Source organism: Streptomyces iranensis (genome assembly GCF_017874715.1).
Lineage (GTDB): Bacteria > Actinomycetota > Actinomycetes > Streptomycetales > Streptomycetaceae > Streptomyces > Streptomyces iranensis.
Genome location: NZ_JAGGLR010000028.1, coordinates 1 through 57,671 on the forward strand (window position 1 = coordinate 1; position 57,671 = coordinate 57,671).

Annotated in this window: 52 protein-coding genes and 1 pseudogene (1 of these 53 running past the window's edge); 32 read left to right on the top strand and 21 right to left on the bottom strand. The window is 70.6% G+C overall.

Features of this window, described 5'->3' with window-relative positions:
* The 9 genes from J2Z30_RS39755 to J2Z30_RS39795 form a co-directional block, all read left to right on the top strand.
* Positions 1–599 (top strand): alpha-L-arabinofuranosidase C-terminal domain-containing protein (locus J2Z30_RS39755; protein ID WP_209469029.1); only part of this gene is annotated, 599 nt, incomplete at its 5' end.
* Between the two features lie 10 nt (positions 600–609).
* Positions 610–1,077, top strand: a complete 468-nt coding sequence (locus J2Z30_RS39760) for a DUF6924 domain-containing protein (protein ID WP_052701143.1) — start codon at positions 610–612, stop codon at positions 1,075–1,077.
* 48 nt (positions 1,078–1,125) lie between these two features.
* Positions 1,126–2,520, top strand: a complete 1,395-nt coding sequence (locus J2Z30_RS39765; RefSeq protein WP_044567149.1) for an FAD-binding oxidoreductase — start codon at positions 1,126–1,128, stop codon at positions 2,518–2,520.
* Positions 2,521–2,593: 73 nt separating this feature from the next.
* A complete protein-coding gene (locus J2Z30_RS39770) occupies positions 2,594–3,319 on the top strand; it encodes a GntR family transcriptional regulator (RefSeq protein ID WP_044567150.1) in 726 nt (241 codons plus the stop codon).
* 131 nt (positions 3,320–3,450) lie between these two features.
* Positions 3,451–4,530: an ABC transporter substrate-binding protein gene (locus J2Z30_RS39775; protein WP_078956419.1), complete on the top strand. Its 1,080-nt coding sequence runs from the start codon at positions 3,451–3,453 to the stop codon at positions 4,528–4,530.
* A complete protein-coding gene (locus tag J2Z30_RS39780; RefSeq protein WP_052701144.1) occupies positions 4,527–5,720 on the top strand; it encodes an ABC transporter ATP-binding protein in 1,194 nt (397 codons plus the stop codon). The genes J2Z30_RS39775 and J2Z30_RS39780 overlap by 4 nt, the downstream gene beginning before the upstream one ends.
* Positions 5,681–6,604 (top strand): ABC transporter permease, encoded by a 924-nt coding sequence (locus J2Z30_RS39785; protein ID WP_052701145.1) that lies wholly within the window; start codon positions 5,681–5,683, stop codon positions 6,602–6,604. The genes J2Z30_RS39780 and J2Z30_RS39785 overlap by 40 nt, the downstream gene beginning before the upstream one ends.
* Entirely contained in the window at positions 6,601–7,479 is an 879-nt protein-coding gene (locus J2Z30_RS50235) for an ABC transporter permease (protein ID WP_209469030.1), read from the top strand. The genes J2Z30_RS39785 and J2Z30_RS50235 overlap by 4 nt, the downstream gene beginning before the upstream one ends.
* A 23-nt stretch (positions 7,480–7,502) precedes the next feature.
* Positions 7,503–8,660 (top strand): NAD(P)/FAD-dependent oxidoreductase, encoded by a 1,158-nt coding sequence (locus tag J2Z30_RS39795; protein ID WP_044567151.1) that lies wholly within the window; start codon positions 7,503–7,505, stop codon positions 8,658–8,660.
* A gap of 170 nt (positions 8,661–8,830) precedes the next feature.
* Here the strand turns inward: J2Z30_RS39795 and J2Z30_RS39800 are convergent, their stop codons facing one another.
* Complete coding sequence (locus tag J2Z30_RS39800) at positions 8,831–9,811, bottom strand: GlxA family transcriptional regulator (RefSeq protein WP_044567152.1); 981 nt, start codon at positions 9,809–9,811, stop codon at positions 8,831–8,833.
* 142 nt (positions 9,812–9,953) lie between these two features.
* Between J2Z30_RS39800 and J2Z30_RS39805 the strand changes: the two genes are divergently transcribed.
* Positions 9,954–10,280: an HD domain-containing protein gene (locus J2Z30_RS39805; RefSeq protein ID WP_052701146.1), complete on the top strand. Its 327-nt coding sequence runs from the start codon at positions 9,954–9,956 to the stop codon at positions 10,278–10,280.
* Between the two features lie 407 nt (positions 10,281–10,687).
* On the opposite strand, the gene J2Z30_RS39810 is transcribed toward J2Z30_RS39805, so the two are convergent.
* The 4 genes from J2Z30_RS39810 to J2Z30_RS39825 form a co-directional block, all read right to left on the bottom strand.
* Entirely contained in the window at positions 10,688–11,890 is a 1,203-nt protein-coding gene (locus tag J2Z30_RS39810) for an SGNH/GDSL hydrolase family protein (protein ID WP_044567153.1), read from the bottom strand.
* Positions 11,887–14,310: a glycosyl hydrolase family 95 catalytic domain-containing protein gene (locus tag J2Z30_RS39815; protein ID WP_245388981.1), complete on the bottom strand. Its 2,424-nt coding sequence runs from the start codon at positions 14,308–14,310 to the stop codon at positions 11,887–11,889. Before J2Z30_RS39815 ends, J2Z30_RS39810 begins: the two co-directional genes overlap by 4 nt.
* A gap of 69 nt (positions 14,311–14,379) precedes the next feature.
* Complete coding sequence (locus tag J2Z30_RS39820) at positions 14,380–16,200, bottom strand: alpha-galactosidase D (protein WP_044567154.1); 1,821 nt, start codon at positions 16,198–16,200, stop codon at positions 14,380–14,382.
* A gap of 275 nt (positions 16,201–16,475) precedes the next feature.
* Positions 16,476–17,681: an ROK family transcriptional regulator gene (locus J2Z30_RS39825; RefSeq protein WP_044567155.1), complete on the bottom strand. Its 1,206-nt coding sequence runs from the start codon at positions 17,679–17,681 to the stop codon at positions 16,476–16,478.
* A gap of 233 nt (positions 17,682–17,914) precedes the next feature.
* Between J2Z30_RS39825 and J2Z30_RS39830 the strand changes: the two genes are divergently transcribed.
* Complete coding sequence (locus J2Z30_RS39830) at positions 17,915–20,050, top strand: alpha-galactosidase (RefSeq protein WP_044567156.1); 2,136 nt, start codon at positions 17,915–17,917, stop codon at positions 20,048–20,050.
* Here the strand turns inward: J2Z30_RS39830 and J2Z30_RS39835 are convergent.
* Complete coding sequence (locus J2Z30_RS39835) at positions 20,025–20,909, bottom strand: LysR family transcriptional regulator (protein ID WP_044567158.1); 885 nt, start codon at positions 20,907–20,909, stop codon at positions 20,025–20,027. The two genes, J2Z30_RS39830 and J2Z30_RS39835, sit on opposite strands and share 26 nt — an antisense overlap.
* Positions 20,910–21,080: 171 nt before the next feature.
* Between J2Z30_RS39835 and J2Z30_RS39840 the strand changes: the two genes are divergently transcribed.
* Together J2Z30_RS39840 and J2Z30_RS39845 are read left to right on the top strand one after the other, a co-directional pair.
* The gene (locus J2Z30_RS39840; RefSeq protein ID WP_044567159.1) at positions 21,081–21,443 is read left to right on the top strand and encodes a DoxX family protein; all 363 of its coding nucleotides are present in this window, start codon (positions 21,081–21,083) and stop codon (positions 21,441–21,443) included.
* Between the two features lie 202 nt (positions 21,444–21,645).
* Positions 21,646–22,140, top strand: coding sequence for a DUF5709 domain-containing protein (locus tag J2Z30_RS39845; protein WP_044567161.1), 495 nt, complete (start codon positions 21,646–21,648; stop codon positions 22,138–22,140).
* A 452-nt stretch (positions 22,141–22,592) separates the two neighbouring features.
* Here J2Z30_RS39845 and J2Z30_RS39850 read toward each other — a convergent pair whose 3' ends face one another.
* Positions 22,593–23,966: an MFS transporter gene (locus tag J2Z30_RS39850; RefSeq protein WP_052701147.1), complete on the bottom strand. Its 1,374-nt coding sequence runs from the start codon at positions 23,964–23,966 to the stop codon at positions 22,593–22,595.
* A 171-nt stretch (positions 23,967–24,137) separates the two neighbouring features.
* On the opposite strand from J2Z30_RS39850, the pseudogene J2Z30_RS50245 reads away from it, so the two are divergent.
* The 14 genes and pseudogenes from J2Z30_RS50245 to J2Z30_RS39915 all read left to right on the top strand — a co-directional run.
* Positions 24,138–24,359 (top strand): annotated as a pseudogene (locus J2Z30_RS50245) (SRPBCC family protein); the annotation flags it as partial.
* A gap of 118 nt (positions 24,360–24,477) precedes the next feature.
* Positions 24,478–25,338, top strand: coding sequence for an IclR family transcriptional regulator (locus tag J2Z30_RS51490; RefSeq protein WP_044567163.1), 861 nt, complete (start codon positions 24,478–24,480; stop codon positions 25,336–25,338).
* 269 nt (positions 25,339–25,607) lie between these two features.
* Complete coding sequence (speB, locus tag J2Z30_RS39865; protein ID WP_245388983.1) at positions 25,608–26,606, top strand: agmatinase; 999 nt, start codon at positions 25,608–25,610, stop codon at positions 26,604–26,606.
* 156 nt (positions 26,607–26,762) lie between these two features.
* Positions 26,763–26,984, top strand: a complete 222-nt coding sequence (locus tag J2Z30_RS39870) for a hypothetical protein (RefSeq protein ID WP_044567165.1) — start codon at positions 26,763–26,765, stop codon at positions 26,982–26,984.
* Positions 26,985–27,525: 541 nt separating this feature from the next.
* A complete protein-coding gene (locus J2Z30_RS39875; RefSeq protein WP_044567167.1) occupies positions 27,526–28,173 on the top strand; it encodes an HD domain-containing protein in 648 nt (215 codons plus the stop codon).
* Positions 28,174–28,235: 62 nt separating this feature from the next.
* Positions 28,236–29,189, top strand: a complete 954-nt coding sequence (locus J2Z30_RS39880) for a GlxA family transcriptional regulator (RefSeq protein ID WP_044580770.1) — start codon at positions 28,236–28,238, stop codon at positions 29,187–29,189.
* A 326-nt stretch (positions 29,190–29,515) separates the two neighbouring features.
* On the top strand, positions 29,516–29,575 hold the full coding sequence (locus J2Z30_RS51925; protein WP_369293940.1) for a putative leader peptide: 60 nt from the start codon (positions 29,516–29,518) through the stop codon (positions 29,573–29,575).
* Positions 29,576–29,852: 277 nt separating this feature from the next.
* Positions 29,853–30,920 (top strand): ABC transporter substrate-binding protein, encoded by a 1,068-nt coding sequence (locus J2Z30_RS39885; protein WP_245388984.1) that lies wholly within the window; start codon positions 29,853–29,855, stop codon positions 30,918–30,920.
* A gap of 4 nt (positions 30,921–30,924) precedes the next feature.
* Positions 30,925–31,749, top strand: a complete 825-nt coding sequence (locus J2Z30_RS39890) for an ABC transporter ATP-binding protein (RefSeq protein ID WP_044567169.1) — start codon at positions 30,925–30,927, stop codon at positions 31,747–31,749.
* On the top strand, positions 31,746–32,672 hold the full coding sequence (locus J2Z30_RS39895) for an ABC transporter permease (RefSeq protein WP_044567171.1): 927 nt from the start codon (positions 31,746–31,748) through the stop codon (positions 32,670–32,672). The genes J2Z30_RS39890 and J2Z30_RS39895 overlap by 4 nt, the downstream gene beginning before the upstream one ends.
* A 27-nt stretch (positions 32,673–32,699) precedes the next feature.
* The gene (locus tag J2Z30_RS39900; protein WP_209469031.1) at positions 32,700–33,473 is read left to right on the top strand and encodes an FAD-dependent oxidoreductase; all 774 of its coding nucleotides are present in this window, start codon (positions 32,700–32,702) and stop codon (positions 33,471–33,473) included.
* A 30-nt stretch (positions 33,474–33,503) separates the two neighbouring features.
* Entirely contained in the window at positions 33,504–34,292 is a 789-nt protein-coding gene (locus J2Z30_RS39905; protein ID WP_209469032.1) for an L-aspartate oxidase, read from the top strand.
* The gene (locus J2Z30_RS39910; RefSeq protein ID WP_044567172.1) at positions 34,292–34,660 is read left to right on the top strand and encodes a 4Fe-4S dicluster domain-containing protein; all 369 of its coding nucleotides are present in this window, start codon (positions 34,292–34,294) and stop codon (positions 34,658–34,660) included. Before J2Z30_RS39905 ends, J2Z30_RS39910 begins: the two co-directional genes overlap by 1 nt.
* A gap of 34 nt (positions 34,661–34,694) precedes the next feature.
* Positions 34,695–35,597, top strand: a complete 903-nt coding sequence (locus tag J2Z30_RS39915; protein ID WP_044567174.1) for a TauD/TfdA dioxygenase family protein — start codon at positions 34,695–34,697, stop codon at positions 35,595–35,597.
* 101 nt (positions 35,598–35,698) lie between these two features.
* Here the strand turns inward: J2Z30_RS39915 and J2Z30_RS39920 are convergent, their stop codons facing one another.
* The 3 genes from J2Z30_RS39920 to J2Z30_RS39930 all read right to left on the bottom strand — a co-directional run bounded on the left by J2Z30_RS39920 (position 35,699) and on the right by J2Z30_RS39930 (position 39,619).
* Positions 35,699–37,063, bottom strand: coding sequence for an MFS transporter (locus J2Z30_RS39920; RefSeq protein WP_052701148.1), 1,365 nt, complete (start codon positions 37,061–37,063; stop codon positions 35,699–35,701).
* A 32-nt stretch (positions 37,064–37,095) separates the two neighbouring features.
* On the bottom strand, positions 37,096–38,574 hold the full coding sequence (locus J2Z30_RS39925) for an NAD-dependent succinate-semialdehyde dehydrogenase (RefSeq protein ID WP_044567177.1): 1,479 nt from the start codon (positions 38,572–38,574) through the stop codon (positions 37,096–37,098).
* A gap of 172 nt (positions 38,575–38,746) precedes the next feature.
* Positions 38,747–39,619: an IclR family transcriptional regulator gene (locus J2Z30_RS39930; protein ID WP_209469034.1), complete on the bottom strand. Its 873-nt coding sequence runs from the start codon at positions 39,617–39,619 to the stop codon at positions 38,747–38,749.
* Between the two features lie 211 nt (positions 39,620–39,830).
* Between J2Z30_RS39930 and fae the strand changes: the two genes are divergently transcribed.
* The 5 genes from fae to J2Z30_RS39955 all read left to right on the top strand — a co-directional run bounded on the left by fae (position 39,831) and on the right by J2Z30_RS39955 (position 45,224).
* Positions 39,831–40,370 carry a formaldehyde-activating enzyme gene (gene fae, locus J2Z30_RS39935; protein ID WP_044567178.1) on the top strand — a complete coding sequence of 180 codons (540 nt, stop codon included), beginning with the start codon at positions 39,831–39,833 and terminating at the stop codon, positions 40,368–40,370.
* Positions 40,367–41,479, top strand: a complete 1,113-nt coding sequence (locus J2Z30_RS39940) for a mandelate racemase/muconate lactonizing enzyme family protein (RefSeq protein WP_044567179.1) — start codon at positions 40,367–40,369, stop codon at positions 41,477–41,479. The genes fae and J2Z30_RS39940 overlap by 4 nt, the downstream gene beginning before the upstream one ends.
* Positions 41,476–42,996, top strand: a complete 1,521-nt coding sequence (locus tag J2Z30_RS39945) for an aldehyde dehydrogenase (protein WP_044567180.1) — start codon at positions 41,476–41,478, stop codon at positions 42,994–42,996. Before J2Z30_RS39940 ends, J2Z30_RS39945 begins: the two co-directional genes overlap by 4 nt.
* A gap of 76 nt (positions 42,997–43,072) precedes the next feature.
* Positions 43,073–44,008, top strand: a complete 936-nt coding sequence (locus tag J2Z30_RS39950; protein WP_044567182.1) for an NAD(P)-dependent oxidoreductase — start codon at positions 43,073–43,075, stop codon at positions 44,006–44,008.
* A 46-nt stretch (positions 44,009–44,054) separates the two neighbouring features.
* Positions 44,055–45,224, top strand: a complete 1,170-nt coding sequence (locus J2Z30_RS39955; protein ID WP_044567183.1) for an iron-containing alcohol dehydrogenase family protein — start codon at positions 44,055–44,057, stop codon at positions 45,222–45,224.
* 31 nt (positions 45,225–45,255) lie between these two features.
* Here the strand turns inward: J2Z30_RS39955 and J2Z30_RS39960 are convergent, their stop codons facing one another.
* The 11 genes from J2Z30_RS39960 to J2Z30_RS40010 all read right to left on the bottom strand — a co-directional run.
* Positions 45,256–45,714 carry a MarR family winged helix-turn-helix transcriptional regulator gene (locus tag J2Z30_RS39960; RefSeq protein ID WP_044567184.1) on the bottom strand — a complete coding sequence of 153 codons (459 nt, stop codon included), beginning with the start codon at positions 45,712–45,714 and terminating at the stop codon, positions 45,256–45,258.
* A gap of 102 nt (positions 45,715–45,816) precedes the next feature.
* Positions 45,817–46,680, bottom strand: coding sequence for an SAM-dependent methyltransferase (locus J2Z30_RS39965; protein WP_044567185.1), 864 nt, complete (start codon positions 46,678–46,680; stop codon positions 45,817–45,819).
* Positions 46,681–46,775: 95 nt separating this feature from the next.
* Entirely contained in the window at positions 46,776–48,083 is a 1,308-nt protein-coding gene (locus J2Z30_RS39970; RefSeq protein ID WP_372453383.1) for an amidohydrolase family protein, read from the bottom strand.
* 14 nt (positions 48,084–48,097) lie between these two features.
* Positions 48,098–49,006, bottom strand: coding sequence for a UbiA family prenyltransferase (locus J2Z30_RS39975; RefSeq protein ID WP_044580776.1), 909 nt, complete (start codon positions 49,004–49,006; stop codon positions 48,098–48,100).
* Positions 49,007–49,058: 52 nt separating this feature from the next.
* Positions 49,059–50,048, bottom strand: coding sequence for a ScbA/BarX family gamma-butyrolactone biosynthesis protein (locus J2Z30_RS39980; protein WP_044567186.1), 990 nt, complete (start codon positions 50,046–50,048; stop codon positions 49,059–49,061).
* A 15-nt stretch (positions 50,049–50,063) separates the two neighbouring features.
* A complete protein-coding gene (locus J2Z30_RS39985; protein ID WP_044567187.1) occupies positions 50,064–51,068 on the bottom strand; it encodes a nucleoside-diphosphate kinase in 1,005 nt (334 codons plus the stop codon).
* Complete coding sequence (locus J2Z30_RS39990; RefSeq protein ID WP_044567188.1) at positions 51,065–52,219, bottom strand: SDR family oxidoreductase; 1,155 nt, start codon at positions 52,217–52,219, stop codon at positions 51,065–51,067. Before J2Z30_RS39990 ends, J2Z30_RS39985 begins: the two co-directional genes overlap by 4 nt.
* Positions 52,216–52,539 carry an acyl carrier protein gene (locus tag J2Z30_RS39995; RefSeq protein ID WP_209469035.1) on the bottom strand — a complete coding sequence of 108 codons (324 nt, stop codon included), beginning with the start codon at positions 52,537–52,539 and terminating at the stop codon, positions 52,216–52,218. Before J2Z30_RS39995 ends, J2Z30_RS39990 begins: the two co-directional genes overlap by 4 nt.
* A 16-nt stretch (positions 52,540–52,555) precedes the next feature.
* On the bottom strand, positions 52,556–54,211 hold the full coding sequence (locus J2Z30_RS40000; protein ID WP_044567189.1) for a hypothetical protein: 1,656 nt from the start codon (positions 54,209–54,211) through the stop codon (positions 52,556–52,558).
* Positions 54,208–55,923 (bottom strand): AMP-binding protein, encoded by a 1,716-nt coding sequence (locus J2Z30_RS40005; RefSeq protein ID WP_044567190.1) that lies wholly within the window; start codon positions 55,921–55,923, stop codon positions 54,208–54,210. The genes J2Z30_RS40000 and J2Z30_RS40005 overlap by 4 nt, the downstream gene beginning before the upstream one ends.
* Positions 55,916–57,671, bottom strand: partial view of a phosphoenolpyruvate synthase gene (locus J2Z30_RS40010; protein ID WP_078956423.1) — the 3' portion only. Its footprint extends 1,010 nt past the window's final position; 1,756 of the gene's 2,766 nt are visible here — the last part of the coding sequence; its start codon lies beyond the right edge, outside the window; the stop codon is at positions 55,916–55,918. The genes J2Z30_RS40005 and J2Z30_RS40010 overlap by 8 nt, the downstream gene beginning before the upstream one ends.

Consider the following 57,671-nt stretch of genomic DNA (forward strand, 5'->3'; position numbering starts at 1 on the left):
CCGAGGAATATCGCGAGTACTCCTACGCCATGTCGCACGCGCTCTACATGGCATCCCAGTGGGCCCGGTTCGCCGACCTCGGCGTCCGCTGGACCACGGGCAACGGCCTGATCGGGGAGAAGCCGGGCCTGTCACGGACACTCTTCGGCGGCGCGCCGGGCTTCGTGCGCACTCCGGAAGCGATCGTGCGCGAGCAGCTGAGCGAGTTCTTCCACGGCGGCGGACATGTCGTGGACAGCGAGGTGAAGGGCAACGCCGAGGTCTCCACCCGGGAGACACCGCTGGGCTCGTCCTACGAAGCGCTGGTGACGAATGCCACCGTCGACAAGAATGGAACGCTCAGCGTCCTCGTCGTCAACCGCTCACCTGACGACGACGTCAAGTCCCGGGTTGACCTAGGGGGGTTTCGGCATGCCGACACGGTCGACGTGTCCGTGGTGGCGGGCAGGAGCTACGACGACTTCAACAACGACGAACACCCCGACGCCGTCACGATCAAAAAGTCCCACGCCACGGCGAAGGGCGACTCCCCGACCCTGAACTGGACGTTCCCGGCACACTCGGTCACCCTCCTGCGGTTCCCACCAGAAAGCGACTAAAGGATTTCCCATGCAGAATCCCTCCATGCTCCCGGCCATCGATTTCACGCAGCACGATTTCGAGTCCGAGGCCCTTGTCGTACGCACGGACCATTCGGACGACGAAGCATGGCGGGCCGTCGTCGACCTGCTCAATCGGCCCGACCGCAATGGGTTCGAGGTGCACACCTACCTGGTCGACAACCGTGCGTTCACCGGGGCGAGTCCGGATGACGTGCTCTCCGCCGCCGCCGCCGAACCAGCGCTCGAGGTCGTGTTCTTGGCCGATGCCGCCACCATGACGGGCGAGCACACCCTGCTCGCGGTGTCGACCAGAAGCCAGGAGCTGGAGGAGGGAGACATGGAGCTCGCCCGCGAGTTCCGTCTGTTGCCACCGGAAGTCAATTTGATGCACGTGAACCTGGCCATCGGACATATGGACTTCTGGGAATTCGCGTATAACGCGTCGCTCGCCGCGGATGGCATTCTCCGCCTGTGATCGCATATCGATATACCACATGCACCACATGTACCAATGGAGCAAGGCATGACAGTCGACTCACCGACTCTGCAGAGGGCGGTAGCGGAACTCGAGAGGCTCCTGCCCGCCGATCGGGTCATCACCGGGGGTCCCGAGTACGCGACGGGCACCGCGCTGTGGAACGGCGCGGTGGCCTCCAGGCCCGCGATTCTGCTGCGCTGCACATCGACCGCCGAGGTGCGGGCAGGAGTCCGGACGGCTCGTGAGTTCGGTCTGCCGCTGTCGGTACGGAGTGGAGGCCATGACTGGGCGGGGCGTGCGCTCAGCGACGATGGGCTGACGCTGGATCTGACACCGATGTGCTCGGTGCACATCGATGTGGGGGCCCGTCGGGCAACCGTCGCCGGAGGCGCCAGGGCAAACCATGTGCTCGCCGCCGCCGACCGGTACGGATTGGTCGCCGCCACCGGCACCATCGGCACCGTGGGCATGGCCGGGCTGACCCTGGGCGGTGGATACGGCCCGTTGGGCGGCCGATTCGGCCTCGCCGCCGACAACTTGACGAGTGCCGAGGTGGTGCTGGCCGACGGGTCCGTCGTGCGGACCGACGACGAGCACGAGCCGGACCTGTTCTGGGCGCTGCGCGGCGGAGGTGGCAACTTCGGCGTGGTGACGTCCATGGAGATCCGTCTGCACGCGGTGCCCACCGTGGTCACGGGGACGGTGCTGTATTCGCTGCGGCAGGCCCCGAAGGTCCTCGCCCGGCTGGAGGATGTCCTGTCGGACTGCCCGGACGCGTTGACGGTCCAGACCGGAGTCATCAATGGTCCCCAGGGGAAGCCCATGGTCACGCTGCGGCCGACCTGGTCCGGCGAGCCGGTCGTCGGCACGGATCCGGCCGGTCCGGTACAGCGGCTGACGCGCCTGGGCACCGCCGCGGTGGCCGAGTTCGAGACCGGTTCGTTCGCGGCCGCGACAGCCGCACGGGACACGATGTTCCCGGACGGGCGGTACGTCACCATCCGCGCGCGGTCCCTCCCCCGCCACACCCCTGAGGTGGTGGACGCCCTGGTGCAGGGGGCCAAGGCGATGACGTCGCCCCTGTCGGCCTTCTCCCTGCACCATTTCCACGGAGCGGCCGCCCGCGTCCCGTGGTCGGACACGGCCTTCGCGTTGCGCAAGCCGCATATGATGGCCGAGGTCATCGCCGTGTGGACACCGGAGAAGGACAGCGGCCGGCACGCCGCCTGGGCCGATGCCACCTCGGCGGCGCTGGAGCCGCACGCCTTCGCCGGCGGTTACGCGAACCTGCTGGGGCCCGAGGCCACCGACCAGATCCCCTACGTCTACGGCGGCAACACCGCCCGGCTGCTCGCGATCAAGGGAACCGTCGACCCGGACGGCGTGTTCCAGGGCATTCCCCTGCCGAAGACGGCGCCCCAGGCGCTGAGCCACAGGTGACATAGGGCCGCGGCCGTGGGTCATATCCATCCAACGTATTGACATATCAATTGAGTGAGATCACTCTCTTCGCATGGCCGAACGTGACCTCCCGCTGTACGAGCAGATCCGCCGGGAGCTGGAGGGCAACATCCGGGACGGCCGGTGGCAGCCCGGGACCCGGGTGCCCACCGAGGCCGAACTCGGAGAACAGTTCGGCGTCTCGCGGATCACCGTGCAGCGCGCGCTGCGCGAGCTCGTGGACGCCGGGCTGGTCGTCCGGTACCGCAGGCACGGCACGTTCGTGGCGCAGACCACCGATGAGGAGAATCTGCTCCGCTCCGCGGGCGTGCTGACCAGCGGGCCCGAGGCCCACGGCGACCACCGGGTGATCAGCGCCAAGGTCCTGCCCGCGGGCGGCGCGGCCCTGCGGCTGTCCGGCCTGGACGACAACGACGCCGTCGTACAGCTCCATCGCCACAAGCTGAGCCCCGACGGCAGCCGCGTGACCGGCACGGAGCTCGCCGTCCTGCCCTTCCGATTCGCCCCCGACCTGCTCGACCAGGATCTGGTCACCATCACGAGCCATATGTATCTCCGCGACCGCGGCGTGCCACTGCAACGCTCGCGGCTCTATGTGGAGCCGTACTCCCTGGACGAGGAGCACGCCGAGCTCTTCGGCCTGAAGCCGGGTACCGCGGTCTTCCGCTGGCTGCGCACTACCTGGGCGGAGAACGACGAGGTGGTCGAACACCTCGAGATGATCCTGCCGACCGACACCTCCCGCTTCTACGTGGAGACCTCTCTCCAAGGCCGCTGACCCCTGTTCGCCTCCCCGCCGAACCGTTTCCCCGCGTCCCCTCTCCCCCGGCCACCCCTCGTCTCCCCCTCCCCTCCCGCCTCCTCCGGTCGCGGGAACGGCACTTCCATCCCTCATCGCAGGAGGTAGCCATGCCATCCCCCCGATCAGCCCTGCCCGCCCTGTGTGCCGTGACCAGCGCCCTCACGCTCACCGTCGCCGTCACCGGCTGCGGCGCCCCCAAACCCTCCGCCGGTGGCGGCAAGGGAGGCGTCCTGGTGGTGGCCGGCTATGGCGGCTCGTTCGAGACGGCGTTCCGCGACTCGGTCCTGCCCGCGTTCGAGAAGGGCTGCGGCTGCAAGGTCACCTACATCCCCGGCTCCTCCACCGACACCGTCGCCAAGCTCAAGGCGCAGCGCGCCAATCCGCAGATCGACGTGGCGCTGGTGGACGACGGTCCCCAGGCGCAGGCGCTGGAGGCCGGGCTGCTCGCGTCCATCGACACCAAGGTGGTGCCGGTGGACGACGTGGTGAAGATCGCCCGGATGGAGAACGACTCGGGGGTGGGGTTCGGGCTGACGGCCACGGGCATCGCCTACAACCCCGAGTGGTTCGAGGATCATGGCATCCCCAAGCCCACCACCTGGGAGGATCTGGCCAACCCCAAGCTGAAGGACAAGGTGGTCCTCCCCTCGATCACCAACACCTATGGGGTGGGGCTGCTGGTCGGCGCGTCCAAGGCGAACGGCGGCTCGGAGAGGGACGTCGACCCCGGTCTCACGGCGGTCAAGAAGATCGCCAAGAACGCGGCGACGTTCGACACCACCGCCGATGTGTCCAACTACTTCCTCCAGGGCCAGGCCGCCGCCTCGGTGTGGGGGGTGTCGCGCACCTCAACGCTGGCGGAGAAGGACTTCCCGATCGAGTTCGTCTACCCCAAGGACGGTGCGATCGGCCTGGTGACCACGGCGAACGTGGTCAAGAAGGCACCGCATGAGGAACTTGCCCAGAAGTTCGTGGCGCATCTGCTGAAGCCGTCCGTCCAGCGGGCGCTCGCCAAGGCGACCTACGACGGCTCGGTGGTCCTGGGCGTCAAGGAGGACCCCGCCCTGAAGAACAAGGTCGTCAGCACCGACAAGGTGGACTCCCTGCTGAAGCTCGACTGGAAGACCATCAACAAGAACCGCTCCGCCTGGACCGACAAGTGGAACAAGCAGGTGGAGAGCAAGTGACCGCGGGGACGGACACCGTGGGCAAGGAGACCGTGCCGGCCGGGTCCGATACCGCCACGCGGGCAGGGAGCACCCGTGGGCGACTGGTCCTCAAGGGGATCCACAAGGCCCTCGGCGGCAAGGAGGTCGTCCGTGGCATCGACCTCACGATGGAGCCCGGGGAGTTCCTCACCCTGCTCGGTCCGTCGGGATGCGGCAAGAGCACCACGCTGAACATGGTGGCGGGCCATCTGCTGCCCGACTCCGGCGTGGTGGAGGTGGACGGCCGCGACATCACCCGGCTCCCGGCGAACCGGCGCGCCATGGGCATGGTGTTCCAGTCCTACGCCCTCTTCCCCCATATGACGGTGGCGGAGAACATCGCGTTCGGCCTGCGGATGCGCAAGGTCGGCGCGGCCCGGCGCAGGCGCAGGGCGGCCGAGGCCCTGGAGCTGGTGGGGCTCGACGGCATGGGCGAGCGCTATCCGCGCCAGCTCTCCGGCGGGCAGCGCCAGCGCACGGCCCTGGCCAGAGCGCTGATCGTGGAGCCCGATCTGCTGCTGCTCGACGAGCCGTTCTCCAACCTCGACGCCCAGCTCAGAGTGCGTCTGCGCGAGGAGGTCGCCGCCCTCCAGCGCCGGGTGGGCACCACCACGATCCTGGTCACCCACGATCAGGACGAGGCGCTCGCGGTGTCGGACCGGATCGCGGTGATGGCCGAGGGGGCGATCCATCAGCTGGACGTCCCCGAGACCGTGTATCTGCGCCCGGCCACGGACTTCGTGGCGCAGTTCGTCGGCGAGGTCAATGTGCTCGACGGGGTCGCGGCGGGGGCGGCCGCCGAAGGGCACCGCTGCTGGATCGGTGACACCCACCTCGTCACGGCGACACCGGTGGGCACCGCGCCGGGCGACGGCGAGGCGGTACGGCTCTATGTGCGGCCGGAGGCCGTACGCGTGCTGGCCATACCCGAAGCCGTGTCCGGGAAGGGTCGCTCGGCGAGCACATCGGCCCATACGGCGGCGGAGCCGGGGCTTCCCGGCACCGTCGAGGCCACCCGTTTCCTCGGCACCCGTGTCCGCTGCGTCGTGGCCACGGCCGCGGGACGCATCGAGGCCACGCTGCCGTTCGGTTCCGAGGTGCCCGGACTGGGCGAGGAGGTGATCTGCGCATGGCAGCCACAGCACGCGTCGCTGACGGCACGGCCCTGAGTCCCGACGGCTCGGCGCCGACGCCGGGGGTTCCCAAGCCGGTCAGGAAGCGCGGCCCGTGGCGCACCGGTCTGCTGCTGGCCTCCCCCGCCATCGCGGTGCTCGCCCTGCTCTTCATCGCACCGCTGTTCATGCTGGTGTACAACAGCTTCCGCACCCAGGCGGGCGATCCCACGCTGCACAACTACACGCGGTTCCTGGGGGACTCCTTCTACCGGGATGTGCTGTGGCACACCCTGTGGATCGGCGCGCTGACCACCCTCGGTTGCCTCGTGGTGGGCTACCCGTTCGCCGTCTATCTGCGCGGCCGCTCCCCCAGGGCACGCAACTACCTCTCCCTCGTACTGCTGTCGCCACTGCTCATCTCCATGGTGACCAGGGCGTACGGATGGCTGGTGCTGCTCGGGCCGAAGGGGCCGATCGCGGACGGGTTCCACGCCCTGGGCCTGGACGCGCCGAAGATGCTGTACAACGACACCGCGGTCGTGGTCGGCATGGTGCATGTGATGCTCGCGTACATGGTGCTGCCGCTGATGGGCAGCCTGGACCGGATCGACCCGGCCCTTGCGCCCGCGGCCAAGGGCCTGGGGGCGAGCGGCTGGACGTGCTTCTGGCGGATCACGGTCCCGCTGTCCTTGCCGGGGATGCTGGCCGGTTCGCTGATCGTGTTCAGCCTGACCGTCTCCAGCTTCGTCACCCCGGCGATCCTGGGCGGGCCCACGGTGAAGCTGATGCCGTACTTCGTCTACACCGAGGCGACGTCCAATCTGAACTGGCCGTACGCGGCGGCGATCGGCTTCGTCCTGATCGTGGTGACGACGATTCTGACGGCCGTGTACGCCCGGCTGCTGCGCGGGCGTGGTGGCAAGGAGGTGTTCGCGTGACCACGGCAACGGAAACTGAAACGGCGACGGCAGCGAGCAAGCCCGCGGGCAAGCCGATCGCCGCGGGCGCGGGCGGCCGCGCGAGGCGCCTGCTCGGCGCCGCGTTCGCCGCGCTCGTCGGCCTGTTCCTGCTGGCGCCCGTGCTGGTGACCATCGCCTCCTCGCTCACCACGACCAGCTACGTCACCTTCCCGCCCAAGGGGCTGACCCTGCACTGGTACGCGGAGCTGCTGAACCGCCCCGAGTTCCTGGACTCGTTCCTGCTCAGCATCGGCGTGGCGGCGGGAGCGGCCGTGGTGTCCACGGCGCTCGGGCTCGCCGCCGGACTGGCCATCCACCGCTATCCGTTTCCGGGGAAGTCGGTGCTGGACAGGCTGTTCTCGAGTGCCTTCGCCGTGCCGACGATCGTGCTCGGCATCGGGCTGCTCCAGTGGTACGCCCAGCTCGGCATGGCGTCCAGCCCGCTCACCCTGCTGCTGGCGCATCTGGTGCTGACCGTCCCGTACACCGTGCGCCTGGTGCTGGCCGGGCTCGCCGGGCTCGACCGGTCGGCGGAGCTGGCCGCCGCCGGGCTGGGTGCGAAGGCACCGCAGGTGTTCTGGCATGTGACGCTGCCCGCCGTGCGCGGGCCGCTGATCGCGGGGGCGTTCTTCGCCCTGATCACGTCCTTCGACGACCTGACGATCGCGTTGTTCGTGGTGACCACGGACATGCAGACCCTGCCGGTGCGGATCTTCAACTACCTCCAGTACAACTACGACCCGACCGTGACCGCCGTCGGCACCGTGATGGTGCTCTTCGCCGCGGTGGCCGTCGTCATCATCGAGCGCGTCGTGGGCGTCGCGCATCTGTTCGGGGCCGACCCCGAGCACTGACCTTCGTGCCAAGGAGGATTCCCGTGCGAGTTGTGGTCATCGGAGCCGGAGTGGTGGGCGCGGCGGTGGCGGCGGAGCTGGCCGCGCGTGGCGCCCGGGTCACCGTGCTGGAGGCCGATCACCCCGGAGCGGGCACCACCGCGAACTCGTTCGCCTGGATCAACAGCGCGAACAAGGAGCCGGAGCCGTACTTCGCGCTCAACCACGCCGGTATCCGCGCACACTACGAGTTGGCCGGGGAAGGGGCGCCGTGGTTCTTTCCCACCGGAAACCTGGAGTGGGCGGTGACGGACCGGCACAAGGAGGTGCTGGCCGGGCGGGTGGCGCGGCTGAGGGCCAGGGACTACCCGGTGGAGTGGATCACCGCGGAACAGGCCCGGGAGCTGGAGCCGGACCTCGCGCCGGCACCGTCCCACGCCGTGTTCGCCTTCTTCCCCGAGGAGGCGTACACCCTGCCCGTGCTGCTGCTGTCCCGGCTGCTGGGCGCCGCCAGGGACCGTGGCGCGAGGGTGGTCGGCGGCGCCAGGGTGACCGCGATCGAACACGGCCCGGCCGGAGCCACGGTGATCTGCGCCGACGGCGGCCGCCACCCGGCGGACACGGTGGTGAGCTGCGCGGGCCGGTGGACGCAGGGAGTGGCCCAACTGGCCGGTGCGCACGTCCCCATGGCGGACCCGGATCTCGCGGGCTCGGCCACGGTGGGCTTCCTCGCCACCACCGCACCGGCGGCCGCGCGGCTGTCGGGCGTGCTGACCGGCCCACGGCTGAACGTCCGCCCGGACGGCGGCGGTCGGCTGCTGCTCCAGGCCCTGGACCTGGACGCGACGGCGGACCCCGCCAAGCCGTACGCGCCCGATGGCGAGATCGCCACTGACATGCTGGCCCGCCTGCCCGAGGTGCTGAACGGCGCCGAGGGCACCGTGGTGGAGAAGGTCCGGGTCGGCCGGCGCGCCATGCCGGGCGACGGCTTCACGGTGGCGGGCTTCCCCGCCACCGACGTTCCGTTCTATGTGGTGGCGACCCACAGCGGCATCACCCTGGCCCCGCTGCTCGGCCGCCTGGTCGCGGACGAGCTCTACGGCGATGAGTCCCCCCTGCTGAAGGACTTCCGGCCCGGCCGCTTCACCTCGGGCGCGGTCCTGCCCCCGCCGCCTCCGGCCCGCCGTCCGGGCGAACAGTGAGGCGGGCGCCCGGAGCTGTGCTCCGGGCGCCTCGGATTATCACGGGGTCGCGGGGTCGCGGGACGGCCCCGCGACCCCCGGGGCCGGGGTTCCTGGCCCGTTCCGTGCGGCCTGCTCCATGCGTGCCTACTCCATGCGTGCCTACTGCATGCGTACCTACTGCATGCGCCCTACTCCGTGTGGCGGCCCGCGTTGAACGCCAGCCGGTAGGCGTGCGGTGAGGTGCCCACGAGGCGTGTGAAGTGGTAGCGCAGCGAGGCGTGTGAACCGAATCCGGCCTCCTCCGCGATCTGTTCGGCCGCCAGGTTCGTCGTCTCCAGCAGCCGCCGGGCCCGGTCGATGCGCATCTGCAGCAGCAACTGCTGCGGAGTGGTGCCGACCTGATGCCTGAACTTCCGGTTCAGGCTGCGCACACTCATCGCGGCATGCCGTGCGATCGACGTGAGGTCCAGCGGCGCCGTCAGGTTCTCCTCCATCCAGTCAATGGTCGACTGGAGCGAGTCGCTCGCATCGTCCGGGCTGACGTGCTCGATGAACTGCGCCTGGCCGCCGTCCCGCCAGGCGGGCATGATGATGCGCCGGGCGGTTTGCGCGGCCAGTTCCGCCCCGGCCTCGGTCCGTATGAGATGCAGGCACACATCCAGTCCGGACGCCACACCGGCCGAGGTGAGCGTCTGCCCGTTGTCCACGAACAGCACAGCGGGATCGACGTCCACCGCGGGGTATTTCCGCGCGAGGTCGTCCGCCCACTGCCAGTGGGTCGTGGCCCGCAGCCCGTCGAGCAACCCCGCGGCGGCCAGGGTGAAGGCACCCACGCAAATCGACGCCACGCGGCTTCCGCGCGCGGCCGCGTCGCGCAGCACCTGGACCACCGCCGAATCCGGAGGATCGAGAAACCGTTCGGTGCCGGGGACGATGACGATCTCCGCATCGGCCACCGCGTCCAGGTCGTGGGGAGTGCGCAGCTCCGTCGCGCCCCAGTCGGCCGCGGTGCTGATGGACCGGCCCGATGCGCACAGACGAACCTCGTAGCGGGGCGGGGACGCCGGGCCGGGGCCGCCCACCGTATTGGCCATGCCGAAGACCTGACCCGGGGTCATCAGCTCGAATCCGATCGCTCCATCGAGTCCGAGCACCGCAACAACCGTCACGGCCAGATCTTAGCAAGACATGGCCATCTGGCCACTTGAGGAGTTGATCACGGGCTCGGAGACTGATGTCCACCCCCACTTGAGCACCGGTCCGGGGCATGGAGCGTTCCCGGCGGCCGGCCTTCCGACAAGGAGCACTTCGATGAGCGGCGACGGCTACTCCAGCGCCTTCCCGGACACCACACTCGCCCGTGCGGCCCACACCTATCTGCTCGGGATCGCCGCCACGACCCTGGTCAACCACAGCCTCCGCAGCTATCTGTTCGCGCGGGCCATCGGTGACCACAAGGGCCTGCGGGCGGGTGCGGACTACGACGACGAGCTGCTCTTCCTGGGGTGTGCGCTCCACGACATCGGCCTCACCGAGGAGGGCGACGGCGAGCAGCGGTTCGAGGTCGACGGCGCCGACCTGGCCGCCAGGTTCCTGATCGAGAACGGGCTGAGCGCGGCCAAGGCGGAGATCGTCTGATGCGCGATCGCGCTGCACACCTCGCAGGGGATCGCCGGCCGCAAGCGCCATGAGATCGCCCTGGCCCAGTCGGGGATCGGAGCGGACATCTTCGGCTTCGGGGCGGACCTGCTTCCCGAGGGCCACGGCCTCAGCGTTCACGCGGACTACCCCAGGCTCGACCTGGGCCACGAAATCCGCGACATCATCGTGGCGCAGGCGGCCGCGAAGCCGCACAAGGCCCCGCCCTTCAGCTTCCCCGGCGAGCTCCTGAAGGAGCGGTCGCCCCAGGCCGTGGTTCCCGGCTACGGCCAGTTGCTGGCGTCCTGTCCGTGGGAGTCATGAGCCGGTCAGTCGCCCGGCACACCGGGCCTGGCGGGGCACACCGGGCCCGGCGGGGCACACCGGGCCCGGCGGGTCGAACGGTCTCAGGGGCCGTCGGCGCAGTCGAGTGCCGTGAGGTCGATGGCGTCGGCCAGCACCTGCATCCCCTTGTCGTTGGGGTGCAGATGGTCGCCGTTGTCGAAGAACGGCAGGATGCGCTCGGGGTCGTAGGGGCTGCGCAGGGCGCGGTCGAAGTCGGTCACCGCGTCGAACTCACCGCTGCTTCGGACGAAGGCGTTGACCTCCTGGCGTACCCCCTCCGCGGCCGTGTCCCATTCGCTCCAGCCCTTGAAGGGCCCCACGGTGGCACCGACCACGCACATGCCGGCCGCGTGCGCCCGCTCGATGATCCGGCGGTATCCGGCGATCATGTCCGCGGCGGTGACGCCGGTGTGCGCCTTGATGTCGTTGACCCCCTCGAAGAGGAACACGGTCCGCACGCCCGGGAGGGACAGGACATCACGGTCGAGCCGGTTCAGGGCGCTCTGCCCGGCACCGTCGGCGAGGACCTTGTTGCCGGAGATCCCCTCGTTCGCCACTCCCTCGACGTCGGTGGCCGCCTGCCGCAACCGGCGCGCGAGGTAGTCGGGCCAGCGGCGGTTGAGATCGGTGGTGGACTGCCAGCCGTCGGTGATGGAGTCGCCGAGCGCGGCCACGGCACCGGTCGCGGCGGATGTCCGGACGGTGGCGGCGTCGAGGTAGAACCAGGAGCCGGTGGTGTCCGTCCAGTGCGCGCCGCTCTCCTCCCCCGTGTGGTCGCCCTGGGTCGTGTACGACGTCTGCATCGCCATCCCGTGGCCCGTCGCCGGACCGGCCGCGTCGGGGGTGTGCAGGCTGACGACCAGGTTGGTGGCGGCGGGCAGACTGCCGGGCAGGGCGTCGCTGAGCACCACCTCGCCCGCCGGGATGGTGACGGTGGGCCCGCCGCCGAAGGTCAACCGCCGGTTGCTGCCCCGCTTCAGCTCGGCGCCCGACTTCTGCACGCCGACGTAAGAGCTGTCGAGGGTCAGCGGCCGGTCGCCGAAGGCGTTGGAGAGGCGGATGCGCAGATCGCTTCCGCCGACGCTGGTGTGCACGACCATCCGGTAGCCGCGGTCCGGTGTTCCGTCTCCTACGCGATCCGCGCTCGCCGCCCAGGTGACGACGTCATGTCGGCCGCTCGCCGCCGCGGCGGGTGTGGCGTGCAGCGCGGCGGCCGCGAGCAGTACGACGCCCAGGCCGCCGATGGCGGCACGGCGAGCCGTCATCGGGCGAGCCCCTTCAGCGTGACGGACGCACCGGGCTCCAGGCGGACCGTGCGGGAGGTGGAGCCATGGGCCACCGTCGTCGTCCGGCCACCGACGCTGCGGATCGTGACGGACGTCGGTACCCCCTGCCGCCAGCGCAGATCGACGACGAAGCCGCCTCGCGCGGCCAGTCCCGTGACCGAGCCGGACGCGGCCCAGGCGTCGGGCAGGGCGGGGAGGAGTTCCAGGTGGCCGGGGCGGGAGTACAGCAGCATCTCGCTCATCGCCGCCGGGGTGCCGAAGTTGGCGTCGATCTGGAAGATGCCGCGGCCCTTCTCCACCTCGTAGATGTCGAAGAGGTTGAACGCGGTGCCGTTGCTGCCGTCGGTGGACGGGCGGAGGTTGTTGGCCACAAGCTGATATGCCGTGTCGGCGTCCTTCAGCCGCGCCCAGCACGCGGCCCGCCAGGCGTTGGCCCAGCCGAAACTGTTCATGCCGCGCGCGGTGAGCAGGGCGGTGGCCCCGTCCACCAGTTCCTGGGGAGTGGAGCCGTCGGGGCGGATGCGGTCGCCGGGGAACAGGCCGATCAGCGGGGACAGATGGCGGTGGGTGGTCTCCCCGAGGTTGTCGGGGGACATCCACTCCTGGAGCCAGCCGGTCTTCGGGCTCACCTCCGGCAGGTACAGCTTCCTGCGCAGCGAGGCGATCGTGTCCGCGTAGGCGGTGTCCCGCTTCAGCTCGGCCGCCGCGGCGGCGAAGTTGCCGAACAGCGCCCACACCAGCTCCTGGGCGTAGGTGATGCCCTTGGCGTCCTGCGGGCCGTGTTCTGGCGACCAGTCCTTGTCGTCGATCAGCACCTCCCTGGAGGTGCCGGGGAGGGTGGTGGTGAGCAGCCGGGCCTCCCAGAACTCACAGGCGCCCTTGAGCAGGGGGTAGATCTTCGCCAGATACGCCCGCGACTGGGTGTACTCGTAGTGCTCGTACAGGCTGTTGCTCAGCCAGGCGTTGCCGGCGGGATGCCACCACCAGCCGCTTCCGCCGTGGATGTTGGTGGAGAAGGCGACGGTCCAGCCGGCGACCTTCTCTGTGGAGTTGCGGTAGCGGTTGCGCGGGTCGTTGAAGAGGTCGTGGGTGAGCTTGGCCCAGGACGGGAGCTGGGCCAGGCAGTAGTCGGCGAAGGCGTCGAAGCACGAGGACAGGCCCGCGCGGTCGGCCATCCAGTAGTTCATCTGGATGTTGATGTCGGTGTGGTAGTCGCCCATCCAGTCCGGGTCGTTGCCGTCCAGCCAGAGGCCCTGGAGGTTCAGGGGGAGGCTGTCGCGCGAGCCGGAGATCATGAGATAGCGGCTGAACTGGAGGTAGGCGGCCTCCAGTTCGGGGTCGGGCACACCGTCCCGGGCGCGTGCGGTGAGGCGCTTCCAGGTGTCCAGGGAGCGCTGGGCGTCCGTGGAGGTGCCGAGCGAGAGGGTGAACCGCTCGTACAGGCGGCGGTAGTCGGCGATATGGGTGCGCCGCAGAGTGTCCGCAGAGTGCCGGGCGGCGGCGAGAACCTTCGTACGGGCCAGCCCCTCGGGGTCGAGGGTGGGGTCGCGGTAGCCGCGGTCGGCGTCGGGCGCGTAGTTGGTGCCGCCGCTGACCACCACGGTGAGGTCCTTGCAGCCGGAGAAGTCGACGCGAGTGCCGTTGACGCGGACCCGGCCGCCGCTGCCGTACGCCGTGACCGCCGCGCCGTATCGCAGGCCGTTGGGGAAGGACGCGCCGAACGACTCCGCACTCGCGGGCTTTTCGCCGTGGGTGCCCTCCAGGGTGACGCTGCCGGTGTAGCGTCCGCCACCGCTCTGGGTGAAGTGCAGGACGATCGCGTCATCGGGGTGGCTGGCGAAGATCTGGCGCCGGTAGGTGACGCCGGAGTGGGCGTAGGAGCTGGTGACCAGCCCTTGCGCGAGGTCGAGGGTGCGGCGGTAGCCGTTGACGCCGGACAGGTCGTGGTCGGGGATGTCCACGGTGAGCCGGGCCAACAGGGTGAACGAGCCGAAGTCGCCACGTCCGTAGGGGAATTGGCCATCGGCGTCGAGGGTGTCGTTGAGGCCGCCGGTCCACATCGTGGCGTCGGTGATCAGAAGCAGCTCGCGGCCGGGGTCGTTGCTCGCGAGGGCGCCGAGGCGGCCGTTGCCGACCGGCAGGCCCTGCTCGATCAGCGAGCCCTCGTCGCCGGGGGCCTGCCACCACAGCTCGTCGTGTGAGGTGCCGGTGAGCGGCGGGGTGTCGGCCGGGCGGCGGGGCGCGGCGGAGGCGGTGAAGGCGGGCAGGGCGCCGAGGGCCAGGGTGAGTCCGGCCGTCGCCGCGAGGGACAGCGCGGTTCGTCTGCTGGGGTCTGTGCCGGAGTCTCTGTCGAGGTCTCCGTCGGGGTCTCTGCCGGTGTCGGTCGGGCGGGGGTTCATGGCGGCTCCAGGCGTCTGAGATCGGCAGATCGGCAAGGGGCCCGGCCGAGGGGCCGGGCCCCTTGGTGTTCAGGAGGACTTCGGTACGTCGATCCGGTCGATGTCCGGTGCGTAGCCGGAACCGCTGTCGAACGTGATGGTGTTGGAGCCGGCCTTGAGCGTCACCGGAACGTAGACACTATTGACGGTGGACCAGTCGCCTGTCGAGGGGAACTTGTGGCGGGTGGCGCCGCCGCCGTTGGCCGAGACATCGGCGGAGCGGGCGTCACCGCTGACGTAGGCCACCTTGATCTGGTAGGTGCCGGCCTTGTCCACGACGACGTCGTTGATGGTCAGCTTGGACCCGGTGTAGAGGTTGCCGACCTTGTGGCCGTCGGAGCAGGCCGGGCAGTCGGCCACGGAGGCGTTGCCACCGAGGGTGTTCGCGGGGGACTCGGCCTCGATACCGGTCCATGTGAGCGCGTCGCCGCGCGGGGTGACCGTGAAGAGGCGGGAGCCGTGGGCGGGCAGGGCCTGGGTGATCCGGTTCTTGTGAGTGCCGAGGTTCTCGTGGTTCCACAGGTCCCGGACCGCGGCCTTGCCGGTGAAGCCGAGCGTCGACCAGTCGGCGGTCACCGAGGCCGGTCTGTCGGCCAGGTTGAACAGGGCGACCGTGTAGCTGCCGTCGTGGTTCTTCGCGGCCCACACCTGCTGGGGGTCGGACGGCGTGACCGGTTGCGCGGGCGGGGTGTCGCCCTGGTTGACGGCGATGACCTCGCGGTTGGTCAGCAGCGACAGCCCGTAGGAGTCCAGCTTGGTCACATCGTCGCCGGTGTAGAGCGGGGACTTGGCGATCGCCCACAACGTGGCGTAGCTCTGCCGCTCGGCCTTGGTCAGGCCGTCCATCTCGCCATTGCCCACATCGAGGGAGTCGAGGTCGTTCCAGCCGCCGGGACCGGCGTGCCGGGTCCAGGCCGGGGTGTCGTCCCAGCGGTCGTCGACGGAGTTCTCCCAGCTGACGAGCGTGTTGCAGTAGCACTCGACGTCGGTGTCGACGCGCCAGCCGTTGGAGTGCTTCTTCCAGTCGTCGGCGTGCCCGATGTCCAGGGACCAGGACAGCTCCAGGTGGATCGGGCGGCCGGTGGCGGAGATCGCCTTCTGCCAGGCGGCCACGTCGGCGACGTTGTTGTAGTTGTCGCCGCTCTTGAAGGAGCCGGGGCCCACACCGTCGAGCTTGAGGAAGTCATAGCCCCAATCGGCGAACATCCGCGCCTGGGAGTCGATGTACTTCTGTGCGCAGGGGTCGGAAAAGTCGATCTTGTACGCGCTGTCCCAGCCGTTGGTGGTGCGCAGGTCGTCGTAGACGATGTCGGCGGTGGTGCAGCCCTCGGCGTTCCAGATCGGCACCTTGCCCCCGCCGTACGCCTCCTTCTCCAGGCCGACGGGCAGATAGATACCGGCCTTGAGGCCCTTGGAGTGGATGCGGTCGGCGACCGACTTCATACCGCTGGGGAAGCGCACCGGGTCGGCCTTCTGCCGGCCGTACTCGTCGAACTCGGGCGTCCACGCGTAGTCGCGCCACCAGCCCGCGTCGATGTTGATGTAGTCGTAGCCGTACTTCTTGAGCTTGGCGGCGACGGCATCGGTCTGCTTGAGGACGTTCGCCTCGGTGAGGTAGCTGTAGTCGCCGTTCGGGGTGAGGCCCGGGTACTTCGACGACTGCATGCTCCAACTGGACCAGCCCATATAGGGCTTGGCGGCGGCGGTGGCCGAGGACGCCGGGGTGGCGTCGCCTTTGCCGGGCTGTGCCTGCGCCGCCGGGGCGGCCGTGGCGAGGCCCGCGGCGAGGGCCAGGACGACGAGGGATCTCAGACCGCGTACGGGCATGACGGGGTACGAGGGTGACCGCATGGGTCTGCCTCCTGGGGGTGTGGTTCGGGGAACGGGGTGGCGGGAAGACGCGGCGGGATTCGGGGGTACGGCGGTGGAGGTTGCCCTTGCCTCAACCGACGGTGGGGGAAGGGCAGCGCGATCGAGGCAGACAGAGGTGGCCGGACGAGGCCCGGCGGGGCGATCAGACGTCAGGGGAAGACGACCGCGCGGCAGAGGCGGTCGCCGCGTCCGCGACGGGATCGGGGAGAGGTCGCGAAGGGCACGGAGTTCCCGGTCGTGTCAGGCGGGCGGCGTCATGGCTGCTGCTCTCCTCCTCGGCCGCGCTGGTTCGCGTCTGATCTGATGAAGGACTGGATGGCGGTGGCCGCGGCTCCACGGGCCCATTCATCGAAGGGCAGCGGCCGGATCTGTACATCGCACCGCGCCGCGGAGCCGAAGGCCGCCGTGGCGAAGGCGTCACGGATGTGATCGGCGAACAGGTCATAGGCGGCCAGGCCCTCGCCGGAGATGATCACGCGTTCGGGGCCGAGCAGATTGGCCACGGTGGCGATACCGCGACCGATGGCGTCCCCTGCCCGTGCGTAGATCTCCCGTGCCCCGGCCACCCCGTCGTGGGCCAGTCCGGCGGCCTCGACCGCGTCGGCCACCTGGACCCCCGTGGCCGCGCGGACCTGACGGACGATGGCGTCGTCGCTCGCGATGGCCTCCACACAGCCGCGGTTGCCGCAGTGGCAGCGGGGGCCCGCCGGGTCGACGGTGACGTGTCCGATCTCGCCCGCCACGCCGTGGGCCCCGGCCACCACCCCGCCGTGGACCACGAGACCGCAGCCGATGCCCGCGCCGACCGTCACGACGGCGAAGCCGGACAGTCCCACGCCCGCCCCGAACCACTGCTCGGCCACGGTCAGCGCGCGCACGTCGTTGTCGACGGTCACCGGCAGACCCGTGGTCATGGCGGCGAGTTCGGCGAGTGGCACATCACGCCACTCCAGGAAGGGCGAGTAGCGCACCACGCCCTCGGCGCGGTCCACATCGCCGGATACGGCCATGCCCAGACCCGCGACGCGCACGCCGAGGCCGTCCGCCTCGATGAGCAGCTCCCGGACGAGTTCCGCGGCCGTCCCCAGCACCGCCCTGGGGTCGCGGGCGGGGAGGGGGATGTGCCGGGCGACGAGGATCCGGCAGCACAGGTCGGTGAGCACACCGATGATCGTGTCCCCGGTCACCTTGACCCCGATGAACAGCGCGCGGCCGCCATCAACCCGCACCAGGTTCGCGGGCCGCCCGAGCGCCGGGCGCGCGTCCTCGTCCACGTCCTCCACCAGGTAGCCGGCCTCGATCAGGGGACGGACCGCCTTGGTGACGGCCGCGGCCGACAGCCCCGCCCGCCGCGCCACTTCCAGGCGGGTGAGAGGGCCCTGCGACAGGACCGTGGTGAAGATCTGCGAGGCGGCCGACGTATGCGCCGGGAACGACTCGACAGCGGAGGGCGAGGACATGGCCGGGAACCTAGGCTCCTTATTTTCCGCTGTCAATGAAAGAAGCAAGAATCTCCTGAGGATTGCCTGTGAGCCCTGATCCCGCTTCCAAAGCCCGACTCATGCAGGGGTGTTGACATGTGATCGAAGGTCTCGTTGGCTTATTGGGCGACCCTCTTCCCTCACTCGCCGAGCGCCCCGCATCCGTACGCCGCACCCGTCGCTCCCCCGCCGTCCTTCGAACGTGAGGCCCGATGCCGACGATCTCCCGTGCCCCGGACACCGGGGTCTGGCTGCTGACCACGCCCCGTACCTCGTACGCCGTGCACATCGACGGGACGGGCGCGCCCTGCCACCTCGCCTGGGGGCCGCGGCTGACGCCGCGGGAGGCGGAGGAACTGGTCGTGCCCGCCGGGGAGGCGGCGAGCAGCTTCGAGGGGCGGCCCGCGGTGGGCGAGGAACTGCCGGTCGACGGCGGCACGCGCTACGGCACGCCGTCCCTCCAGGTCCGGTACGAGGACGGCTCACGCGGCTTCGAGTGGCAGCCGACCGGGCACCGCGTCGTCACACCGTCCGATGGCGTCAGCGAACTCCGGCTGGAGTTCCGCGACCGCCACTACCCGCTGCATGTCGCGCTCCACTACCGGGTGCGGGACGACACGGATGTCATCGAGCGCTGGACGGTGCTGCGCAACGACGGTGCGCAGCGGGTCAGCCTGCTGCGCGCCGACTCGGCGGCCTGGTCCCTGCCGCCGCTGGCCGACTACCGGCTCAGCCATGTCACCGGCCAGTGGTCCGCGGAGAGTCAGCTGCGCCGCGAGCGCCTGCCGCACGGGGAGACCGTGCTGACCAGCAGGCGTGGCATCCCCAGCCACCACGCCAGTCCCTGGGTGATGGTCGACGAGGGCGACGCCGGCGAGGAGCACGGCCGCGTGTTCGGCGCGGCCCTTGCCTGGAGCGGGAGTTGGCGCATCACCACGCAGCGCACACCGGACGGACGCGCGGGTTTCACCGGTGGCGTCGGCCACGAGGGCATATGCGTACCGCTCGCGCCGGGCGAGGAATTCGCCACCCCGGTGTTCGCCGGGCTGTTCACGGACGGCGGGTTCGGCGCGGCGAGCCGGGCCTGGCACGCGTACACGCTGCGCCACGTCCTGCCGCACGGGCGGGAGGTGGCGCCCGTGCTCTACAACTCCTGGGAGGCCACCGGCTTCGACGTGGACGAGGCGAACCAGAAGGCGCTGGCCGAGCGGGCCGCCGCCCTGGGCGTGGAGCTGTATGTGGTCGACGACGGCTGGTTCGGGGCCCGGCGCAGCGACCACGCGGGGCTGGGCGACTGGACCCCGGCCCGGGAGCGCTTCCCGCGGGGCCTCGGCCCGCTGGCGGATACGGTGCACCGCCTGGGCATGCGCTTCGGCATCTGGGTGGAGCCGGAGATGGTCAACCCCGACAGCGACCTCTACCGCGAGCGCTCCGACTGGGTCCTGCACACCCCCGGCCGGGCCCGCAGCGAGCTGCGCAACCAACTCGTCCTGAACTTCGCCCGCGACGACGTGGCCGACTGGGCCTACGGCTGGCTGACCCGGCTGGTCACCGACCACGGCATCGACTTCCTCAAGTGGGACATGAACCGCGCCTTCAGCGAGGCCGGGTGGCCCGGCACGCCGGACGGCCACGATCGGCTGTGGACGCGCTATGTGGCCAATCTGTACGGCGTCCTCGACCGGCTCCGGACCGACCACGCCGGGCTGCGCATCGAGACGTGCAGTGGCGGTGGCGGACGCGTGGATCTGGGCATCCTCACCCGCACGGACCAGGCGTGGGCGTCGGACAACACCGACGCCGTCGACCGTCTGGTCATCCAGCACGGCTTCGGTCAGCTCCACCCGGCGCGCACGATGTCCGCGTGGGTGACCGATGTGCCCAATCAACTCACCTCCCGCACCGTGCCGTTGAGGTTCCGCTTCCATGTGGCGATGTGCGGGCTGCTGGGCATCGGCGGGGATCTCGCCCGCTGGTCCGAGGCGGAACTCGCCGAGGGCGCCGACCTGGTGGCCGAGTACAAACGGGTGCGCCACCTCGTCCAGCACGGCGCCCTGTACCGGCTGTCCGGGCCGCACGGCGAGGTACCGACCGTGGTGCAGTACGCCGCCGAGGACGGCGCCGAGGCCCTGGTGCTGGCCTGGCAGCGCGGCCCGCGCCACGGAGTCCCGCGGCTGCCGGTACGGCTGCGCGGGCTCACCCCCGGCGCCCGCTACCGCGACACCCGCACCGGTGCGGTGCACCACGCCACCGTGCTCGCCGAGTACGGATTCCGCCCGGACCTTCCGTCCGGTGACTGGGCGAGCACGGCCGTACACCTGGTCAGGGCGGGGCAGGACGAGACGTGACACCGCCACTGCCGCGGTAGGCGGCGGTGGCGACTTCGACGAACGAACGGATCAGGGGGTTCGTGTCGGCCTCGTTCCACGCCACCACCACGCGGCTCGGCGCCATGTCGATCAGCGGCACCACGGTGAGCCCGTCCGGCGGCTCGTGGTCCACGAGCGTCATGCCGACCGTGCCGTTCCACAGCACGGCTTGCCTGCATTCCTGGACGCCACGCACCACCGGGCCCTCTCGAGGCTCCCCGCCACTCCAGTACGACTGCCAGAGGGGGTCGGTGCCCTCCGGGAACAGGAACCAGCGGCGGTCCGCCAGATCGGCCAGCTTCAGGCTGTCGCGGCGGGCCAGCGGATCGTCGGCCCGCAGCAGTGCGCCCACCGGGTCGGCGCGCAGCTCGTGCACGGTCAGCCCGGTCTCGTCGAACGGCCCGCGGGTCAGGGCGATGTCCACCAGCCCGGCGTGCAGCCCGCAGGTGGGATCGGTCAGATCCGTCTCGCGGATATGGACCTCGACGCCCGGGTGCCGCCGGTAGTAGGCGCCGGCCAGCCGGGTGGCGCCCGGGTCGGTGCTGTCCCCCAGGATGCCCACGGTGAGGCTCGCGGTGCCGGCCGCCGCGGCCACGCGTACGCGTACCCGGTCGGCGTGGTCGAGCAGGGCTCGTGCCTCATCGAGCAGCACGGCCCCCACCGGGGTGAGCGTGACACCGGCGGACGACCGGCAAAACAGCGCGGCGCCCAGCTCGGTCTCCAGCTGCTTGATCGCCCGGCTCAGTGGCGGCTGGCTCATATGCAGCCGGACGGCGGCCCGGCCGAAGTGGAGTTCCTCGGCGACCGCCACGAAATAGCGCAGCGTACGTAGCTCCATGGTGCAACGATACCCATCCGGTATCGACACCGCAGAAGAAGTCTTGGACGGTCACGGCGGCCGGCGGTGGAATCGCGGTGTGACCGAGGAACCGAAAACCAGTGTCCAGGTGATGAGCCGCTACGCCACCGAGCCCGCCACCGGCGTGGCCAGGAAGACGGGACGGAAGGCGTGAACGTGGCGTATTGGATCGTCGCTGGTCTGCTCGCCCTCTTCTACCTCTACGGGGGCGGGGTGAAGGTGGTCCGGAGCCGTGAGCGGCTCCGGCCGATGATGTCCTGGGTGGACACTACGCCGATGGCGGCCGTCAGGGCCATCGGCGTGATCGAAGTGCTCGGCGCGATCGGGCTGATCCTCCCACCGCTGACCGGCATCGCGCCCTGGCTGGCCCTGGCCGCGGCCATCGGGTTCGTGGTCCTGCAGATCGGCGCCACCAGGGTGCATCTGCGCCGCGGAGACCGCCACGTGGCGCTCAACATCTCGCTCCTTCTCGCCGCGGCCGTGACGATCTGGCCGGCGACGACATGGCTATGACATCGGACAGGGCCACTCATGGGCCCACCCAACCAAAAGGTGACAAAATGATCCCAGGAGGTTGATCCACACCGGGCAGGAGGACCGGCGGACCCGGACGCGGGTGAGGAAAAGGCAAGACAGGAAACCCGGCCACATGAGTTCGCGCTGGACGACCCAGACCGGTCGAAGGCCGAACAGAGCACCAGCGAGGGAGGCAGCGATGATGAGCGACGACAGGGCAGACGACGTCTATCAGCCGACCGGCACCAACGAGGAGCAGGAGGACGCGGCCCCCCTGGACGCCCAGGACTCCCTGGACGAGCGCGACTACGACGAGATGCTCGACGAGGGCTACTCGCCACCGGAGAAGCCACTGGGTGTCACCAAGCACGGCACGACGGCGGCCGAACAGCGCGAGCGCGAGACGCTCGACGAGCGGTTGGCCGAAGAGACCCCCGACGTCGAAGCCCCGGCGGGCGACGGGGTGGGAGATGTGCAGGATGGTGAGGGCGAACCGATCGACCCCGAGGCGGGAACCGACCGCACCGGCCGACTCGTCGCCCCCGATGAGGGAGCGCACACCGACATCACCAAGGAAGCCATCGCCAGGGACGAAGGCATCGACGCGGGCGCCGCCGGGGCCGAGGAAGCCGCCGTGCACACCGTCCTGGATGAACAACTCGAAGAGGAAGGCGACGCGGATCCGGGTAGTTGACCCTGCTACGGCGCGGCGGAGTCGATCGGGACGCTGAAGTAGTCCTGGGGGCTGGTGCGTTCGATCTCTCCGCTCTCCAGCTCGTTCGGGTGGGGTCCAGGCCGCGCCCCGCTCGTCCAGGAGCCGGAAGGCCCGGTCGACCGGCCCGAGTTCGGAGACCTGCCCGTGCTCGGTGAGGTCCCCGAGGTGGGACAGGAAGACGATGTTCTCCTCGCGTGCGCGGCGGAGGAGATAGCGGAAGGACGCCTCCACCGGCGCCCGGTGGATGCTCTCGCCGTCGAAGCGGTACTGGGTGTCCGGCATGACGGCCACGGGACTGCGGCTCATTGGTCTGACGGGGACTGCACTGTGCAGGGGGCGACACCGGCCCGGGGCGGGCCGGTGTCCGGGGGGATGTGAAGTGTCCGCGGGTGATGTGAAGTGTCCGCAACCTCCGCGCCGGTGGACGCGGTTCAGTGGTGCAGATCCTCGGCGGTAAGGGTGTCCCGGGTCTCCGGCGCCCAGGCCAGGCTGACGGCCGTACCGAGCAGCAGCACCAGCGCCATCCATCCCATCGACCAGCCCGCGCCGAAGCGGCTCAGGCTGACCGGCAGGACGAAGGTGCCGATGGCCGACGCCACCCTGCTGGTGCCGTTGAGGAAACCGACCCCGGAGCCGCGCAGCGCGGTGGGGAAGAGTTCCGCCGGATAGACCTGGGTGATGGTGGAGGCACCGGCCATGACGAAGGTGTAGATCAGGAACGGGACCATCAGCGCCCCGCTGGAGCCTTCGCTGAGCACGGCCATGGCCCCCAGACACAGCGTGAGGATCGCGAAGGTGCCGATGGTGAACGGCCTGCGGCCCAGGCGCTGCACCGGCCAAAGCCCGATCACCCCGCCCAGCAGCAGGGCCAGGTTGAGCACCAGGTTCTGGGTGTCGGCCCCGGAGATGTTCAGCGTGGCCAGGATCTGCGGCATGAAGGTGTAGATGGCGAAGTAGGGCAGCACCTGGGCGCTGTAGAAGATGACACCGAACCAGGTCTTGGTCGCCTGACCGCGGGCGAAGAGCTCGCGGTAGCGCGCCGCGGGTGGCTGCGCGGCGGCCGCGGCCTCCGCGTCGGCGGCGGTGGCCTCGGACTGCCCCAGGTAGGTGCGGCGGATCCGGGCGGCCTCGGTGGCGCGGCCACGGGCGGCCAGCCAACTCGGGGATTCCGGGATGCCGATCCGCAGCAGCAGCACCAGCAGGGCGGGCAGGGCTCCGCTGGCCAGCAGCCAGTACGCGGTGGTGCCATTGATCGGGATGTACGTACCCAGGACGTTGGCCAGTACGTAGCCGACGGTCCACAGCACGGTGAGCGAGCCCAGGAGGACACCGCGCAGCCGGCCGGGGACGAACTCGGAGAGCAGGGTCGGGCCGACGGCGTAGTCCGCGCCCAGACCGAAGCCGATCGCCAGCCGGAGCAGGAAGAGGACCAGCGGGCTGTGTGCCCAGAACTGGGCGGCGGAGGCGACCGCGATGAGCACGAAGTTGTAGAGGTAGAGCTTCTGGCGTCCGATCACGTCCGCCACCCGCCCCAGCAGGATGCTGCCGAAGAACAGGCCGATTAGGGCGGACGCGCCGAGCAGACCCTGCCAGACGCCGGACAGGTGCATGGTCTCGCCCAGGGCGGGGAGCACCGCGCCGATGACACCGAGGGCGTAGCCGTCGGAGAAGTTCGCCCCGAAGGTGGTGGCCGTCACCCGGATGTGGAAACCGGTGAGTGGCTCGGTCGAGGCGGAGCCCGACACGGGCACCGCCTCCCGCTCCCCCGCCGTCCGCGCGTCCGCCGCCTCCGTGTCCACTGCCACGCCTTGCCTCCCGACCGATCGTTCACCGTCTGGACGGCCAGCATGCATGAATTCATACAGTCAAACAATAGGTTGATTGCAGATTCTCATTCACTGACGGTGAAGATCCATATGCGGCCCGCCGGTCGGGCGGTGACGCTGAGGGCACGTCTGAGCACAGACAGGTGGGGCATGAACACCATCGAAGAGACCGTCGAGGTCGCGGTCCCGGTACGCACCGCCTACAACCAATGGACCCAGTTCAAGAGCTTTCCCCGGTTCATGTCCACGGTGAAGGGGGTCGAGCAGATCAGGCCCGCGGTCACCGAGTGGGTCATCGCGTTCGGCCCGGTGCGCCGCACGTTCCAGGCGGAAATCGTGCGGCAGGCCGGGTGGGAGGGCTTCGGGGCCCGGTTCTACGATCGGACACGACCAAGGTACGTGCACGGGCCAGCGGTTGCCCGGCCGGCTGCCTCGTGCCGTACGGAAGGGCGGCCGCCCGTGGCGGCGGGGGACCACAAGGATGTGAGACGTGAGTGAACGCCGGACGGCATCAAGTGCCTCGCCGGCCGTCGGGCGGGCGCTGGACGTCCTTCTGCACCTCGCCGGCCGCTCGGGGCCGGTTCGGGCATCGGCGCTGGCCAGAGACCTGGAGATGCCCCGCTCATCGCTCTACCACATCCTCGCGGTCCTGGTTGATCGCGGGTTTGTCACCTATGTCCCGGAGGAGCAGGCATACGGTCTGGGCGTCGCGTCCTTCGAAATCGGCTCCGCCTACCTGCGGCACGAGCCCCTGAAGCGACTCGCCCGCCCCATTCTGCGCAACCTGTCGAGCAGGCTCGGCCAGTCGGTGCACCTGGGCATCCTCTACGGCGCCGAGACGGTCTACCTCCTCAAGGAGCGGCCGCCGAGAGGACCTCACGGGTACACCGACGCCACTCCCGTCACCGACGTCGGCGTCCGGCTGCCGGCCCACCTCACGGCCAACGGCCGTGCGATCCTGGCCCACTCCAGCGAGGCGCACCTCCGGGCGGTCTTCCCCCGGCCGGGGGATCTCCGCACCCGTACCGGCAGAGGCCCCCGGTCGCTGACGGAGCTGCGGAACCTGCTGGCGCGGGACCGTGAGCGCGGGTGGTCGGAGGAGGTCGAGCTGGTCTCCGATGGGCTCCGGTCGATAGGGGTACCGGCGTTCGATCACAACGAGCGGCCCATAGCGGCCGTCAGCAGCACATGGCGGCGCCACCACCACCGGCATGAAACGGATCATGTGCGGGACATCCTGCAACAGGGCGCGGCGCGGCTGACGGCGGCGGTGGCCGGCCACGCTCCCCAGGCCCACGGAACGGACGGCACACAGGGCGGCGCGCAGGGCGGCACACAGCGCGGCGCCTAGGGCGGCGCACAGTGAGCGGCCGTCGCAGACGCCTTCGCCACGTGGCGGAAAGATGAAGGGTCACCGACCAAGGCGTTCACGGAACGGGCTTCTCGGATCCGAGAAACCCCGACCACATGGCTGGCTCCCGGCGTATGCGGCACGTGTCATGGGCACGGAACTCCCCGATCTCCACGCACCACGGCCCCCCACGGGCCGGCACTCCCCATACGGACGCGCACCCCCGCACAGACGCGCTCCCCCCACAGATGAAGGATCCAGCACCGACCATGACCGCGAACTGTCCCGACGCGACCGGGAACATCCCGCCCCAGGAGACCGACGCCACCCTGCACTTCACGGGCCCGGCCACCTTCGGCCGCGTCCCCCGCCTGGACCAGGTCGGCACCGCGGACATCGCCGTGGTCGGGGTGCCGTTCGACGCCGGTGTCTCCTACCGGCCCGGGGCCCGCTTCGGGGCGAACGCCGTCCGGGAGGCGTCGCGCCAACTGCGCCCCTACAACCCGGCCCTGGACGTGTACCCGTTTCACTACACCCAGGTCGCCGACGCCGGTGACATCACCGCCAATCCCCACAACATCGACGAGGCGGTCGAGAGCATCGAGGCGGGCTCGGACGCTCTGCTGTCCACGGGCGCGCAGCTGATGACACTGGGCGGAGACCACACCATCGCGCTCCCGCTCCTGCGCTCGGTGGCCCGCCGCCACGGCCCGGTGGCACTGCTGCACTTCGACGCGCACCTGGACACCTGGGACTCCCACTTCGGCGCCCGGTACACCCATGGGACTCCGTTCCGCCGCGCGGCCGAGGAGGGCCTCCTCGACACCTCAGCGCTCTCCCACGTCGGCACCCGCGGCTCGCTGTACAGCAAGGAAGACCTGGACGAGGACACCAAGCTGGGCTTCGGGATCGTCACCGCGGCCGATGTGATGCGACGCGGGGTGGACGAGGTGGTCCAGCAGCTCAAGGAGCGCATCGGCAAACGGCCGCTGTACATATCCGTGGACATCGATGTCCTCGATCCCGCACACGCCCCGGGCACCGGCACCCCCGAGGCGGGCGGCCTCACCTCGCGGGAACTGCTGGAGATCGTGCGCGGGCTCGCCGATTGCTATGTGGTCTCCGCCGACCTGGTCGAGGTCGCCCCCGCGTACGACCACGCCGAGATCACCGCCGTGGCCGCGTCTCACACCGCGTATGAGCTGATCACCCTCATGTCCCGGCAGATCGCCTTCTTCCGCTGGGTGGAGGAGAACAAGCCGTCGTAGACGCTCGACCTCGCGTCCCGCTCAGCCGCCGAGGAGTACCAGCGGCTGCTGGGTGTCCCCCGTGGCGCGGAGCCCGGACAGGCCCTGCGTGAGCTTCCCGTCGAGCATCTCCACCAGCGGTACGCCGACCGGCTCCCGCATGCCACTCCCGCCCAGGTGTTCACCGCACCGCACACGGACGAGGTGTTCCGCGACGGCGCCCTGCGGCCGGCCGACCACCATGCCGCCGGTGGCAACGCCACGTATGTCTACCAGTTCGGCTACCACCCGGCCGAGGACCCCGGCCATCTGGGCGCCACCCGCTGCTGGGAAACCCCTCGGACACCGAGCGGGCACGGCACGACTGAGGCCACCGCACGGATCCGCCACTTCGGCTGAGGGTCCGCGAAGCGCCGGTGGGCACATACGGACGAGGCGCGCCGTGCCGAGGGCCGTCACACGGAATCGACGTGGGGCGCACCAGGCCGGTGCGGATGGCCCCGGCGAGGATCGGGGTCACCTCGAGGCCGCAGACATGCGGCAGCGCCCCAACCGTGCCGGTCAGGAAGGCGTACAGCGCGTCGCTCGGATCGGTGGCGGCCACCGCCACCAGCAAATTGCTCGAACCCGTCGTGGCCGCGGTGAACCACACTTGCGGATGGCGGCTGAAGATCTGCCCGGCGTGGCGGCGGTGGTGGCGATCCGGCTGGGGCGGCGACGGATACGCAGCACTATGGGGATGAGGTGCGGGAAGAGGGCCGGATTGGGCACGGCCGTCGCCCGCAGGGTGCGACTCTATCCGGTGACCGGCATGGCGTTTCCTGTCGCGATCTGTGGGATACACGGCGCTATCGTCATGGCAGCGGTCCGGCCGCCGCACGAGGCTGTGGACAGCGTCCCACCGCCGGGGCGTACTGCTACGGACACGGAGAGCGGATACATGACGACTGACCTTGATATCGCGGCGGGTGTGAAGGTGCCGGCGACGACGCTGACGCGCGAGGCGACGGAGCTGATCCGTGATACGACGAGCGAGCTCATCTATCACCACTCACGCCGGGTGTACTTCTTCGGCAGTCTGCAGGGCCGCGGGCGCGATCTGAGCTTCGACCCGGAGCTGCTGTATCTGGGGGCGATGTTCCACGACGTGGGCCTGAACGAGGCGTTCCATGCCAGCGGCCACCGCTTCGAGGTGGACAGCGCGAACGAGGCGAAGCGGTTTCTGCAGGCTCATGGTGTCCCCGAGGACAGCGTCCGCCGGGTCTGGACGGCGATCGCCCTGCACACCACTCCCGGCGTCCCCGAGTTCATGGAACCGGAAGTGGCCCTGGTGACGGCCGGTGTCGAGTACGACGTGCTCGGCATCGGATATGGGGATCTCTCCGCCGAGGACCGGGAAGCGGTCGTGGCGCTGCATCCGCGCCCCGACTTCAAGAACAGGATTCTGCGGGCGTTCACCGACGGCGTCCGTTCCAAGCCGAAGACGACGTTCGGCAACGTCAAGGCGGATGTCCTGGAGCACTTCATGCCCGGCTTCGAGCGGGGGGACTTCGTGCGGACGATCCTGGATTCCCGGTGGACGGAGTAGCCCGGCGGGCGCCGGGACCATCGCGGAGATCACGGGCATCCGGTGGCGGACGCACCGTCGCGATCGTCGCGTTCGACGGGGTGCAGCTGCTGGATGTCACCGGCCCGGTGGAGGTCTTCACCACGGCCAATCACTACGGTGCCGACTACCACGTACGGGTCGTCTCCCTCACCGGTGACGCCGTCACCACCTCCTCGGGGCTGGTGATCAGTGCTGATGGCGCGCCTGGCACACTGCCGCAACGCCTGGGCACCCTGCTGGTCCCCGGCCGAAGGGACTGGCGCTCGGCAGTGGCCGACACCGATCTGATCGGGCTCGTGACCGACCTGTCGACGCGGGCGGGACGCGTGGCGTCGGTGTGCGCGGGGGCCTTCGTCCTGGCCGAGGCCGGCATCCTGGACGGCCGCCGCGCCGCCACGCACTGGGAACTGGCCTCCCAGCTGGCCGCCGCCTACCCGCAGGTGCGGGTCGACGGCCATCCCGTCTTCGTCCGGGACGGCCATGTGGCCACGTCGGCCGGTATCACCGCGGGGATCGATCTTTCGCTGTCCCTGGTCGAGGAGGACTGGGGCGCGGACGTGGCACGCGATGTGGCCAGGCAGCTGGTGGTCTTCATGGCCCGGCCGGGCGGGCAGGCGCAGTTCAGCGCACGGCTGGCCCCGCGGGAACCCCGGCATCCGGCGGTGCGCCGGGTGATGGACCGCGTCACCGCGGACCCCGCCGCAAGCCATACGCTCGCCACGCTGGCCGGCTCGGGCGGTGTGAGCGTCCGTCACCTCGAGCGGCTGTTTCGCACCGAGGTCGGCATGACCCCCGGCCGTTACGTCGAATCCGTCCGCGTCGAGGCCGCCCAGACCCTGCTCGCCGATGACACCGGCACGGTCGAGGAGGTGGCGCGGCAGGCGGGGTTCGGCTCCTCGGAGTCGCTGCGCCGGGTCTTTCAGCACACCCTCGGGGTCTCACCGACGGTCTACCGCGCCCGCTTCCGCAGCACCCTCGGCGACCGGACGCGCTGAGGGACGCCGGCCGGGGGTGTGCCGACAGCAAACGGCCCTCACCGACGGGGGAACGGTGAGGGCCTACGTTCAGTGTGGCACGAATCAGCACGGAAGAATCCGTTCCGAGCCACAAACATCGCATATATCTGCCGCCCGGCTCCCCGCCGGTGCGGCCGGTGCCCCTCCGGCACGGTCCCCCCGTAGCTCCCCCGAGGCGGAGGATCCACCTCCACCGGGGGTATGCGCGAGGGAGCCCACGTCCTGAGACGGAATCCGGAAGTCGTTGACGGGGACTGTAACGCACTGCCATCCTGCTGAATGTGAGCCAAGCCGAGAAATTCGCCGTGCGTCTGCACGTCGATCTGCGACGCCAAGCCAGCGCCATCTGTGCCGCCGGCCGTTGAGTCATTCGCGCTCCGCTCTTTCGCTCCTCTTTCCGCTCGGCATCTGACGGTATCCGCTGCCCTCTGAGCACGGCCGGTCCTGCCTGCGTCCGCTCCCCCGCCTTCCGCTGATTTCCCCTCACTTTGTGACGGCGGAAAGCACGAGGAGCGGCTTCATCGCACCCCAGGACCCCGCGCGCGGTTTGCCGGACAAGTGCTGAGCGGTTATTGGCCTGCCCTCCGCGTCCCCTTACGCAAGGACCTCGTTATGCGTACAGCTAATTCCAGGCGACAATTCATGACCCTGCTCGGCGCCTCGGTCGCGGCGGTGAGCTGCGGAACGGCCACGGGCAACTCCTCCGGGAAGCAGACCAAGAAGCTCCGGTACCAGGGGTGGGCGGGCCAGGTCACCGTGCCGGAGCTCGCCGAGGACCTGGGATATCTGGGCGATGTGAAGCTGGAGTGGGTGGGCAACACCATCAGCGGTCCGCAGGACATCCAGTCAGCGGCCACCGGGCAGATCGACTTCGGAGGGGCCTTCAACGGGGCCGTCGTCAAACTGGCCGCGAACGGCGCCCCCATCACCTCCGTCATCAGCTACTACGGGTCCGATCAGCACGCGTACAACGGCTTCTTCGTGCTGGCCGACAGCCCCATCCGGTCGGCCCGCGACCTCCTCGGGAAGAAAGTGGGGATGAACACCCTCGGCGCCCACTCCGAGGCGATGCTCGATATCTATCTCAAGCGCCATGGACTGTCCAAGGCGGAGATCGGCAAGGTGCAGCCCCTGGTGGTGCCGCCGGTCAATACCGAACAGTCGCTGCGGCAACGCCAGATTCAGGTGGGCGTGCTAGGGGACATCCTGCGGGACAAGGCCGTGGCCCATGGCGGTGTCCGTCCGCTGTTCACCGATGTCCAGCTGCTCGGGGCATTCAGCGCCGGAACGTATGTCATGACCGATCGCTTTCTGCGGCAGAACCCGGACACGGCCAAAGCCTTCGTCACCGGCGTGGCCCGCGCCATCGAGTGGGCCCGCGTGACACCGCGCGAGCAGGTGATCGCACGGATGACGCGGATCGTGAGGAAGCGCGACCGGAAGGAGGACGCCACACCCCTGAAGTACTGGAAGTCCTTCGGGGTCGCCGAGACCGGCGGCCGGATCACCGACAAGCAGCTCCAGTTGTGGATCGACTGGCTGGAGGAGCGCGGCGACATCAAGCGCGGCAAGGTCACGGCGTCCGACCTCTACACCAACCAATACAACGACTACCGCCCCGCGAGCCACCCAAGCCCCACGAACCCCACGAACCCCGAGAGCGCCCCGTCCGGCTCCCCGGCCCCCTCCCCCACGACGACCCGGAGCTGATCCCATGACCGTCAAAATCGCCTTTGAGCAGGTCCGCAAGGTGTTCCCGGTGCAGGGGACGGCGGGCTCCCGCCGGGCCACCGAGTTCACCGCCCTGGACGGGATCGACCTGGAGATCTCCGCGGGCGAGTTCACGGTGGTCGTCGGGCCCAGCGGGTGCGGCAAGTCCACACTGCTCGATCTGCTCGGCGGCCTCACCCGGCCCACCAGCGGGCGGATCCTCCTGGACGGAGAGCCGGTCACCGGCCCCGGCCTGGACCGGGGCATCGTCTTCCAGCAGTACGCCCTGCTTCCCTGGCGCACGGCCCTGGGCAATGTGGAGTTCGGCCTGGAGGCCACCGGAGTGCCGCGGCGCCGGCGCGCCGAACGCGCCAGGGAGTACCTGGACCTGGTGGGCCTGTCCGGATTCGAGGACCGGCATCCGCATGAGCTCTCCGGCGGGATGCGGCAGCGCGTGGCGATCGCGCGCAGCCTCGCCTACGACCCGGATGTGCTGCTCATGGACGAGCCGTTCGCCGCCCTGGACGCCCAGACCCGGGAGCTGTTGCAGGACGAGCTGTTGCGGATCTGGGAACGCACCGGCAAGACGGTGGTCTTCATCACCCATGGCATCGAGGAAGCGGTCTACCTCGGACAGCGGGTGGCCGTCCTCACCTCCCGCCCCGGAGTCGTCAAGGAGGTCGTACCGATCGCGCTGGACGCCCGCGCCACGGCGGACGACGTGCGCTCGAGTCCGGAGTTCGCGCGCCACCGGCACCGGATCTGGAGCCTTCTGCGGGACGAAGTGGCCCGCGCCCAGCAGCTGGAGAAGGAGAGTGTTCCCGCATGAGCCCCGCGACCGGGACGACCACCACCGCGACAACGGACCCCACCACGGCCGAAGCCGCCCCCGAACCACGTACCACCGCGGGCGCGCCGGCACCGCGCGAGGCGCCACGCCGGGCGGCACCGCTGACGGCCATGGCCCGGACCGCCGGCCGCCGGCTGCCCGGCCTGCTGCTGCGCGCCCTCACCAAAGTGGCGGCGCTCGCCGCCCTCCTGGCCGTATGGGAGATCGCGCCCCGCGCGGGCCTGGTGGACCGCACCTTCCTGCCGCCCTTCAACGAGGTCGCCCGCGCCTGGTGGGAGCTGCTGGGCGACGGGCAGCTCACCGACAACACCGAGGCCAGCCTGGTGCGTTCGTTCACCGGATTCGGTCTGGCCGTCGCCATCGGCGTGCCACTCGGGCTGCTGATCGGCCGCTACCGGCTGGTCGCGGATCTGCTGGGACCGCTGCTCGAAGTGTTCCGCAACACCGCCGCCCTGGCGCTGCTTCCGGTGTTCGTCCTGCTCCTGGGCATCGGCGAGACGTCCAAAATCTCGATCGTGCTCTACGCCTGCACCTGGCCGATCCTGCTCAACACCATCAGCGCGGTGCGCAACGTGGACCCCACGCTGCTGAAGCTGGCGAAGTCCATGGACCTCCCCGCGCTCCGGCTGTTCCAGAAGGTGATCCTGCCCGCCTCCGTACCGACGATCTTCACGGGGATACGGCTGGCCGGGGCCTCTTCCATCCTGGTGCTGGTGGCCGCGGAGATGGTCGGCGCCAAGGAGGGGCTCGGCTATCTGATCAACACGTCCCAGTACAACTTCGCCATTCCGCAGATGTACGCCGGGATCCTCACCATCTCCGTCATCGGCGTGGCCTTCAACCAGCTCCTCGTGACCGTGGAGCGCCGGCTCAGCTCCTGGCGCGTCCCGGTGCGGAGCTGATCCGACGAAAGCGAGAGGGGCTGTCGTATGACCACGCTCGATCTGACCACTGACGTCCTCGTCGTCGGTGGCGGCCCGGCCGCCACCTGGGCCGCCCTGAAAGCGGCCCGCGCCGGTGCCGACGTCGTCCTCGCCGACAAGGGGTACTGCGGTACCAGCGGCGCCACCGCCTCCGCGGGCACCGGCGTGTGGTACGTCCCGCCCGAGCCCGCCGCGCGCGAGGCGGCCATGGCGAGCAGGGAGGCGCTCGGCGGCCACCTCGCCGACCGGCGCTGGATGGCACGCGTCCTGGACCAGACGTACGAAAGCGTCAACGAGCTCGCGGACGAGGCCCGTTACCCCTTCCCGACCGGGCCGGACGGACGACCGCTCAGGAACGGTCTGCAAGGCCCCGAGTACATGCGGCGGATGCGTGTGCGCGTCCGGCGCGCGGGCGTACACGTCCTGGACCACAGCCCGGTCCGCGAACTGCTCGCCGACACCTCGGGCGCGGTGGCGGGCGCCACCGGATACCGGCGCCAGGCGCAACAGCCGTACCGGGTCCGCGCGGGTGCGGTGGTCCTGGCGACCGGCGGCTGCGCGTTCCTCAGCGGTGCCCTCGGATGCAACGTCAACACCGGTGACGGCGCCCTGTTCGCAGCCGAGGCCGGAGCCGAGCTGTCCGGGATGGAGTTCTCCAACGCGTACGCCATCGCGCCCGAGCACACCTCGGTCACCAAGACCGCCTTCTACACCTTCGCCACCTTCTTCCACGAGGACGGCACGGTGCTGGAGGGCGCGGCGAGCCAGGGCGGACGCTAGGTCATCGCCCGAGCGCTGCTGGAGGAGAAGGTGTACTGCCGCCTGGACCGCGCCGACGCGGCCGCGCGGGCGGCCATGCGCCTGGCCCAGCCCAACTTCTTCCTCACCTTCGACCGGCTGGGCATCGACCCCTTCACCCAGCGCTTCGCCATCACCCTGATCGCCGAGGGCACCGTGCGCGGCACCGGCGGAATCCGCCTCACCGGTGACGACTGCGCCACCACGGTGCCCGGACTCTACGCGGCGGGTGACGCCGCCACCCGCGAGCTGATCTGCGGCGGCTTCACCGGCGGCGGCAGCCACAACGCGGCCTGGGCCATCTCCTCCGGCGGCTGGGCGGGGCAGGCGGCGGCGCGCCACGCGCGCTCGCACTCCGGCGGCGCCCGCATCCGGCGCACCGTCCCGGTGGGTGGCGCGGGGCTGCGCCCGACCGGAACACCGGGACCGGCCGACGGCTTCCGCGAGGTGGTCGCCGCCGTCCAGGGCGAAGTCCTTCCGTACCGGAAGAACTATCTGCGCCACGGAGACGGTCTCGCGGCCTCCCTGCGGGCGCTGGACGACACCTGGCATCGGCTGCGCGCCACGCTGTACGCCGGCGACGGGGATGCCGTACGGGCCCGGCAGGCCGCGGCGATGGTGGCGCACGCCCGCTGGATGTACACCGCGGCGCTCGCCCGCACCGAGACCCGGGGCATGGCCAAACGGCTCGACTTCCCCGCCCAGGACCCGGGGCAGCACCACCGCATCGTGACGGGCGGTCTCGACCGCGTATGGACCCGCCCGGAGCCCCTGACCACCGCACCACGAGAGGTTGCCTGATGATCGAGCTGGTCTCGGCCGAGCGCTGTATCGCCTGCGACAAATGCGTGAAGGTGTGCCCGACGAACGTCTTCGACCGGGGCCCGGACGGCGTGCCGCTGCTCAGCCGCCGGGAAGACTGCCAGACCTGCTTCCAGTGCGAGGCGAACTGCCCGGTCGACGCGCTGTTCGTCGCGCCCGTCACCCATCCGCTGCCCGACGACCGCGCGGTGCGCGACGAGCGCCATCTGGACCGCACCGGTCTGCTCGGCAGCTACCGCCGCCATATCGGCTGGGGCCACGGCCGGACGCCCGGGGCACTGCGGGCCGTGGGCCCGCGACTGCCCGCACCGGACGGCAGACCGCCCGCACCGCCCATCACCTCCTGAATCCTGAACACGCCACCGAAGGGAAAGAGCCCGCATGAGCACCAGCACCGCATTCGACATCCGGCGGATCGGCGGCCGGATCGGCGCCGAGGTCCTCGGTGTCACACTCGCCGACGTCATCGACCCCGCGCTCGTCTCCGACCTCAACTCCGCGCTCCTGGAGCACAAAGCGCTCCTCTTCCGTGACCAGCACCTGGACGACGCCGCCCAGCTCCGCTTCGCCTCCCTCTTCGGGGAGCTGACCGCCGCACACCCCACAGTGCCGTCCGTCGAGGGGCAGCCCAGCATCCTGCCGGTCGACGCCGAGGGCACCCGCGCCAACCGCTGGCACACGGATGTCACCTTCGTCCGTACGCCCCCGAAGCTGTCCACCCTGCGCGGCATCGTGGTCCCGCCCTACGGCGGCAACACGCTCATCGCCAACACCGGCGCGGCCTACCGCGACCTGCCCCGGCCGCTGCGCGAGCTGGCCGACACGCTGTGGGCCGTGCACACCAACGACTACGACTACGCCGCGCCGCCGAGGAACGAGAAGGCGGCCGAACACCGCAAGCGGTTCGTCTCCCGGAAGTACCGCACCGCCCACCCGGTCGTGCGGGTCCACCCCGAGAGCGGCGAACGCGGTCTGTTCATCGGTGGCTTCGCCCAGAGTTTCGTCGGCCTCGACCCATCCGAGTCGCACGATCTGCTGCGGATCTTCCAGTCGTATGTCATCCGCCCGGAGAACATCGTGCGCATCGCCTGGTCCCCGGGTGATGTGGTGGTCTTCGACAACCGCATCACCCAGCACTACGCACCGGACGACTACGGCGATCTGCCGCGCCTGCTGCACCGGGTGACCGTGGCGGGCGATGCCCCGGTCGGTGTGGACGGCGAGCGCAGCCATGTCCTCGAAGGGGACGAGGCCGGCCACTACACCCCGGCCGCCGCCGCCTGAGGACCACCGTCCTCAAGCGCCACGAACGCGCCACGAACGCGCCACGACAGTGCCCGCCCGGTGTGCGCGATCCGCACACCGGGCGGGCCCGGCGTGTGCCGCTACGCCCCTTCGCGGGCCGTGCGCGCCGCGCGGGCCAGGTCCAGGTCGGTGGTCTCCGGCGCCAGGAACTGTGACACGACGGCGCCGACCACCAGCACTCCGGCGCCGACCAGGAGCACGAACTCCGCTCCGAAGTGGTCGAGCCCCATCGGCAGCAGGAACGTACCGATCGCGGCACCCACCCGGCTCATGGCCGTGGCGAAGCCGACGCCCGTGGTGCGCAGGGACGTGGGGAACACCTCCAGCGGATAGACCGCGGTCAGCGCGGAGGAGGCGGCGTTGAGGAAGATGAAGAACAGGAAGCCGACGACGATGACGGGAGTGGAGGACGGCCACACCGCCACCAGGGCCAGACACCCGGCCGTGATCCAGAACGGCGGGATCAGCAGCTTGCGGCGGCCGATCCGCTCCACGACCAGGCACCCCGCGGTGACACCGGCCACGGCGGTGAAGGAGTAGACGAGCAGCGCCGCCACCGCGTTGTCCCCCATGTGCAGAGCCTCGAAGACGTCCGTCCAGAAGGTGCCGATGGCGAAGTACGGCAGCACGAGGGCGGCCCAGAAGACGCTGGCGAACACCGTGGAACGGATATGCTGCCGGCTGAACAGCGCACGGAACCCGTCCTGCCGCACTTCGTCGCGCTCGTCGAGTTCCGCGGCGACATCCACCTCGATGCCGTACTTCTCGATCAGCGCCTCCGCCTCGTCCCGGCGCCCCTGGCTCAGCAGCCAGCGCGCGGACTCCGGGATGCCACCACGCAGCGCCACACACACCAGCGCGATCACCGCACTGCTCGCCAGGGACCAGCGCCAGCCGCCGTCGACTGAGGTGAACAGCGCCCCCACGACCGTGGCCAGCGCGTACCCCAGGTACCAGCTGATCTCCAGGCTCGCCAGCAGCCGCCCGCGGCCACGTCGGCCCGCGTACTCCGACAGCAGCGGCGCGCCGATCGCGTACTCGCCGCCGATCGCCACGCCCATCACCAGCCGGATGAGGAAGAGCTGTGGGCCGTCCACGACGAAGAACTGGAGCACCGAGCCGACCAGGAAGATCACCATGTCGATGAGGAACACCGGCCGGCGTCCGAACCGGTCGGCCAGCCGGCCGAAGAGCGGCCCTCCGACGAAGATGCCGATCAGCGGTGCGGCACCGACCAGCCCCTGTTCCACGGAGGTCAGATGGAGGTCGTCGGTGATCGCCCCCATCGCCAGGCCGATGCCACCGATGATGTAGCCGTCGATCCCCTGGCCGATCTGAGTGGCCAGCTTCAGCTTGGTGTGCAGCCGCTTCCGTTCGCGTTCGGTGGCGGGTGCGCCCGGCGGTGTGCTGGGCTCGTTGTGCTCGGTCACAGGCGTCGTTGCCATGCGCGGATCCTTACTGGGAGGGGGAGCGGGAGTCAGCCGGTCGGCCAGTCGAGGGCGATGTACTGCGTTTCCAGGAACGCCTCGATGCCCTCGCGGCCGCCCTCCCTGCCCAGACCCGACTGCTTGACGCCGCCGAAGGGCGCCGCCGGGTCGGAGAGCAGGCCACGGTTGAGGCCGACCATGCCGCTCTCCAGGCGTTCGGCGATACGCAGGGCTCGGGCCACGTCGCGCGAGTAGACGTACGAGGCGAGACCGTGCACCGTCGCGTTGGCGCGGGCCACCAGCTCGTCCTCGTCCGCGAAGGTGGCGAGGGGCGCGACCGGCCCGAAGACCTCCTCGTTCATGATCCGGGCGTCCTCGGGGACGTCCACCAGGACGGTCGCCGGATGGTAGCAGCCGGGGCCCTCGGGCACGCTGCCCCGCGCGGCGACCTTCGCGCCACGCCCGACCGCGTCGTCGACCAGGGAGCGGATGGACTCCACGGCGGTCCGGTTGATCATCGGGCCGAGGGTGACACCCTCCTCCAGACCCGCTCCGGCGCGTGCCGCGGTCATGGCCGCCGCGAACTTCCCGGTGAACTCGGCGGCCACCGACTGATGGACGTAGAACCGGTTGGCGGCGATGCAGACCTCGCCACCGCCCCGCATCTTGGCGTCCATCGCACCGTGCACCGCGGCGTCGACGTCGGCGTCCTCGCAGACGATGAAGGGGGCGTTGCCGCCCAGTTCCATGGTCACGTTGACGACGTTCGCCGCCGCCTGCTCCAGGAGTTTCCGGCCGGTGGCGGTGGAGCCGGTGAAGGAGAACTTGCGGACCCGCTCGTCACGCAGCCAGACGGAGACCACCTCGGGTGCGCGGTCGGTGGGCAGCACGTTCAGCAACCCGTCGGGCAGGCCCGCCTCGCTCATCAGGGCGGCGATCGCGAGGGCGGTGAGCGGGGTGTCCGGGGCCGGTTTGAGGAGCACCGGGCAGCCAGCCGCGAGCGCCGGGGCGATCTTCCGAGTGGCCATCGCGGCCGGGAAGTTCCAGGGGGTGACGAAGGCGGTGACGCCCACCGGATGCCTGCGTACGACGTGGCGGAAGCCGCCGCCGGGCGCGTCGCCGAACGACGAGCCGATCCGCACCGCCTCCTCGGCGAACCAGCGGAAGAACTCCGCCGCGTAACCGACCTCGGCCACCGCGTCCCGGTACGCCTTGCCGTTTTCCAGGACGATCAGGCGGGCGAGCGTGTCGGTGCGCTCGCGCATCAGCGCGAAGGCGCTGTGCAGCACCTCCGAGCGACGGCGCGGCGGCGTCGCCCGCCATCCGGCGGCGGCCTCCTGGGCCGCGTCGACCGCCGCCACGGCGTCGCCCGGACCCGCCGCGGACACCTCGCGGATCAGCTCCGCGGTGGCCGGGTCGTGCACGGGAAACGTCCGTCCGTCCTCGGCCGCACACCAGCGGCCGGCGATGAACACATCGCCTTCGGCGAACGGCGCCTTGACGAGGGTTTCTATGCCGGGGAGGTTCATGAGCTGCTCTTTTCTCCGTTCCGAACGAGGGCTGGTCCGGTTCGCGGTGAATTTACGAGCGCGTCATACGGCCGACAAGGCCGCTTCTCGGATCGCAATGGTGGTTGCTGTCAGGGCAACTCACCGCATACGACAGGGAGGGGACGGGCGGAGCAACCGGACTCGGCCGCCCTCAGGTGAGCCGTGCCCGGGGGAACGGGGTGTGCCGCGGCTCCCAGCCCAGCAGCGCGGAGACGCGCGCCGCCGCCTTGGCGGTGGTGCGGCCCGCCTGGTCCAGGCGGTCGCCGAGCCGGGACTTGGGTGCCGAGATGTTGATCGCCGCCACGACCCGTCCCCGGAAGTCGCGCACGGGCGCCGAGACTCCGACCAGACCGGCCTCGAACTCCTCGCTGACCCTCGCGTAGCCCTGGCGCGACGCCTTCTGGATCAGCGCCCACAGTTCGGGAATCGGCGGGGTGGAGGTGGTGCCGAAGCGGACGTACAGCTCATCGGGCGTGGCATCGGCCAGCAGCACCCGCCCGGCCGAGGTCTGCCACGCGGGCACTCCGCGCCCCTCCCAGCCATGGACGCGGAAGGAGTGTCCGGAGACCGAGAGCAGGGTGAGCACCTCGCGGTCGCTCAGGACACACAGATGGCTGGTCTCCTCCACGTCCGCCGACAGCGCGTGCATCACCGGCTCGGCCATGCGCACCAGCCGGTTCTGCGAGGTCCGCGCGACCAGCGAGAAGAGCCGCCAGCCCAGCCGGTACTCCAGGGTGTCGGGGTCCCGCTCCACGATCCCAGCGGCGGCCAGGGCCTTGAGGGCCCGCGAGACCTGGGTCTTCTCCCGGCCCACCAGCTGCGCCAGGCGTACGACGCCGAGTCCGCCCGCGTTCTGGGCCTCGTCGGAGGCGAGCGCCTCCAGCAGGTCGATGTCACGGCGCAGCCCGTGGCCGCGCGGGGCGGTGGTGTCTCCGGAGCCGGAGGACTCGGCTCGGGGGCCCGCACCGTGCGGATCGGAGGGGTCCTCGGGGCCGTCGGCGCCGCGAGGGGGGAGGTTCGTCACGCGCGCCATCCTAAGGGCGCGCCCCTGGGAACCCCCAGGTCAGCCGCCGGGTTGTCGGGAGAGCAACCGGCATTTCGATTCCGGCGGGTGCCTTGCGAGGGGGTGGCGGCGGTTCTAGATTCGCCGCATCGGACCGGATGAACTGCGGTGAATGCGAGGTTCATCCCCGTCGGTCCGCCGATTCCCCGCTCCCGGAGATCCAGGAGATCCCATGCCATCGCCTTTTGCCCCGACCGCCCTGATCGGCGAGTCCTTCGTCGGGGAGGGTGCCAACGCCGCGCACACGAACATCGTGATCGGACGCAAGGGCGGACCCGTCGAGACGGCCTGGGCCACGGCGCTGGCCACGCCCAGCGCCGGACACGTCCCGTTCCTGACGATCGTGCGGCCCTCGGTCCCGGTGAAGCCGCTGACGCTGTTCGTGACAAAGGCCGCCGCGGAAGGCGAGCTGCACCAGCGCGCCACGTGGGGCTCCGCCCAGGCCGGTCTGGCGCAGGGCGTCACGGACGCGGTCCGGGACGGTCTGCTGCCCGCCGAGGAGGCCGACGATCTGCTGATCATCGCCGCGATCTGGGTGAACCCGGCGGTCGACGACCTGGACGTGTCCTTCCGCAACCAGCGCTCCGCCGCGTACGGAGCGGTGCGGGCCGCGGTGAACGCCACCCCGACCGTGGCCGATGTCCTCGCGACCGCCGAGGAAGGCCCGGCCAACCCGTTCTACGCCCCCACCTCCGAGGCGCCGGCCCGATGAAGATCACGGACATCACCCTGGACCGGCTGCGGCTGGAGCTGGACCCGCCGTTCCGGGCCGCCTGGGACCCCGAGCCGCGGCGCCGCTTCGACGCCACGATCGTCCGCGTCCACACCGACGAGGGGATCACCGGCATCGGCTCCGGTGACCTCATGGACGGCTTCGACACCTATAAGCACCTGTTCGTCGGCGAGGACCCGCTCGACATCACCCGGCATGTCAGAGCCATCGAGACCGCCAACTTCCACGGCGCCCACTACTGGCCGCTGGAGGCGGCGCTGTGGGACATCATCGGCAAGGTCCACGGCCGCCCGGTGGCGGAGCTGTTCGGCAACGCGGCCAAGAAGCTGCCCGCCTACGCCTCCTGCGGTGAGCTCAAATCGCCCGAGGAGCGCGTGGCCACCGCGCTGAAGGTCCGCGAAGCGGGCTTCCGCGCGATGAAGATCCGCATCGACCGCAACCGGGTGGACGAGGGGATCGCCGCGGTCCGCGCGGTGCGCGAGGAGCTGGGCGCGGACTTCGAGATCATGGTGGATCTGAACCAGTCGTGGCGCATGGCGGGCGACACCGCGGGCGCCACCGACCTCGCCCGGACCCGCAAGATCATCGCGCGGCTGGCCGAACTCGATGTGTTCTGGGTCGAGGAGCCACTGCCCTACTGCGACGTGGCGGGCTTCAAGCGCCTGCGGGCGGAGAACCCCGGGGTGCGGATCGCCGCGGGCGAGATGCACCACTCCCCCACCGAGCTGCTGCGCTACCTCGAGGAGGACGCCCTCGACATCTACCAGATGGACGTGGTGCTGGCGATCGGCATGCACCGCGCCCGCACCCTGGCGGAAGTGGCACAGCTCAAGCACCGCCACTTCACCCCGCACAGCTGGACCAACGGCATCGGTGTGCTCGCCAACCTGCACGTGGCGGCGGGAGTCGGCGGCGGCCCGTACTTCGAGTTCCCCTACGACCCGCCCGGGTGGACCCCGGAGCGCCGGGACTTCATGCTCGCCGACCCGGTGCGGGTGGGCGGCGACGGCGACCTCGAAGTGCCCGCGAGGCCGGGCCTCGGCATCGAGCTGGACGAAGACGCGATCGACCGGTGGAGGATCACATGACGCACGGCATCGACGCCCTGCTCTCCCGTACGCACGACCAGTGGCTGGCCGCGGCCGACCAACTGACCTTCGAGACAAGGCCGTTCATCGACGGCCACTTCACCGACGCCCTCTCCGGCGACACCTTCACCAGCCACTCGCCGCGCGACGGCGCGACGCTCGCCAAGGTGCAGGCGGCCGGCGCCGAGGACGTGGACCGGGCCGTACGCAGCGCGCGCGGCGCCTTCGAGGACGGACGCTGGCGCGACCTCCCGCCCAAGGAGCGCAAGGGCGTCCTGCTGCGCTGGGCCGAGCTGATCCGGGGACACGCGGCGGAGCTGGCCCTCCTCGACACCCTGGAGATGGGCAAGCCGATCACCGAGTCCGTGCGGATCGACGTGGACAAGGCCGCCGAGACCATCGCCTGGTACGCCGAGGCCATCGACAAGACCTACGACGAGGTGGCACCGACCCCCGGGGACGCGCTCGCCCTGATCACCCGGGAGCCCCTGGGTGTCATCGGCGCGGTCATCCCGTGGAACTACGCGCTGCTCATCGCCAGTTGGAAGCTGGGCCCGGCCCTCGCCACCGGCAACAGCGTCGTGCTCAAGCCCGCCGAGCAGACGTCCCTGGCCGCCCTGCGGCTGGCCGCCCTCGCCTCCGAGGCTGGTCTGCCGGATGGGGTGTTCAACGTCGTCCCCGGGCGCGGCGAGGTCGCCGGACAGGCGCTGGGCCGCCACCCCGAGGTCGACAAGATCGCCTTCACGGGCTCGGTGGAGGTGGCCCGGCTCTTCCAGGTGTACGCGGGCGAGTCCAACGGAAAGCAGGTGGCCGTCGAGGCGGGTGGCAAGTCGCCCCAGCTCGTGCTGGCGGACGCCGACATCGAGGCCGCCGCGTCTGCCGTGGCATGGGGCATCTTCTACAACGCCGGGCAGACCTGCAACGCCGGTTCCCGCGTCGTGGTCCACGCCTCCGTCAAGGACCGGCTCCTGGACGCCGTGCGCCGGATCACCGAGGACACCTTCCGGATGGGTGACCCGCTCGACCCGGCCACCGTCATGGGCCCCCTGGTCGACGAGAACCAGCTGGCCTCGGTCCTCGGCCATATCGAGCGTGGCGTGGCGGACGGGGCGACCGTGGTGTTCGGAGGTGGCCGCACCCTCACCGAGTCGGGCGGCAGCTATGTCGAACCGACCGTTCTGGACGGGGTGGTGAACACCTCCGCCGTCGCCCAGCGGGAGATCTTCGGCCCGGTCCTGGCCGTCGTCACCTACGACGGCGACGCCGACGAGGGGATCCGGCTGGCCAACGAGAGCGACTACGGGCTCGTCGCCTCCGTATGGACCCGTGACGTGGCCGTCGCCCACCGCGCCGCCAAGCGGCTGCGGGCCGGGACGGTCTGGATCAACACCTTCGACGCCAGTGATGTCGTCACCCCCTTCGGCGGCTTCAAGGCCACCGGCGCGGGCCGTGACAAGTCCCTGCACGCTTGGGACGCGTACACCGCTCTGAAGACCACCTGGGTCAACCTGGCCTGAACCGGACACGGTTCCCGGCCGCCTCCACAACGCCCCTCTCCCTTTACTTTCTCTTCTCACCACAGCGAGGACAACGATGAGGATCGGTTTCATCGGCCTGGGCAACATGGGCCGCCACATGGCCCGCCATCTGATCCAGGCGGGTCACCAGGTCACCGTGCAGGACATCCGCCCCGAGGCCGCCGCGGAGCATCTCGCGCTCGGCGCCGCATGGGCCGACACGCCCGCCGCCTGCGCGGACGGCGTGGAACTCCTGATCACCAGCCTGCCGACGCCGCGTGTCGTGGAGGACGTCCTGCTGCGGGGCGGCGCCGCCGCGGCCCTGGCGCCGGGAGCCCTGTGGGTCGACATGTCGACCTCGACCCCGGCGGCCGCCGAGCGGATCGCCGCCGAGGTGCTGGACGCCCGGCAGGTGCGCCGGCTCGACGCGCCCGTCTGCGGGATGTCGCACGGCGCCGACTCCGGCACCCTGCAGATATTCGTCGGCGGTGCCGAGGAGGACTTCCGGGCCGCGCTGCCCGCGCTGGAGGCGATGGGCGACCCCAAGCGCATCCTGCACGTCGGCCCGCTCGGCGCCGGTTACACGGTCAAGCTGCTGCTCAACCTGTTGTGGTTCAGCAAGCTCGTGGCCACGTCGGAGGTGTTCGCGATGGGCGCCAAGGCGGGCGTCGACCTCGGACTGCTGCGTGATTCCCTGCTCAAGAGCTCCGCCGCGTCCTACTTCCTGGAGCACGACTTCATCCGCGTCCTCACCGAGGGCGACTACGACGACTCCTTCGCCATGGTCCTCGCCTGCAAGGACCTCGGCCTCGCCATCGACCTCGGCCGCGACCTCGGCGTGCCCACCGAGCTGTCGGCGGTGGTCGAGCAGATCTTCCGCCGCTCCAGGACCGAGCACGGCGATCTCGCGGGCGAGATGAGTCCCGTCCGCCTCTACGAGGCCCTCGCCGGGCAGGAGTTCCGGCTGGCCGTCCAGGCCACCGCGCCGGTGGGCGCGACCGTCGCGGGCTGACGACGAGCGAACGCCACCCCGCACCACGACGTCAGGAGCCGCACCCATGACCTCTTCCGGGCCCGGCGGACCCACACCGCTGAGCATCGACCCCACCTGCCGCATCGAGTTCGGCCCCGGCCGCATCGACCGGCTCCCCGCCCTGATCGCGGCAACCGGCCACGATCGCGCCTTCGTCGTCACCGACCACGGTCTGCGCGCCGCGGGTGTCCTCGAGCCGGTCCTCAAGGCCCTCGAAGCCGCCGGTCTTGAGCACGCCGTCTACGACGAAGTGGCGCCCAACCCGTCCACCGCCAACGTCGACGCAGGTGCCGCACGGGCCCGTACGTTCGGCACCGCCGCGGTCGTCGCCCTCGGCGGGGGCTCCGTACTCGACGCGGCGAAGGGCATCGCCCTGCTGGTCGGCAACCCGAGCGCCGCGGCCGCCGACGCCGACGACCTCTGGGAGGCGGGCGACGGGCTACCGCTCGTCGCGATCCCCACCACCTCCGGCACCGGCGCGGAGACCAACGGCTTCGGGGTCATCGAGGACACCGCCGCCTGCCGCAAGGTGTACATCGGCCACGCTTCGGTGAAGCCGCGCGTCGCGCTGCTCGACCCGGAGCTCACCCTGGGCCTGCCCGCGCCGGCCACCGCCGCCACCGGCATCGACGCCCTTGTGCACGGCATCGAGTCGCTCGCCTCGCGCGGCGCGAACCCGATCTCCACCGCCTATGCCACGCAGGCCGTGGCCATGGTCAGCCGAGCCCTGCCCGCCGCGTACCGGAACGGCTCGGACCTCGAAGCCCGCGCCGAGCTGATGCTGGGTGCCCATCTCGCGGGCCAGGCACTCACCCTCTCCGGGCTCGGGCTCGTGCACGGCATCGGCCATGTGCTGACCGCGCACACCGGCACACCCCACGGCGTGGCCCTCGCCGCCGTCCTCGAGGAGGTGATGGAGTTCAACGCTCCCGCCGCACAGGGCGCCTATGAACAGGTGGCGCGGGCCATGCGCCTCGCACCACCCGCCGACGGTGACTGGGCGCGGGCGGCCATCGACGGGGTACGCGAGATCGCGGGCGCAGTCGAGGTGAAACGCCCCCTGAGGACGCTCGGCGCCGACCGCGCCATGCTGCCCTCCATCGCCGCCGGGGCGGTGGCGGACCCGGTGACGAAGAACAATCCGCTCTCGCCCGATCCGGCGCGGGTCCTGAACATCCTCACCACCACATACTGATCGCCACCGCCACACACCCACGCGGAACGCGCTAGTGGTGCCAGCCGTGCCCGCCCGCGTTGTGGATGAAGCGCTGCAGCACCTTCATGGTCGTCAGGTACTCCTGGTCGGAGATGCCCGCGTGCCGTTCCGCCCACAGCTCGCCCTGGAGGGCCGCGGCCTTGTCGTACAAGGCCCGGCCCTCCTCCGTGATGCCCAGGCGTCCCTCGGCGTCCTCGGTGATCCAGCCCAGGGCGATGGTCCGGTCGATCTCCGCCTCCATGACCTCCGGACCGGCATCGAGATAGTTGCGGAGCAGGCCGGACACCTCACCGCGGGTCTTGACGGTGTCGGCGCGTGCGACCTGTGCGATGACCCACCACTGTGGCTGGGTGACGCCGACCCCGGCGAGAGCGGCCTGGATGCGGCTGACCACGGCCTTGTACGCCGCCCAACTCCAGTAGCCGATGGGCTGCTTGATCAGCTCGGCGTCGCTGTGGGAATACTCCATGGCCGGTCCCTCCGTCGTTGCGTGAACTCGATTGACGATGGGATCGACGGTAGAAGTTAAACTTAGGTTGAAGTCAAGGTGCCGCCTGGCGGTGGCGGTCGGTCAGCGGTCGGCCGTCAGCAGGCGGACGCGGCCCGTGCCGGGCAGGGCCGGGTCGAACGCCGGAGGGACGGGCCGGGCGTGGCGCTCCGCAAGGTCGGTGAGGGTCTCTTCCGCGGCGCTCCAGCCGTGGTCCGCGAGCCAATTCGCGGGAGGCTGCGTCATCTCGTTCTTCCACAGCGAGGACAGCATGCCCATGATGCCCTCCGGTGAGGCGGACGCCGCCTCCTGGGCCTGGTCGGTGTTCACCATCGACCGGGTGACATGTTCCACCCCGAGGTGGCTGCCCGGCGCGGACAGCGCGGTGATCCGGTCGAGCAGCCGGTCCGCGTCGCGCTCGGGCAGGTAGACGAGTATCCCCTCGACCAGCCAGGCCGTCGGCACGTCCGCGCGGAAGCCCTGCTTCGCCAGCAGCGAGGGCCAGTCCTCGCGTAGATCGGCGGCGATCACCTCGCGCTCACAGCGTGGCTCCTCGCCCTGGAGGACGTGTTCCTTGAAGTCGAGCACATCGGGCTGGTCCAGCTCGAAGAGACGTGTCCCGTCCGGCCAGTGCAGACGGAAGGCACGGGTGTCCAGGCCCGCCGCGAGCAGGACCGCCTGGCGGCAGCCGGCCGTGCACGCCTGGATGAAGTAGTCGTCGAAGTACCGGGTGCGCAGGGCGAAGTAGTCGCCCATGGCCTCGGTGAACAGCTTTCCCTGCCCCTCGGTCCAGACCGCCTGTTGCTCGGGGCCCGCGGCGTCGGCGAAACGCGTGGCCAGGGTGTCCTCGAACAGCCGGTCCGGGCGCCGGCTCTCGTCCGCGCGGGTGATGCCCACGAACAGCGCGGTGCTGCTGACCCCCGCCAGGCGCTCGTGTCCGTCGGTCACGTGGTCCTCCGCTTCGTGTGGTCGTCTCGCATGTCTTCTCTCCTGTTCATGAGCGTGCCGCTCCCGTCTCCCGTTCATGAGCGTGCCGCTCGCGCTCACGCGCGGGTCCCGCCTGTTCCTGAGGCGGTGCGCTCGCGGTACGCCTCGCGGTCGAAGCGGACGCCGCCGCGCCAGATCGCCTCGATCGACCGGGTGTGAGTGATGTCCTGCGTGGGATCGCCCTCGACGAGGACGAGGTCCGCGCGCCGACCCGGCGCGATCAACCCGCGGTCGGAGAGGCCGAAGTGCGCGGCGGGCGCCGAGGTCGCCGCCGTGAGCGCCTCCGCCGGTGTCAGTCCGGCCTCCACGAGGAGGGCCAGCTCGGTGTGGAGACTGGCGCCGTGGACGACCGGGCAGGCGCGGTCCGGCCGGTAGTTGGTGTCGGTCCCCGCCAGCACCGGCACTCCTGCCCGGTGCAGACGGGCCACGCTCGCCAGGGCGTGGGTGAAGTGGTGCTCGGAGGACTCCTTCTCCACGCAGAGGCCCTCGTGGCCTTCCGCGATCGCGGTACGGGCGTGATCCGGGAGGTAGCCGACGACCCGCGGATCGTCCGCCAGCGCTCGTCCCGTACGGGACCGGGAGGGGGTCTCCGGGGCGGACGCCTCCAGCATGGCCAGGGTGGGGATGGCGACCCGCTTCCCGTCCGCGGTCCGGCTGACGAACGCGTCGTCCAGCGCCGCTTCCAGTGGAAGGTGCGTCAGCATGTCCACTCCGCTGTCCAGGGCGAGTCGCGCGGACCACCCGGCGGACACATGGGCCACGGTGAGCAGTCCACGGCGGTGCGCGGCGTCGGCGAGCGCCGTCACGGTCGCCCGGTCCAGGGCGGGCAGCGACATCCCGTGGTTCGCCCCGTCATCCACGATGATCTTGATGAAGTGTGCGCCCTCCGCCTGCCGCGCGGCCACGAACGCGTCGGCCTCATCCGGCCCGGCCACCGTCGGCAGCAGCGGCATGGCATGCCCGGGGTGCCCTCCGGGCGCGCTTGCCACCAGCCCCGAGCTGCGCATATCGGCGAGGTCGGCACGCTCGCCCGCCGCCGTGCACAGGGCCTGGGTGAGCTCCGGCGGGCCCATGAACATATCCAGCTCGGTCGTCACACCGAAGGCCAGCGCCAGTTCGAGATTGCTCTCGGCGCCGAACACATGCGTATGCGCGTCGATCAGGCCGGGCAGCAGCGTCAGACCCGTTCCGTCGATCACCTCGGCCGACGCCGACGCCGACGCCGACGCCGACGCCGGCGCCGGCGCATCCGAAGCCGCGGCGGGCTCCGTCAGGACGCGTGTGATGACCCCGTCGGCGAACTCCACCGCCCCGGGGCCCAGCATCGCTGTCCCGTCGAAGATCCGCACCTTGTCGATGATCACCGGCCGCACCTCTCTCACCGTCCGATCGCGATCGCTGTGGAGCCGTAGAAACACAGCAGGTTGAAGAAGAGCACAAAGCCCATCGCCGGGAGCATCAGCCCGGATGGCTGTCTGCGCACGAGGAAGCGCCAGGCGCCGAGCGCGGGGAAGACGACGCTCAGCGCAGGCAGCAGGCCCCGCGTCCCGAAGAGCAGGAGCCCGAGTGCCACCGCGCCCACGGCGAGAGCGAGAGACACGGCCGCGCTGCCGCGCGGGCCGAGCACCTCCGAGTACAGCCGTGCCTCCGGGTCCCGCCGCCACTCGGTCTTCCGGGCGAACTCGAACTGGAGGAAGGCGCAGGCGAACATGGCCATCAGCGGGACGGCCCGCCCGTCACCGTCGATCGCGTCGCTGGTCAGCAGCGAGACATAGAGGTAGCCGGAGAGCAGCAGCTGCACCGGGTAGCTGACGAGGAGATTGGCGATGAGGGCCTCGCCGATCCGCGGCGACCAGCGCTCCAGCGCGACCAGGAACACGGTGTATCCGAGGGCGAGCAGGATCAGCAGCACGGAGAGGGCCGAGACGAGTGCGTTCAGCGCGACGACGAGCACCGTGATCAGCGCCATCGCGCCGCGCAGCTCCGCCACCGTGATGGCGCCCGTCACCAGGGGCCGGTCCGGGTTGTGCCGGCGGTCGTACTCCAGGTCCTTCTGCTCATCGACCATGCGGGCGAACAGCAGGGCCAGCACCACACTCACCGCGCGCACCACGGTCGCCCCGGAGGGCGTCCAGTGCGAGGAGGGCCCGGAGAGTGCCTCGGCCGAGCCTTCCAGGGTCAGGGTCCACAGCACGCCGTAGGTGACGTAGATCTGCGGGCGGAACATCCGCAGGACGAAACGGCCCAGCCGGGCCGGTACGCGGGTGGCGGTCAGGACATCGCTCAACGCCGCCACCGTCTCCCGGACATGGGACGGTCGGGCGTGCCGGGGGCGGGGGTCATATCGGCCGCGCTTCCGCGGGTGCCGGGGTGAGGCGCAGCTCGCCGTCGGCGATGGTGTGTCCGGCCTGCTTCATGGCGCAGCGCAGAACGGCGCTCGTCCCGTCGTCCTCCACCCGGACGCTCTCACAGGTGATGGGCAGGTCCAGCTCGCCGAAGCCGGTGAAGCGCGCCTTCAGCCCCGTGAGGACGGCCGACGCCGACGGCAGCGCCCCGGTTTCCACGGCGGTGGCGAGGCTCAGCTGCCGGAACGCCTCAAGGGTCAGCATGCCGGGGACATGGTCCAGGGGGTGGTCGAACAGCACGGGGTGGCCGGTGTCCACGAGCAGCCGCGCGGTCCCCATCTCCGCGGTGCCGGGGGCGAGTTGGAGCTCCAGCGGGGAGATGACCACGTTCGCCGCGTCCCTGCGGTCGACCAGCGCCTCCCCGATCCGCTCCCCCGGCTCACAGGCCGTGAACGTGGCCTGGACGGGCAGCCCCAGCGTGGCACGCACGTCCTCACGCGTCGCTTGCCACTGGGCGGGCGTCAGCCACGACATGGAGCCATCCAGCGTCGCCACCACGCGGTCACCGATCAGCGCGGTGTAGGACAGCCGCGCCCCCTTCAGTCCCTCGCGGCCACGGAAGCGGCGCACGATGCGGCAGCGCAGCACCACCTCGGTCGGTACGTCCGCTACCGCGAGCGCGGTGATGTCCGCGTCGCGCAGGGCGATGTCCCGCAGGATGAACTTGGTGCCGAACGGGTTCTCGAACAGATCGTGGCCCAGCATGAGGAGCGACTGCCGGACGGCCTCCACCAGGACCATCGGGTCGTACACGTGGCGGCAGCCCGCCGTGTCCCGGTAGAAGGCGTGTGAGCGGGGTATCTGCACCCCGATGTCGAGGGTGTCCTCGTCCCGGGCCAGCACGCCGGTCAGGAACACCTCGGCCAGGCTCAGCCGGTGGACGAGCTCACGCGGCACCGTCCGGCTGAATTCCACCGTGTCCATGCTTTCCCCTCTGTGTTACCGAACCGCCGACCGCGCCAGGTGGTGCTGCCAGTCGGACACGCTGACTCCACCGAGCACGGGGGCCAGCCCCTTGCGCTTCATGGGCAGGACATGGGAGCCGACGATCACCGTGTCCCAGGCGTCGAACGACAGCCCGGCCCGCCAGACGGCTTCGATCAGCCGCCGGTAGCCCTCCCGGTCCCGGGCGGCGAGCCGGGCCGCGCGCAGCTCGTCCCGGACGGCGCCGGGGGCCAGGGATTCCGCCGCCTCCTCCACGGCCCGCCTGAGCCGTTCCGCGGCCGGTTCGAAGGAGAGGTCCCGCTCGGGCACCTCGGCGTGCAACCGCTCGCCGAGCTCACGCGCGCGGGCCGACTGGTCCTCGCCCGCCAGCGCGGAGGCGTAGACCCGCTGTCGGAGCGCGGCACCGAAGTGGATGCCCAACTCCCTTGCCACATCGGCGGGTTCGTCGGGGGTGTGGACGAGGTTCAGCAGATAGCTGTAGCGGCCGGTCGCGTAGCGGAGCTGGCCGGGAACCCGGGCCAGCGGATCGGTCGGGCCCTTCCGCTCGGTCAGGACGACCGACGCGGGTACGCTCGGCGGGGCCTCGGCCCCGTCGGCGTCCCGGCGCACCACGAGCACCACCGAGTCGCAGGTGTCGGTGAACAGATCGGCGAGACGGCGGCGCTCCGGTGTGGCCAGGTTCCACTGGAAGTACCACAGCGCCCGCACGGTGTTGGGGGTGAGCCGGGTGCGTTCCGCGGCCACGATCCGGAAGCCCTCCCGGGCCAGCCAGTCGACGGTCGTCGGCAACTGCCTGCTGACCACGGCGTCGGGCTTGAGTAGCAGTGCGGCGTGCCGGTGGAGGAAGCCGTCGACGTCGGCGGTGAGGGTGGCGAGCTGTTCGGCGCTCTCCAGGAACCAGGTGTCCGAGCCGAAGAGGACGCGCTTGCGCGGATCGCAGCTGAGGGCCGGGGATATGTCGTCGCCGAAGGGCCGGCCGTTCGTCGTGTCGTCGGTCATCGGCCGGCTCCGTTCACATCGCTCGCGGTCGGGCCGGTCGCGTTCGCCGCGGAGGTCGCGTCCGGGCCCGTTATGTTCAGCCGGGCGAGCACCTCGGTGGCATCGGCGGGCGGTGCGCCCAGGTAGCCCGTCTCCAGGCAGTGGTCGATCAGCGCGCGCAGGAAGTCCTGCCCGTCCGCCGGTGGCCTGCGGGTGGCCAGGCCCGCCGTGTGGGAGTCGTCGAAGCGCATCCGGCGCCGGAAGTAGCTCTCGTAGAGCGTCATGACACGCTCGTAGTACGCCCGCTCCCGCCGGGGCAGCCGCTGGGCGTCGAAGCTCGTCGGAGGGACGAACCTCGGCACGTGGAACGGCGGGTACTCGGCCATCACATCGGAGAAGTCCCGCAGCGTCAGCGGTGTGCCCACCGCGTGGAAGGTCCGGCCCGCCGCCTCCTCGAACCGGTGGGTGACCTCGGTGATGATGTCCGCCACATAGTCCACGGGCACCAGGTCGAGGCGCGCCTCGTACTGGCCGGGGATGGAGCGGACCTTGCCCTCGGTGGCGAGCTTGAGCACGACGTAGATGTTCTTGTAGTCGCGCACCACGCCGGTGCGCTCGTCGCCGACGACGATGCTGGGGCGGACGATCGCGGCCCGCACCCCGTCGGCCTGGGCCTTGTGCACCAGGGTCTCGGCCCGGAACTTGCTGTCCTCGTAGGCGTTGGCGAGGCGCTGCCCCTCGTCCAGCTCCGTCTCGCGGATCAGCCCGTCGCGCTCACCGCACACATAGGCGGTTCCCACGTGTACGAGAGGCACGCCCGCGGCGCGGGCCAGCTCCAGGACGTGGACCGTGCCGTCGACGTTGACCGCCTGGTAGACCTCGTCGGGGAGGCCGAAGTCGGTGATCGCGGCGCAGTGCACGATGCGGTCGAGGCCGTCCGCGGCCAGCGCCTGGTACGCGGCCTCGGGCAGGCCGAGCCGGGGCTTGGTCACATCGCCCGACAGGCGGGTGACGGCGTCCGGCTCCAGCGGGGTCCCGTCGTTGCGTACGACCACCGGCTGGTTGTGGACCAGGGCGGTGACCTGGTGCCCGGCCGCCACCAGCCGGGCGGTGACCTCCGCGCCGACCAGTCCGGCCGCGCCGGTCACCAGAATCCTCAAGCGCTCCGTCATCGGCCCGCCTCCGCCTGCCGTGCCTCGGTCTCTCGCCATGCCTCGGTCTCTCGCCGTGCTTCTGTCACCAGGCGGACGATGTCGCCGAGCGTGGTGACCGTGGCGGTCCGCTCCTGAGCTAGCTCCCCGAGCCCGAAGCCCTCCTCCAGCGCCAGCGTCAGTTCGATGAGCCGGAGCGAGTCATAGGCCAGATCCGCGATGAGCGCGGTGTCGTCGGCCAGGGTGGCACCCCTCGCGGGCGCCATCGCGCCGACGATCGCGTACACCCTGCTCCGCGTCTCGTCCTCGTTCAGCGATGGTGTGCTGGTGCTTGACGTCAACGTTCCTCCCTCTGCGTCAGGTGGTGGCGAGATGCGGCTGCGCGCCACCGCTGGACAGCAGATCGCTCGCCTCGTCGATGGGCAGGTCCGCGTCGAGGTGGGCGCCGAGGCGCAGCCAGTCGTAGCCGATCTCCAGGGTCTGCCGCCATCCGTCCGAGGAGTCGAAGGAGGACGGGAAGCTGTGCGCGCCGATCGTGTGCCGGACCAGGGCGACGAAGTCGTCCAGCGCGGTGAGCGCCGCGCTGCCCTGGGCCGTGGAGGCGATCGTGAGCGTCGCCAGGTGCCGGGCCTTCGCCCGGATCTCGTCGGTGTCCGCTCCCGCCGGAAGGAGGGACAGCCTGCGGACGACCTCGGAGTCCGGGGGCAGCGGGTTGACACCGTAGGCGCTGAGCACGCCGCGCAGCGCGGCCCGCAGTATCCTCCGGGCGCTGAGTTCGGCGACGCTCCACTGCTCGCGGTCCAGGGCGCCGGTGAGGTCCTCGCGGGCGTTCTCCACCAGCACGTTGGACCATACGAGGGTCATGGCGGCGGCGCTGAACCGGCGGGCGGGCATGGGCACGAGATCGATGCCCTCCTCACCGCCGACCGCCGCCCCGCCCACCGTGACGATGGGCCGCGCGACACTCGGTGGCGGTGTGACGGGGCCCGACGGAGCGGCCAGCGGCATGGCGGGGACGATTGGGCCCTCGCCCTTCCACGCCACCTTCACCAGACCGAAGCGGAGGAACTGGGCGATCTGCGGGCCCGCCTGTGGTGCTCCCGACGCGTCCGCCACGGCCACTACGCTCCCCAGGGGCCGGCCGAAGACGACCGAACGCCAGGCCCGCGCCGCGCGGTCGCCGAGGACGAACACATCCTGCTTGTCGCGTACGACATGCACACGGTCGCCGGTCTGCCAGGTGGTCACCCCGGTGGCCCTGGCCACGGTGATCCGCTCGGCGTCGGGTTCGGCGCCCGCCACGCCCAGATCGGCCGTGAGCCGGACGCCCGCGGTGCTGTACTCGGCGGGGTCCAGGCCCGACGCCTCCACCGAGGCGAGCGTCCGGTACCGGTCACACAGCGACAGGTCACCGAGGCGGTCCAGCTGCATGGGCAGCCACTTCGGCTCCAGATAGGTCTCTCCCCGCCCCGCCGCCCAGGACTTCACCGCCTGCAGCAGTCCGGCCTCGGTCCATGCCGCGGCCTCTTCCTCCTGGCCGAGCTCCCGCAGGGCGAGCGCGTAGCGGATCGACTGGCGTGCGTGGTGCGCCCACCACTCCCGCATCGTGTCCTGGAAGTCGTCGAAGGACATCAGCCCCTTGACCTTCGCCACCAGGTCCGGATTGCGCAGCGGAAAGCTGCGCAGCAGACGCTGACAGCGGTTCAGCAGATCCTCCGGGACGGCGCCCACGTGGTCGCGCGCGTCGGTCGTGATCGCGGAGAACTGCTCGGCGAGCTGCCGCACGGAGCGGGTCCTGACCTCGACCCGCCGCCCGTCCAGGAACAGGAGCGAGGGCATGGTGGGCAGGTCGGCGTCGCTGTCGGCGATGAGCAGGAAGTCGATGTCCGACGAGGAATTGCCGAAGCCCTCGGCGATCGAACCCTCGAGGACCACAGCGCAGTTGGCGACGGAGTGGATCTGCGGAATGGTCTTGTCGAGCAGGTTCTGCAGATAGTCCTCGCTGAGGATCACACGGGCCTCCCGGTCGTGACGTGGGCCGTCTCGCGGACGCGCGCGTCCCCGAGTCGGCCCGCTCGCAGCTCTTCCCACATGTGGCGACGTCTCGGCTTGCCGCTGGACGTCTTTCTGATCAGCCCGCTGCGGCCGGTGACGACGGTGATGGCGACCTCGTCGCCGAGCGCGCTGCGCAGGACGAGCGTGGCATCCTCCACCCACGCGCCCTCGGCCTTCTCCGCGAACAGCGTCACCGAGGTGCCGCCGGTGCCCTCGACGCCGACGACCGCGCACTTCTCCCGGGCGATCCCGGTCGCGGAGACCACCTTCGCCTCCAGGTCCTCCATGTAGACGCTGCGTCCGCGCGCCTTGAGGCTGTCGCCCATGCGGCCGAGCACGAACAGCTCGCCGCGGTGGAAGAACCCGGCGTCCCCGGTCCTGATACCGCCGTCGACGAACCGCGTGGAGCCGGTGCGCCCGGCGTGGTAGCCGCTCGTCACCGAGGGGCCCGTCACCTCGATCTCGCCGAGGTGGCCGTCCGGCAGGGCCCGCCCCTCGTCGTCGACCACCGTGGCGCCCACTCCGTCGCCGGGGCCGCCGCAGCCGATCAGCCAGCCGTCCTCAACGTCGGAGGGCGTCTTCGCGGAGCTCGCGAACTCGCCCGCGAACTCGCCCTCCTCGTCGATGGTGACGGGGCCTCCGAAGTGCAGCGTGCCGGTGTCCACGCGCACGGTCGGCGCGGGAGCGTCGGAGGTACGGACGGTCACCGCGAGTGTCGCCTCGGCGAGCCCGTACGACGGCAGGTAGACGGAGGGGGAGAATCCGGCGGGTGCGGCGAGCCTGGCGAAGTGCTCCAGCACACGGGGGTTGATGGGTTCGGCGCCGACGATGACATTGCGCCACGCGGACAGGTCCAGGTCCGCGAGCCGGTCGCCGAGCCGCCGGGCCGCGTACTCGAACGCGAAGGGCGGGGCGGCGGTGTGCGCGGCGACGGCGAAGCACCGCAGCCAGCGGGCCGGATCGCGGATGAACTGTTCGGGGCGCATGAGCCACAGATCGTCCTGGACGCTCACCGGGGTGAGCAGACAGCCGATGAGCCCCATGTCGTGGTGGAGCGGCAGCCAGGAGGCCCCGGCGTCGCCCGCGCGCCAGCCGAGTGTGCTCCGGATCAGTGCGAGGTTGGCCTCCAGGTTCGCCCAGGTGACCCGGACTCCGCGGGGGCGGCTGCTGGAGCCCGAGGTGAACTGGAGGAGGGCGAGTTCGGCGGGTTCGCGGGGCTGGATCTCATCGCCGTCATCGCGCCAGATCCACGGCTCACGGTCGGTGCCCGCGGCGGCCAGTACCCGGGCGGCCAGGGGGGCGAGGCCCTCGGCGGTGATGGTGACGGCGGCCTCGGTCTGCCGCAGGATCCCGGCCGCGTGCTCCACGTACTCGGCCTCGGCGGCGAACGACGGCGGGGGGATGAGGCAGACCGTGGCGCCCGCGGCCCAGACACCGAAGAGCGACGACAGACACGGGAAACCGGTGGGTAGGAGGACACACACCACGTCGCCGGGGCGTACCCCTCGGGCCGCCAGCGATCCGGCCACCCGCCGTGCGGAGGCGGCGAGTTCGGGGTATCCGTGGAACTCCCAGCCGCCTCGGTCGTCGGCGAGGTGGATGCCTCGGCCGTGGAGGTCTCCGGCCGTCCGGGGAGGATCCGTCAGCCAGGAGAGCAGTGTGTCACTCACTCTTCGCGTCCTTCGCCTTCCCGGCCTCGGCCCCACTGTCCATTCCGGCCCCGGCCTCGGTGCCGGTTTCGGCCGGGGTGTCGTCGTCTAGGAACGTGATCGCCCCCGTACCTCCGTCCACCCTCAGCCGCATACCGGTCTCCATCTCCGTGACCGCGCCCTTGACCTGGACGACCGTCGGAATGCCGAGCTCACGGGCGACGATCGCCACATGCGTCAGCGGGCTGCCCCGCTCGATGATGAGCGCCGAGGCGGACGGCAGTGCGGCGACCCAGCCCGGATCCGTGCGGTAGGTCACCAGGACCCCGCCGTCCACATCCACCGGAGTGTCCGTGACGACGGCGCGGGCCTCGACCACACCGGGGCAGGACGGGGTGCCGCGCAACTCCCGGACGCCGGTGCGCGCCACGCCGCCCCTCACAAAGCCGGCCCGCTCCAGATTGCCCCGCCAGTAGGCGGCCCCCCGGGTGGTGAACCGGGACGGCGCGGACAGCTGCTCGTCCTCGGCCCGCTGACACTTGCGCAGCTCCACGAGGCCGCGCAGATCGGTGTGCGCCGTCGTGCCCTCATAGGCGCCCCGCAGCTCCTCGAGGCGCAGGAAGAAGACATCGTTCCAGTGGTCGATCGCCCGCATCCCGGCGAGATCGCGGCCCATGGCGCGCAGCATCCGCTTCGCCGAGCCGAAGGCGCGGGTGCGGCAGAACCTCAGCCGCTCCCGGTTGTAGAGGGAGGTTTGTGCCTTGCGGCGGACGACGTTGTAGAGCATCCGCCGCGGTCCGCGCAGGTGCTCGTCCAGATAGGCGTCGGCCTTGTCACCGGAATTGGTGTCCACCTCGGGCAGCGCGGCACGCACCATGGCGAACAGGGTCGACGGATCCTCGCGCAGATCGGGCACTTCGAGCTTGAGTTCGTCGAGGCTGCGGTAGCCGTACGCGGCGACGTACTCCTCCACCGAGGCGAGGAACGCGGTGTGGCCGCCGTCGCGCAGCGCCTGATGGGTGTCCGCGGCCGGGGTCTCCTGGATGAGGCGGCTCAGTTCGGCGTCGTCACGGACGGTGGCGGCGAGGGCCGACAGCGCACGGGCGGGTTCGATGGACTCCACCCGGGAGCCGGGGCTGGCGGCGCTCCAGGTGAGCCACTCGGGGGCGTCGGGCAGCCAGCCTCTGTTCAGCAGGGCGAGTGCGCCGATGGACCAGAGAATCGTCGCGTCCAGGGTCTGCATCGGACCCCACTTCTCCAGCAGATCCTTCTCCAGGGCGCGGAATCGCCGGTAGACGTCCTGGCCCTCCATCGCGTCGTAGTCGACGTTGTCGAACTCCTCGTACGCCTTGTAGAAGTAGGCCATGAATCGTTCGACAGAACGGTTCATGGTGAGGAAGCGGCGTACGAAAGCGGCCACCGTCCTCGCGCGGGACAGCCGACCGCGTAAGGAAGAGGAGAAGGTGTACGGGTAGATGGTCTCGGCCATTTCGTCGTCGAGTGGCTCCTCGACGCCGATCGCGACCTCCAGTACTTTCCTGTTGAGTTTGTACAGTGGCGCAATCCGCACCATGCGATACCAGTGGAGCAGGTTGTAGTACACCCGGCCATGGAAATAGCCAAGCATATGGGGAGCCCATTCCTCGATCTCGCGCAGTGCGGCGGGCGGGACCCGGAGACCTCGGGCGTAGTATTCGTAGACCCTGCCGTAGACATTGGCCGCGAAGCTGTAGGTCAGCGGTGAAACGATTCCGGAGAAGCTCTCGATG

Excerpts from the sequence above, each read along its gene's own strand:
- J2Z30_RS39760 (WP_052701143.1), top strand. The coding sequence starts at position 610 with ATGCAGAATCCCTCCATGCTCCCGGCCATCGATTTCACGCAGCACGAT.
- J2Z30_RS39765 (WP_044567149.1), top strand. The coding sequence starts at position 1,126 with ATGACAGTCGACTCACCGACTCTGCAGAGGGCGGTAGCGGAACTCGAG.
- J2Z30_RS39770 (WP_044567150.1), top strand. The coding sequence starts at position 2,594 with ATGGCCGAACGTGACCTCCCGCTGTACGAGCAGATCCGCCGGGAGCTG.
- J2Z30_RS39775 (WP_078956419.1), top strand. The coding sequence starts at position 3,451 with ATGCCATCCCCCCGATCAGCCCTGCCCGCCCTGTGTGCCGTGACCAGC.
- J2Z30_RS39785 (WP_052701145.1), top strand. The coding sequence starts at position 5,681 with ATGGCAGCCACAGCACGCGTCGCTGACGGCACGGCCCTGAGTCCCGAC.
- J2Z30_RS39805 (WP_052701146.1), top strand. The coding sequence starts at position 9,954 with ATGAGCGGCGACGGCTACTCCAGCGCCTTCCCGGACACCACACTCGCC.
- J2Z30_RS39810 (WP_044567153.1), bottom strand. The coding sequence starts at position 11,890 with ATGACGGCTCGCCGTGCCGCCATCGGCGGCCTGGGCGTCGTACTGCTC.
- J2Z30_RS39815 (WP_245388981.1), bottom strand. The coding sequence starts at position 14,310 with ATGAACCCCCGCCCGACCGACACCGGCAGAGACCCCGACGGAGACCTC.
- J2Z30_RS39820 (WP_044567154.1), bottom strand. The coding sequence starts at position 16,200 with ATGCGGTCACCCTCGTACCCCGTCATGCCCGTACGCGGTCTGAGATCC.
- J2Z30_RS39825 (WP_044567155.1), bottom strand. The coding sequence starts at position 17,681 with ATGTCCTCGCCCTCCGCTGTCGAGTCGTTCCCGGCGCATACGTCGGCC.
- J2Z30_RS39830 (WP_044567156.1), top strand. The coding sequence starts at position 17,915 with ATGCCGACGATCTCCCGTGCCCCGGACACCGGGGTCTGGCTGCTGACC.
- J2Z30_RS39835 (WP_044567158.1), bottom strand. The coding sequence starts at position 20,909 with ATGGAGCTACGTACGCTGCGCTATTTCGTGGCGGTCGCCGAGGAACTC.
- J2Z30_RS39845 (WP_044567161.1), top strand. The coding sequence starts at position 21,646 with ATGATGAGCGACGACAGGGCAGACGACGTCTATCAGCCGACCGGCACC.
- speB (WP_245388983.1), top strand. The coding sequence starts at position 25,608 with ATGACCGCGAACTGTCCCGACGCGACCGGGAACATCCCGCCCCAGGAG.
- J2Z30_RS39875 (WP_044567167.1), top strand. The coding sequence starts at position 27,526 with ATGACGACTGACCTTGATATCGCGGCGGGTGTGAAGGTGCCGGCGACG.
- J2Z30_RS39885 (WP_245388984.1), top strand. The coding sequence starts at position 29,853 with ATGACCCTGCTCGGCGCCTCGGTCGCGGCGGTGAGCTGCGGAACGGCC.
- J2Z30_RS39890 (WP_044567169.1), top strand. The coding sequence starts at position 30,925 with ATGACCGTCAAAATCGCCTTTGAGCAGGTCCGCAAGGTGTTCCCGGTG.
- J2Z30_RS39895 (WP_044567171.1), top strand. The coding sequence starts at position 31,746 with ATGAGCCCCGCGACCGGGACGACCACCACCGCGACAACGGACCCCACC.
- J2Z30_RS39900 (WP_209469031.1), top strand. The coding sequence starts at position 32,700 with ATGACCACGCTCGATCTGACCACTGACGTCCTCGTCGTCGGTGGCGGC.
- J2Z30_RS39910 (WP_044567172.1), top strand. The coding sequence starts at position 34,292 with ATGATCGAGCTGGTCTCGGCCGAGCGCTGTATCGCCTGCGACAAATGC.
- J2Z30_RS39915 (WP_044567174.1), top strand. The coding sequence starts at position 34,695 with ATGAGCACCAGCACCGCATTCGACATCCGGCGGATCGGCGGCCGGATC.
- J2Z30_RS39920 (WP_052701148.1), bottom strand. The coding sequence starts at position 37,063 with ATGGCAACGACGCCTGTGACCGAGCACAACGAGCCCAGCACACCGCCG.
- J2Z30_RS39925 (WP_044567177.1), bottom strand. The coding sequence starts at position 38,574 with ATGAACCTCCCCGGCATAGAAACCCTCGTCAAGGCGCCGTTCGCCGAA.
- fae (WP_044567178.1), top strand. The coding sequence starts at position 39,831 with ATGCCATCGCCTTTTGCCCCGACCGCCCTGATCGGCGAGTCCTTCGTC.
- J2Z30_RS39940 (WP_044567179.1), top strand. The coding sequence starts at position 40,367 with ATGAAGATCACGGACATCACCCTGGACCGGCTGCGGCTGGAGCTGGAC.
- J2Z30_RS39945 (WP_044567180.1), top strand. The coding sequence starts at position 41,476 with ATGACGCACGGCATCGACGCCCTGCTCTCCCGTACGCACGACCAGTGG.
- J2Z30_RS39950 (WP_044567182.1), top strand. The coding sequence starts at position 43,073 with ATGAGGATCGGTTTCATCGGCCTGGGCAACATGGGCCGCCACATGGCC.
- J2Z30_RS39955 (WP_044567183.1), top strand. The coding sequence starts at position 44,055 with ATGACCTCTTCCGGGCCCGGCGGACCCACACCGCTGAGCATCGACCCC.
- J2Z30_RS39960 (WP_044567184.1), bottom strand. The coding sequence starts at position 45,714 with ATGGAGTATTCCCACAGCGACGCCGAGCTGATCAAGCAGCCCATCGGC.
- J2Z30_RS39980 (WP_044567186.1), bottom strand. The coding sequence starts at position 50,048 with ATGGACACGGTGGAATTCAGCCGGACGGTGCCGCGTGAGCTCGTCCAC.
- J2Z30_RS39985 (WP_044567187.1), bottom strand. The coding sequence starts at position 51,068 with ATGACCGACGACACGACGAACGGCCGGCCCTTCGGCGACGACATATCC.
- J2Z30_RS39990 (WP_044567188.1), bottom strand. The coding sequence starts at position 52,219 with ATGACGGAGCGCTTGAGGATTCTGGTGACCGGCGCGGCCGGACTGGTC.